60 protein-coding genes, 1 tRNA gene and 1 pseudogene (2 of these 62 running past the window's edge) are annotated in these 53,984 nt (G+C 62.4%); 33 read left to right on the forward strand and 29 right to left on the reverse strand.

The annotated features are described in order from the left end of the window. The 3 genes in view from thiB to GGQ68_RS02390 are tightly spaced (each overlapping or abutting the next) and all read left to right on the forward strand, a layout consistent with a single transcriptional unit that may run on beyond the window. On the forward strand, positions 1–165 hold the 3' end of the coding sequence (gene thiB / locus GGQ68_RS02380) for a thiamine ABC transporter substrate binding subunit (protein ID WP_183962784.1). Its footprint begins 813 nt before the window's first position; 165 of the gene's 978 nt are visible here — the last part of the coding sequence; its start codon lies beyond the left edge, outside the window; its stop codon occupies positions 163–165. Beyond that, positions 141–1,652, forward strand: a complete 1,512-nt coding sequence (locus GGQ68_RS02385; protein ID WP_183962785.1) for a thiamine/thiamine pyrophosphate ABC transporter permease ThiP — start codon at positions 141–143, stop codon at positions 1,650–1,652. The genes thiB and GGQ68_RS02385 overlap by 25 nt, the downstream gene beginning before the upstream one ends. After that, the gene (locus GGQ68_RS02390; RefSeq protein ID WP_183962787.1) at positions 1,639–2,343 is read left to right on the forward strand and encodes a thiamine ABC transporter ATP-binding protein; all 705 of its coding nucleotides are present in this window, start codon (positions 1,639–1,641) and stop codon (positions 2,341–2,343) included. Before GGQ68_RS02385 ends, GGQ68_RS02390 begins: the two co-directional genes overlap by 14 nt. Positions 2,344–2,427: 84 nt before the next feature. Here the strand turns inward: GGQ68_RS02390 and GGQ68_RS02395 are convergent, their stop codons facing one another. Genes GGQ68_RS02395 through petA form a run of 3 tightly spaced genes read right to left on the reverse strand, consistent with a single transcriptional unit; the run spans position 2,428 to position 5,227 of the window. After that, positions 2,428–3,267, reverse strand: a complete 840-nt coding sequence (locus GGQ68_RS02395; RefSeq protein WP_183962788.1) for a cytochrome c1 — start codon at positions 3,265–3,267, stop codon at positions 2,428–2,430. Between the two features lie 19 nt (positions 3,268–3,286). Then, positions 3,287–4,624 carry a cytochrome b gene (petB, locus tag GGQ68_RS02400; protein WP_183962789.1) on the reverse strand — a complete coding sequence of 446 codons (1,338 nt, stop codon included), beginning with the start codon at positions 4,622–4,624 and terminating at the stop codon, positions 3,287–3,289. Between the two features lie 12 nt (positions 4,625–4,636). Further along, a complete protein-coding gene (gene petA / locus GGQ68_RS02405; RefSeq protein WP_183962790.1) occupies positions 4,637–5,227 on the reverse strand; it encodes a ubiquinol-cytochrome c reductase iron-sulfur subunit in 591 nt (196 codons plus the stop codon). Positions 5,228–5,461: 234 nt separating this feature from the next. On the opposite strand from petA, the gene GGQ68_RS02410 reads away from it, so the two are divergent. After that, positions 5,462–6,115 (forward strand): outer membrane protein, encoded by a 654-nt coding sequence (locus GGQ68_RS02410; RefSeq protein WP_183962791.1) that lies wholly within the window; start codon positions 5,462–5,464, stop codon positions 6,113–6,115. Between the two features lie 35 nt (positions 6,116–6,150). Here the strand turns inward: GGQ68_RS02410 and GGQ68_RS02415 are convergent, their stop codons facing one another. From GGQ68_RS02415 to GGQ68_RS02425, 3 genes are all read right to left on the reverse strand, one after another. Next, positions 6,151–6,753: a glutathione S-transferase gene (locus tag GGQ68_RS02415; protein WP_183962793.1), complete on the reverse strand. Its 603-nt coding sequence runs from the start codon at positions 6,751–6,753 to the stop codon at positions 6,151–6,153. A gap of 82 nt (positions 6,754–6,835) precedes the next feature. Further along, entirely contained in the window at positions 6,836–7,762 is a 927-nt protein-coding gene (locus GGQ68_RS02420; protein WP_183962794.1) for a tyrosine recombinase XerC, read from the reverse strand. 189 nt (positions 7,763–7,951) lie between these two features. Then, the gene (locus GGQ68_RS02425; RefSeq protein ID WP_183962795.1) at positions 7,952–8,659 is read right to left on the reverse strand and encodes a DUF484 family protein; all 708 of its coding nucleotides are present in this window, start codon (positions 8,657–8,659) and stop codon (positions 7,952–7,954) included. A gap of 204 nt (positions 8,660–8,863) precedes the next feature. Here GGQ68_RS02425 and GGQ68_RS02430 point away from each other — a divergent pair, with 204 nt between their 5' ends. Together GGQ68_RS02430 and GGQ68_RS02435 are read left to right on the forward strand one after the other, a co-directional pair. Further along, positions 8,864–9,181, forward strand: coding sequence for an antibiotic biosynthesis monooxygenase family protein (locus GGQ68_RS02430; protein ID WP_183962796.1), 318 nt, complete (start codon positions 8,864–8,866; stop codon positions 9,179–9,181). 48 nt (positions 9,182–9,229) lie between these two features. Next, positions 9,230–9,889 (forward strand): PASTA domain-containing protein, encoded by a 660-nt coding sequence (locus GGQ68_RS02435; RefSeq protein ID WP_183962798.1) that lies wholly within the window; start codon positions 9,230–9,232, stop codon positions 9,887–9,889. Between the two features lie 14 nt (positions 9,890–9,903). Here the strand turns inward: GGQ68_RS02435 and GGQ68_RS02440 are convergent, their stop codons facing one another. Next, positions 9,904–10,593 carry a response regulator transcription factor gene (locus GGQ68_RS02440; RefSeq protein ID WP_183962800.1) on the reverse strand — a complete coding sequence of 230 codons (690 nt, stop codon included), beginning with the start codon at positions 10,591–10,593 and terminating at the stop codon, positions 9,904–9,906. A gap of 358 nt (positions 10,594–10,951) precedes the next feature. Here GGQ68_RS02440 and GGQ68_RS02445 point away from each other — a divergent pair, with 358 nt between their 5' ends. The 14 genes and pseudogenes from GGQ68_RS02445 to GGQ68_RS02505 all read left to right on the forward strand — a co-directional run bounded on the left by GGQ68_RS02445 (position 10,952) and on the right by GGQ68_RS02505 (position 25,983). Next, the gene (locus tag GGQ68_RS02445; protein ID WP_183962801.1) at positions 10,952–11,503 is read left to right on the forward strand and encodes a hemerythrin domain-containing protein; all 552 of its coding nucleotides are present in this window, start codon (positions 10,952–10,954) and stop codon (positions 11,501–11,503) included. Between the two features lie 112 nt (positions 11,504–11,615). After that, the gene (gene cydD / locus GGQ68_RS02450) at positions 11,616–13,211 is read left to right on the forward strand and encodes a thiol reductant ABC exporter subunit CydD (RefSeq protein WP_343055818.1); all 1,596 of its coding nucleotides are present in this window, start codon (positions 11,616–11,618) and stop codon (positions 13,209–13,211) included. Beyond that, positions 13,208–14,842: an amino acid ABC transporter ATP-binding/permease protein gene (locus tag GGQ68_RS02455; RefSeq protein ID WP_183962803.1), complete on the forward strand. Its 1,635-nt coding sequence runs from the start codon at positions 13,208–13,210 to the stop codon at positions 14,840–14,842. Before cydD ends, GGQ68_RS02455 begins: the two co-directional genes overlap by 4 nt. Positions 14,843–14,948: 106 nt before the next feature. Next, entirely contained in the window at positions 14,949–16,568 is a 1,620-nt protein-coding gene (locus GGQ68_RS02460) for a cytochrome ubiquinol oxidase subunit I (protein WP_183962804.1), read from the forward strand. A gap of 6 nt (positions 16,569–16,574) precedes the next feature. Further along, positions 16,575–17,738: a cytochrome d ubiquinol oxidase subunit II gene (cydB, locus tag GGQ68_RS02465; RefSeq protein WP_183962805.1), complete on the forward strand. Its 1,164-nt coding sequence runs from the start codon at positions 16,575–16,577 to the stop codon at positions 17,736–17,738. A 14-nt stretch (positions 17,739–17,752) separates the two neighbouring features. Then, positions 17,753–17,887 carry a cytochrome bd-I oxidase subunit CydX gene (gene cydX / locus GGQ68_RS02470; RefSeq protein WP_183962806.1) on the forward strand — a complete coding sequence of 45 codons (135 nt, stop codon included), beginning with the start codon at positions 17,753–17,755 and terminating at the stop codon, positions 17,885–17,887. Between the two features lie 799 nt (positions 17,888–18,686). Continuing rightward, positions 18,687–20,111, forward strand: a complete 1,425-nt coding sequence (locus tag GGQ68_RS02475) for a M24 family metallopeptidase (RefSeq protein ID WP_221235490.1) — start codon at positions 18,687–18,689, stop codon at positions 20,109–20,111. A 45-nt stretch (positions 20,112–20,156) separates the two neighbouring features. Beyond that, positions 20,157–21,407, forward strand: a complete 1,251-nt coding sequence (locus GGQ68_RS02480) for an ABC transporter substrate-binding protein (RefSeq protein ID WP_183962807.1) — start codon at positions 20,157–20,159, stop codon at positions 21,405–21,407. Between the two features lie 32 nt (positions 21,408–21,439). Next, positions 21,440–22,345 (forward strand): carbohydrate ABC transporter permease, encoded by a 906-nt coding sequence (locus GGQ68_RS02485; protein ID WP_183962808.1) that lies wholly within the window; start codon positions 21,440–21,442, stop codon positions 22,343–22,345. Beyond that, positions 22,342–23,172 carry a carbohydrate ABC transporter permease gene (locus tag GGQ68_RS02490; RefSeq protein ID WP_183962809.1) on the forward strand — a complete coding sequence of 277 codons (831 nt, stop codon included), beginning with the start codon at positions 22,342–22,344 and terminating at the stop codon, positions 23,170–23,172. The genes GGQ68_RS02485 and GGQ68_RS02490 overlap by 4 nt, the downstream gene beginning before the upstream one ends. 4 nt (positions 23,173–23,176) lie before the next feature. Then, positions 23,177–24,358: an ABC transporter ATP-binding protein gene (locus tag GGQ68_RS02495; protein WP_183962810.1), complete on the forward strand. Its 1,182-nt coding sequence runs from the start codon at positions 23,177–23,179 to the stop codon at positions 24,356–24,358. 19 nt (positions 24,359–24,377) lie between these two features. Beyond that, the gene (locus GGQ68_RS24095) at positions 24,378–24,854 is read left to right on the forward strand and encodes an ABC transporter substrate-binding protein (protein ID WP_221235491.1); all 477 of its coding nucleotides are present in this window, start codon (positions 24,378–24,380) and stop codon (positions 24,852–24,854) included. A gap of 47 nt (positions 24,855–24,901) precedes the next feature. Beyond that, positions 24,902–25,285 carry a hypothetical protein gene (locus tag GGQ68_RS24100; RefSeq protein ID WP_221235492.1) on the forward strand — a complete coding sequence of 128 codons (384 nt, stop codon included), beginning with the start codon at positions 24,902–24,904 and terminating at the stop codon, positions 25,283–25,285. A 37-nt stretch (positions 25,286–25,322) separates the two neighbouring features. Beyond that, positions 25,323–25,983, forward strand: a pseudogene (locus GGQ68_RS02505) (aspartate/glutamate racemase family protein). Between the two features lie 14 nt (positions 25,984–25,997). Here GGQ68_RS02505 and GGQ68_RS02510 read toward each other — a convergent pair. Beyond that, on the reverse strand, positions 25,998–26,933 hold the full coding sequence (locus tag GGQ68_RS02510; protein ID WP_183962811.1) for a MurR/RpiR family transcriptional regulator: 936 nt from the start codon (positions 26,931–26,933) through the stop codon (positions 25,998–26,000). Positions 26,934–26,961: 28 nt separating this feature from the next. Here GGQ68_RS02510 and GGQ68_RS02515 point away from each other — a divergent pair, with 28 nt between their 5' ends. Then, a complete protein-coding gene (locus GGQ68_RS02515; protein WP_183962812.1) occupies positions 26,962–27,543 on the forward strand; it encodes an HD domain-containing protein in 582 nt (193 codons plus the stop codon). Positions 27,544–27,599: 56 nt separating this feature from the next. Here the strand turns inward: GGQ68_RS02515 and GGQ68_RS02520 are convergent, their stop codons facing one another. Beyond that, positions 27,600–27,992, reverse strand: coding sequence for a hypothetical protein (locus GGQ68_RS02520; protein WP_183962813.1), 393 nt, complete (start codon positions 27,990–27,992; stop codon positions 27,600–27,602). A gap of 78 nt (positions 27,993–28,070) precedes the next feature. Then, positions 28,071–28,520, reverse strand: a complete 450-nt coding sequence (locus GGQ68_RS02525) for a metallophosphoesterase family protein (RefSeq protein WP_183962814.1) — start codon at positions 28,518–28,520, stop codon at positions 28,071–28,073. Here GGQ68_RS02525 and GGQ68_RS02530 point away from each other — a divergent pair. Next, positions 28,508–28,669: a hypothetical protein gene (locus tag GGQ68_RS02530; protein ID WP_183962815.1), complete on the forward strand. Its 162-nt coding sequence runs from the start codon at positions 28,508–28,510 to the stop codon at positions 28,667–28,669. The two genes, GGQ68_RS02525 and GGQ68_RS02530, sit on opposite strands and share 13 nt — an antisense overlap. Before the next feature lie 75 nt (positions 28,670–28,744). Here the strand turns inward: GGQ68_RS02530 and GGQ68_RS02535 are convergent, their stop codons facing one another. The 7 genes from GGQ68_RS02535 to GGQ68_RS24805 all read right to left on the reverse strand — a co-directional run bounded on the left by GGQ68_RS02535 (position 28,745) and on the right by GGQ68_RS24805 (position 32,397). Then, on the reverse strand, positions 28,745–29,077 hold the full coding sequence (locus tag GGQ68_RS02535; RefSeq protein ID WP_183962816.1) for a metallophosphoesterase family protein: 333 nt from the start codon (positions 29,075–29,077) through the stop codon (positions 28,745–28,747). A 77-nt stretch (positions 29,078–29,154) separates the two neighbouring features. Further along, on the reverse strand, positions 29,155–29,301 hold the full coding sequence (locus tag GGQ68_RS02540; protein WP_183962817.1) for a hypothetical protein: 147 nt from the start codon (positions 29,299–29,301) through the stop codon (positions 29,155–29,157). Positions 29,302–29,731: 430 nt separating this feature from the next. Beyond that, positions 29,732–30,607 carry a glycosyltransferase family A protein gene (locus GGQ68_RS02545; protein ID WP_183962818.1) on the reverse strand — a complete coding sequence of 292 codons (876 nt, stop codon included), beginning with the start codon at positions 30,605–30,607 and terminating at the stop codon, positions 29,732–29,734. Positions 30,608–30,710: 103 nt separating this feature from the next. Beyond that, positions 30,711–30,977, reverse strand: a complete 267-nt coding sequence (locus GGQ68_RS02550) for an amphi-Trp domain-containing protein (protein WP_183962819.1) — start codon at positions 30,975–30,977, stop codon at positions 30,711–30,713. 180 nt (positions 30,978–31,157) lie between these two features. Beyond that, positions 31,158–31,604, reverse strand: coding sequence for a hypothetical protein (locus tag GGQ68_RS02555; RefSeq protein WP_183962820.1), 447 nt, complete (start codon positions 31,602–31,604; stop codon positions 31,158–31,160). An 8-nt stretch (positions 31,605–31,612) separates the two neighbouring features. Then, complete coding sequence (locus GGQ68_RS02560) at positions 31,613–31,984, reverse strand: hypothetical protein (protein ID WP_183962821.1); 372 nt, start codon at positions 31,982–31,984, stop codon at positions 31,613–31,615. Beyond that, positions 31,939–32,397, reverse strand: coding sequence for a hypothetical protein (locus GGQ68_RS24805; protein ID WP_425502937.1), 459 nt, complete (start codon positions 32,395–32,397; stop codon positions 31,939–31,941). Before GGQ68_RS24805 ends, GGQ68_RS02560 begins: the two co-directional genes overlap by 46 nt. An 18-nt stretch (positions 32,398–32,415) precedes the next feature. Here GGQ68_RS24805 and GGQ68_RS24810 point away from each other — a divergent pair, with 18 nt between their 5' ends. From GGQ68_RS24810 to GGQ68_RS24220, 3 genes are all read left to right on the forward strand, one after another. After that, on the forward strand, positions 32,416–32,682 hold the full coding sequence (locus tag GGQ68_RS24810) for a TrbI/VirB10 family protein (protein ID WP_425502938.1): 267 nt from the start codon (positions 32,416–32,418) through the stop codon (positions 32,680–32,682). A 655-nt stretch (positions 32,683–33,337) separates the two neighbouring features. Beyond that, complete coding sequence (locus GGQ68_RS24110) at positions 33,338–33,697, forward strand: recombinase family protein (RefSeq protein WP_221235495.1); 360 nt, start codon at positions 33,338–33,340, stop codon at positions 33,695–33,697. Positions 33,698–33,830: 133 nt separating this feature from the next. Beyond that, a complete protein-coding gene (locus tag GGQ68_RS24220; RefSeq protein ID WP_246429243.1) occupies positions 33,831–34,016 on the forward strand; it encodes a recombinase family protein in 186 nt (61 codons plus the stop codon). A gap of 262 nt (positions 34,017–34,278) precedes the next feature. On the opposite strand, the gene GGQ68_RS02575 is transcribed toward GGQ68_RS24220, so the two are convergent. Both GGQ68_RS02575 and GGQ68_RS02580 read right to left on the reverse strand, forming a co-directional pair. Continuing rightward, positions 34,279–34,368, reverse strand: a tRNA-Ser gene (locus tag GGQ68_RS02575). A 166-nt stretch (positions 34,369–34,534) separates the two neighbouring features. After that, positions 34,535–36,013 carry a KpsE/RkpR family capsule polysaccharide export protein gene (locus tag GGQ68_RS02580; RefSeq protein WP_246429220.1) on the reverse strand — a complete coding sequence of 493 codons (1,479 nt, stop codon included), beginning with the start codon at positions 36,011–36,013 and terminating at the stop codon, positions 34,535–34,537. Between GGQ68_RS02580 and GGQ68_RS24225 the strand changes: the two genes are divergently transcribed. After that, on the forward strand, positions 36,012–36,230 hold the full coding sequence (locus GGQ68_RS24225; RefSeq protein ID WP_246429221.1) for a hypothetical protein: 219 nt from the start codon (positions 36,012–36,014) through the stop codon (positions 36,228–36,230). The two genes, GGQ68_RS02580 and GGQ68_RS24225, sit on opposite strands and share 2 nt — an antisense overlap. 189 nt (positions 36,231–36,419) lie before the next feature. Here the strand turns inward: GGQ68_RS24225 and GGQ68_RS02585 are convergent, their stop codons facing one another. The 3 genes from GGQ68_RS02585 to GGQ68_RS02595 all read right to left on the reverse strand — a co-directional run bounded on the left by GGQ68_RS02585 (position 36,420) and on the right by GGQ68_RS02595 (position 38,751). Continuing rightward, on the reverse strand, positions 36,420–37,079 hold the full coding sequence (locus GGQ68_RS02585) for an ABC transporter ATP-binding protein (RefSeq protein ID WP_183962824.1): 660 nt from the start codon (positions 37,077–37,079) through the stop codon (positions 36,420–36,422). Between the two features lie 300 nt (positions 37,080–37,379). Then, a complete protein-coding gene (locus GGQ68_RS02590) occupies positions 37,380–38,414 on the reverse strand; it encodes a permease (RefSeq protein ID WP_183962825.1) in 1,035 nt (344 codons plus the stop codon). Continuing rightward, complete coding sequence (locus GGQ68_RS02595) at positions 38,407–38,751, reverse strand: ArsR/SmtB family transcription factor (protein WP_183962826.1); 345 nt, start codon at positions 38,749–38,751, stop codon at positions 38,407–38,409. The genes GGQ68_RS02590 and GGQ68_RS02595 overlap by 8 nt, the downstream gene beginning before the upstream one ends. A 107-nt stretch (positions 38,752–38,858) precedes the next feature. Between GGQ68_RS02595 and GGQ68_RS02600 the strand changes: the two genes are divergently transcribed. Next, positions 38,859–39,440: a uracil-DNA glycosylase family protein gene (locus tag GGQ68_RS02600; protein WP_183962827.1), complete on the forward strand. Its 582-nt coding sequence runs from the start codon at positions 38,859–38,861 to the stop codon at positions 39,438–39,440. Further along, positions 39,437–40,228 (forward strand): SseB family protein, encoded by a 792-nt coding sequence (locus GGQ68_RS02605; protein WP_183962828.1) that lies wholly within the window; start codon positions 39,437–39,439, stop codon positions 40,226–40,228. Before GGQ68_RS02600 ends, GGQ68_RS02605 begins: the two co-directional genes overlap by 4 nt. On the opposite strand, the gene GGQ68_RS02610 is transcribed toward GGQ68_RS02605, so the two are convergent. The 5 genes from GGQ68_RS02610 to GGQ68_RS02630 form a co-directional block, all read right to left on the reverse strand. Then, positions 40,225–41,214, reverse strand: a complete 990-nt coding sequence (locus GGQ68_RS02610; protein ID WP_183962829.1) for a P1 family peptidase — start codon at positions 41,212–41,214, stop codon at positions 40,225–40,227. The genes GGQ68_RS02605 and GGQ68_RS02610 overlap by 4 nt on opposite strands. Before the next feature lie 170 nt (positions 41,215–41,384). Beyond that, positions 41,385–42,941, reverse strand: a complete 1,557-nt coding sequence (locus GGQ68_RS02615) for an ABC transporter ATP-binding protein (RefSeq protein WP_183963008.1) — start codon at positions 42,939–42,941, stop codon at positions 41,385–41,387. 11 nt (positions 42,942–42,952) lie between these two features. Next, complete coding sequence (locus GGQ68_RS02620) at positions 42,953–43,768, reverse strand: ABC transporter permease (RefSeq protein WP_183962830.1); 816 nt, start codon at positions 43,766–43,768, stop codon at positions 42,953–42,955. Next, positions 43,765–44,718, reverse strand: coding sequence for an ABC transporter permease (locus tag GGQ68_RS02625; protein ID WP_183962831.1), 954 nt, complete (start codon positions 44,716–44,718; stop codon positions 43,765–43,767). Before GGQ68_RS02625 ends, GGQ68_RS02620 begins: the two co-directional genes overlap by 4 nt. A gap of 21 nt (positions 44,719–44,739) precedes the next feature. Continuing rightward, positions 44,740–46,209 (reverse strand): ABC transporter substrate-binding protein, encoded by a 1,470-nt coding sequence (locus GGQ68_RS02630; protein WP_183962832.1) that lies wholly within the window; start codon positions 46,207–46,209, stop codon positions 44,740–44,742. Positions 46,210–46,375: 166 nt separating this feature from the next. On the opposite strand from GGQ68_RS02630, the gene GGQ68_RS02635 reads away from it, so the two are divergent. The 3 genes from GGQ68_RS02635 to panC all read left to right on the forward strand — a co-directional run bounded on the left by GGQ68_RS02635 (position 46,376) and on the right by panC (position 49,493). After that, the gene (locus GGQ68_RS02635) at positions 46,376–47,614 is read left to right on the forward strand and encodes a hypothetical protein (RefSeq protein ID WP_183962833.1); all 1,239 of its coding nucleotides are present in this window, start codon (positions 46,376–46,378) and stop codon (positions 47,612–47,614) included. A 173-nt stretch (positions 47,615–47,787) separates the two neighbouring features. Then, a complete protein-coding gene (gene panB, locus GGQ68_RS02640; RefSeq protein WP_183962834.1) occupies positions 47,788–48,615 on the forward strand; it encodes a 3-methyl-2-oxobutanoate hydroxymethyltransferase in 828 nt (275 codons plus the stop codon). Next, positions 48,612–49,493: a pantoate--beta-alanine ligase gene (panC, locus tag GGQ68_RS02645; protein ID WP_183962835.1), complete on the forward strand. Its 882-nt coding sequence runs from the start codon at positions 48,612–48,614 to the stop codon at positions 49,491–49,493. Before panB ends, panC begins: the two co-directional genes overlap by 4 nt. An 83-nt stretch (positions 49,494–49,576) precedes the next feature. Here panC and GGQ68_RS02650 read toward each other — a convergent pair whose 3' ends face one another. Further along, positions 49,577–50,176, reverse strand: a complete 600-nt coding sequence (locus GGQ68_RS02650) for an MlaC/ttg2D family ABC transporter substrate-binding protein (RefSeq protein WP_183962836.1) — start codon at positions 50,174–50,176, stop codon at positions 49,577–49,579. 55 nt (positions 50,177–50,231) lie between these two features. Further along, complete coding sequence (locus GGQ68_RS02655) at positions 50,232–50,981, reverse strand: MlaA family lipoprotein (protein WP_183962837.1); 750 nt, start codon at positions 50,979–50,981, stop codon at positions 50,232–50,234. 204 nt (positions 50,982–51,185) lie between these two features. Here GGQ68_RS02655 and GGQ68_RS02660 point away from each other — a divergent pair, with 204 nt between their 5' ends. Further along, positions 51,186–52,919 (forward strand): type I secretion system permease/ATPase, encoded by a 1,734-nt coding sequence (locus GGQ68_RS02660; RefSeq protein ID WP_183962838.1) that lies wholly within the window; start codon positions 51,186–51,188, stop codon positions 52,917–52,919. 305 nt (positions 52,920–53,224) lie between these two features. Continuing rightward, positions 53,225–53,984 carry the 5' portion of an HlyD family type I secretion periplasmic adaptor subunit gene (locus GGQ68_RS02665; RefSeq protein ID WP_183963009.1) on the forward strand. It continues 509 nt past the right edge of the window, so 760 of the gene's 1,269 nt are visible here — the first part of the coding sequence; the start codon lies at positions 53,225–53,227; its stop codon lies beyond the right edge, outside the window.

Genomic DNA, 53,984 nt, shown 5'->3' on the forward strand with positions numbered 1-53,984 from the left:
GCCACGGGCAACTGGTCGATCCCGGCGGCGCTTGATCAAAGCGCTTGGCCCGAGGGTTTCCAAAAGCTCGACCTGCCGGAAAGCGTGTTGTTTTACAACGAAACCGAGGCAGCGGCCCTGCGGGATGAGGCTATCGAAGCATGGCGCGCAGCCCTTTCGCAATAATCGCCGGGCTGACTTTGGCGGCGCTGACGCTGGGGCCCGTCGCCGTGGTTTTGATCCGGGCGGGGGGCCTGTCAGCGCTTGCGCCCGGTGATTGGCTGGCGCTGCGGTTTACAGTCTGGCAGGCCCTCCTGTCAGCTGTATTGAGCGTGGCTTTGGCCGTTCCGGTGGCGCGCGCGCTGGTGCGCCAACGCTTTCCCGGTCGTGCCGTGTTGGTAACCCTGATGGGCGCCCCATTCATTTTGCCAGTGATCGTCGCCGTCATGGGATTGATCGCCGTGTTTGGCCGTGCCGGGCTGGTGAACGACGTCCTTGGAGGGCTCGGCCTTCCGCTTGTGGACATTTACGGGCTTCACGGGGTTCTGCTGGCTCACGTCTTTTTCAACCTTCCTTTGGCGGTGCGCATGCTGCTCACCGGGTGGCAAGCGGTTCCTGGGGAGCGGTTGCGACTTGCGACATCGCTGGGCCTGAGCCGCGCAGCCTTGTGGCGGGTGATTGACGGGCCGGTGATCCTGCGCGTTGCGCCGGGCGCGCTTGTGGTCATTTTTGTGATTTGTCTGACGAGTTTTGCCGTGGCTTTGACATTGGGCGGAGGGCCAAGGGCAACCACCGTTGAACTGGCGATTTACCAAGCCATGCGGTTCGACTTCGATCTTGGCCGAGCTGCCACGCTGGGTCTGATCCAATTGGCGCTTGGGCTCGGCGCGGGAATACTGGCGTTGAAAGTGACGCAGACAGATGGGTTTGGTCTGGGCCGTGACCGTGCGTTGGTTCGTCGCGATGGTGCGGGATGGCGCCGCTGGACGGATGGAATGTGGATTGCTCTCGCGGGTTTGTTTTTGCTCGTGCCGCTTGGCGCTGTGGTCCTGCGAGGCCTGCAAGGACTGATGTTGCTGCGCGCGGACACTATCGTTGCCGCGGGGCATTCGGTGGCGGTGGCCGGCGCGTCGACGGTTTTATGCATGATCTGGGCCGTGGCGCTGGCCAACCGGCGAGGGGAACTGCTTGCCCTGGCCGCGATCACTGTGTCGCCTCTCGTGTTGGGCACCGGCCTTTTCCTGATGCTGAGACCCTTCGTCAATCCGTTCACCATGGCGCTGCCGGTGACAGCATTGGTCAATGCGTTGATGGGCCTGCCCTTTGCGCTTCGGATCATCACGCCACAAGCCGAGGCGTTGAAGACGGATTACGGGCGGCTGCGGGCCTCTCTGGGGTTGACCGGCTGGGCGTGGCTGCGTCTGATTTGGGTGCCGCGCTTGCGCCGTCCGCTTGGGTTTGCTGCTGGTCTGGTCGCCGCACTTGCGATGGGGGACCTTGGTGTGATTGCCCTCTTCGCTGACCCTGATCGGGCGACCCTGCCGTTGCAGGTCTATCGGTTGATGGGATCATATCAAATGGAGGCCGCCGCCGGTGCGGCTTTGCTGCTGCTGGCGTTGTCGCTCGGGGCGTTTGTGATGTTGGACAGGGGAGGCCGCCTTGCTGAGGCTTGAGGAGCTGCGCATTGATATGGGGGGCGGAACATTGGATGCGGATCTGTCCTTCGCACCGGGACGGCGCGTGGCCGTTCTGGGTCCATCCGGCGCTGGAAAGTCGACGCTGCTCGACGTGATCGCCGGTTTCCGAACACCGATCTCCGGGCGTTTGGCTTGGGGGGACCGCGATTTGACACAGGTGCCGCCGCAGGCACGTCCGGTGTCGATCCTGTTTCAGGACAGCAATCTTTTCCCACATCTGGATCTGGCGCGAAATCTAGGATTGGCGTTGCGGCCCGACGGGCGCAAGCCCGGAGCCGAAGAGATGCCGCGTATCGAAGGAGCCTTGGCACGGGTCGGGCTGGAGGGGCTTGCGCGGCGTAAGCCTGGCACCTTGTCGGGCGGTCAGCAAAGTCGCGCGGCACTGGCACGTGTCTTGTTGATGGCACGGCCCGTGCTGTTGCTGGACGAACCCTTCGCCGCACTGGGGCCGGGGTTGAAGCGGGAAATGCTGACAGTCGTGCGGGAGGTGGCAGAGACCCTCGGCGCGCTGACCCTCATGGTGACGCATGATCCGAATGATGCCCGCGCCTTTGCGCAAGATGTTGTGCTGGTAACCGATGGCTTGGTGCATCCGCCGGTGCCGGTCGAGCCGTTTTTTTCGGTCCCGTCCAAGGCGTTCCGCGAATACCTTGGGGAGCTGGGATAAGCTCTGGTCCACACATCGCAGTCGGCACACCAAAAAGCCCCGCCAAATTGGCGGGGCTTTGTCGTTGTCGATATGCGAAGGCAATCAGCCCTTGCGTTTGATCGGAGCCCAGATGCGCTTGTTCACGAGGTACAGCAGAACGGACATGAGGAGCAGGAAGAACACACCGATAAAGCCGGCTTCCTTACGCTGCATCATCTTCGGTTCAGCCGTCCACATCAGGAAAGCTGCGACGTCTTCCACTTCGCTTTCCAGCGAGTTGGAATGACCGTCGTCGAATTCCACGTCTTCGCCCCACAAGGGCTGCCCCATGCCGATCCAAGACCCTGGAACAGTGTGGTGGCCCTCTTCATTGAGGCAGGAGGGCGGATAGCCACCTGCGGTGAAGACGGTGTTGTAGTTACCCGGGAAATCTTCAGGAGCACATTCCGGCGCTTCTTCGTAACCGTGCAGCAGGGACGCGATGTACTCCGCGCCGCCCATGCCCTTGAAGAACTGGTTGATGCCAAGGCCGTAGGGGCCATGGAAGCCAGCGCGCTTCTTCGCCATCAACGACAGGTCCGGTGCGTTGGCCGAAGTTACCGCAGGGAACTGGTCCGTTGGAAGGGCCGTGCGGAAATCGCCGTCGCCGTCGTTCAGCTCCGGATCCCAGACTTCGAATTGCGAAGCATAGGCGAAGACTTCGTCTTCGTTGTAGCCAAGCGCCGACAAGTCGCGGATCGGAACATATTGCAGACCGTGGCAGGCAGAGCAGACCTCGGTGTAGATCTTCAGGCCACGTTGCAGTTGCATTTGGTCGTAGCTGCCGAAGGGCCCTTCGAAGGAGAAGGAGTAGTCCTCGACGTGTGCCTCACCACCGGCGGCGTATGCGCCGGTGGACAGGCCGATGGCCGTAAGGGCCGCGAGGCTGAGTTTCTTGAACATCTCTTGCGATCCTTGTTGCTTATTCCGCCGGGGTGGTGCCAGCGGCGTGGGTCTTCGGCGGGTAGTGCGCGTCGAAGTCCTCTTCGATGGTGGCGGGACGCGGCAGCGGCTTCTCGAACACACCCAGCAGAGGCAGGATGACCAAGAAATACGCGAACCAATAGGCGGATGCGATCAGCGAGAAGGAGGCGTAGGGCTCCTCTGCGGGCATCGCCCCCAGCCACATCAGGGCCATGAAGTCGATGCACAGCAGGCCGAACCACCACTTGAACATCGGGCGGTATTTGCCCGAACGCACGCGGGATGTGTCCAGCCAAGGCGCCAGAGCCATGACCAGGATCGCGCCAAACATCGCCAGAACGCCGAAGAACTTCGCGTCGATGATGCCGCCGGTGATGAACGAGGCGATCTGCACAACCCACACTTCGGAGGTGAAGGCGCGCAGGATCGCGTAGAACGGCAGGAAGTACCATTCAGGCACGATGTGCGCCGGGGTCGAAAGCGGGTTTGCCTCGATGTAGTTGTCCGGGTGGCCAAGGTAGTTCGGCATGAAACCGACGATGGCAAAGAAGATCGCCAGGATCAGCACCAGCGCGAACAGGTCCTTGATCACGTAGTAGGGCCAGAACGGAACGGTGTCTTTCTCTGCTTCGGCTTTGGAGCCGCGGCGCACTTCGACACCGGTCGGGTTGTTGTTGCCCGTGGTGTGGAACGCCCAGATGTGCACGGCAACGAGTGCCGCAATCACGAAGGGCAGCAGGTAGTGCAGCGAGAAGAAGCGGTTCAGCGTGGCATTGTCCACGGCAGGTCCGCCCAGCAGCCAAGTCTGGATCGACTCACCGATGCCCGGGATCGCGCCGAACAGGCCGGTGATCACGGTCGCACCCCAGAAGGACATCTGACCCCAGGGCAGAACGTAGCCCATGAAGGCGGTGCCCATCATGCACAGGTAGATCAGCATGCCGATGATCCATGTGATCTCGCGCGGGGCTTTGTACGACCCGTAATACAGACCACGGAAGATGTGCAGGTACACCGCGACAAAGAACAGCGACGCGCCGTTCATGTGCAGGTAGCGGATGAAGTGACCGCCGTTCACGTTGCGCATGATGTGTTCGATCGAGGCAAAGGCCAGATCCACATGCGGCGTGTAGTGCATCACCAGGACGATGCCGGTGATGATCTGCAGGGCAAGGCAGAAGGTCAGGACAATGCCCCAGATCCACATCCAGTTGAGGTTCTTGGGGGTGGGGATCATGATCGTGTCATAGAGCAGGCCTACGATGGGCAGGCGCGAATGCGTCCACTTTTCGATGCCTGTCTTTGGCTCGTAATGATCGTGCGGGATTCCAGCCATGTGATGCGCTCCTTAACCCAGCAGGATGGTGGTGCCATCGACCCATGAGGTCGGCGGGATGTGCAGGTTTTGCGGCGCCGGACCTTTGCGGATGCGGCCAGCCATGTCGTAGTGCGACCCGTGGCAGGGGCAGAACCAGCCGCCAAAATCGCCAGAATCACCCAGCGGCACGCAGCCGAGGTGAGTGCAGACGCCCATCTGGACCAGCCAGGTCTCGGCGGGTTCGTCGGACCCTTCCGGGCTCGGCATTGTGCGGTTTGCGTCAACGGCCAGCGCCGACGGATCGAGGTTGTCGTTCCGTGCCAGCGGATCCACAAGGTCGCCCATGGCTTCCTCGTCCTGAAGCTTGGCCTTCTCGACCTCTTCCGCGGTGCGGTGGCGGATGAACACCGGCTTGCCCAGCCATTTGACTGTCAACTGGGTGCCCGGAGCCACGCCGGACACATCCACACGAATGGTGGACATGGCCCGTACGTCGGCAGAGGGGTTCATCTGGTTGACCAGCGGCCAGACCGCAGCGCCCGTGGTGACGGCCCCGGCGCCGGCTGCGGCGTAGTAGAGGAAGTCCCTGCGGGTGGCATCATGATCGTCAGCGTGTGACACGATTTTCGCTCCCTAGTTCGGGGCCCGAGGAAGCGCCCTCCGGCCAAGATACGTCAAAACGCACGGGCGAGTCCTTGCCGACTCTCCCGCGCGATTTCAGTGGCGTATCTACCCGTCACCTTTGGTGTGGTAAAGTCAACAAAAGGCACACTTTGATAGTCGTGCGGATGTGTCGCGGTTGAAACGCACTTGATGCAAAGCTACTTGGCACCCAACGAGAACGGAGTTTGTCGAATGAAGCGTGTGATTCTGGGTGCGAGCCTTGCCGTCGCGATGGCCGCACCCGTTGCGGCAGAGACAGAATTGTCTATCTATACTGGTTGGCAGACCCTGCCGCACAGCCGGATTTCGGGCGAGCTGCCGAATGGCGGTGGGTCTTATGACGAGCTGGTTGGCTGGAAGGGGAAATCCTTTCAAATGCCGCCTTATTATGGCGCGCGCGCCATGTGGTGGCAGCCAAGCGGCTTGGGCTTTGGCGTGGAATACACCCATACGAAGGCTTACGCGCCCGATGACACCAAGGATGATCTGGGCTTCTCACGGTTGGAATTCACGGACGGGCACAACGTTCTGACTGCCAATGTCGCGAAGCGGTGGGATCAGCAGTGGGGCAACGTGACGCCGTATGTCGGTGGCGGTCTCGGCATTGCGTTTCCGCATGTGGATGCAAAGCATGACTCCGGGTCGCGCACTTATGGGTTTCAGGTCACGGGTCCCGCCGTGCGTCTGACAGCCGGGGCCAGCCTGCCGATCAATGACCGCTACTCTGTCTTCGGGGAATATCAGTTCACGTATTCCACGAACGAAGGCGACTTCGACGATGGCGGCAGCTTCGACACCGACATCAAGACCAACGCCCTGAACGTTGGTGTATCGCTGAGTTTCTGAACGATTGCGCCGCCCCGACGGGCGGCGCTTGGCGACTACCCGGGTTTGGTGGCGAGCATCGACTCGCGCTGCCCGAACTTCTCGAACCACGCGCTTAGCCCCTCGCGACCCGTGCGCCAGCTGCGCACGTCGTGACGGAAGTCGAGATAACCCAAGCCACAGCCCACGGCGATCTGCCCCATGTCGAGCGGCCCGTTGAGGTGGCTCATCCACCGGGTTTCCAAGGCATCAAGCGCGCGGCTCACCTTGGCCCACTGTCCTTCGATCCAGTCCATCGACACGTGTTCTTTCGGTCGAAAGCGTTCCTCGTAAACGATGGCCACCGCAGCATCCGTCAGCCCGTCGGCCGTCGCCTCCAGTGTGAGCGTGTCCCAAATGCGTTTTTCCGGGTACAACCCGGCCTCTGCACGCGCATCCAGAAAGCGGCAAATCACGCGGCTGTCATACAGGGTCGGTCCGTTTTCGCGGATCAGCGCCGGGATCTTGCCCACCGGGTTGGCCGACGCCAGCTCTGCATCGGTCGCGATCGGAGACGTTGCAACGTTAACGCGTTCGACATCCTCAAGCTGGCCGGTCTCGATCAGGGTAACCATCACCTTGCGCACAAAGGGCGAAGCGGGGGAGTGCATCAGTTTCATGGCAATGCCTTTGGAATGTTTAACTATGTGCAGCGTGTCAGAGGTCGGGGCCGCCCTCAAGGGTGGTAAACTGCGCCAAGCGCTAACCCGCCTTGGGGTGACAGGCCTCGTAGACCTGCATCAGATGCACTTGGTCGACGGCGGTATAAGACTGCGTTGTCGACAGGGAGGCATGGCCCAACAGTTCCTGAATCGCCCGCAAGTCACCGCCGGCCTGCAACAGATGCGTGGCAAAGCTGTGCCGCATGGCGTGGGGCGTCGCCGTGGCGGGCAGGCCCAGCTGCATCCGCGCGCGCTCTGTCACCTTGGCGATGTGACGCCCGTTCAGCGTGCCGCCGCGCGCGCCGCGAAACACCGCTTCATCCGGCGACATCGAGTAAGGGCAGAGCGTCAGATAGCTTTCGACGGCGCGTCGCGCGATGGGCAGCACCGGCACCAAACGCTCCTTCTTGCCCTTGCCGAGAATGCGCAGGCTGTCCGTCAACGGCAGGTCGCGCCCTTTCAACCCCAGAGCCTCTGAAATCCGCAGGCCACAGCCGTACAGCAGCGTCGTCACAGCTGCATCCCGCGCGCCTTGCCAGCTGTCCTGCGTTTGCAGTTCAACGGTGTCGATCATGGCGCGGGCGGCGTCTTCGGTCAGGGGGCGCGGCAGCTTCTTTTGAAATTTCGGAGAGCGTGTCGCAAGAACGGCGGTAGGCTCGAAGCCCTCGCGTTCCGCCAGCCAACGGTAGAACGTTTTCACCGCCGACAACTTGCGCGCCATGGACCGGGGCGCGATGTCCTGCCCACGTAAGTGAGCCATCCACGCCCGCATGTCAGAGGTCGTCACCCGTGCCAATGGCGCCAGCCCTTGCGGTTCCGCATGATGCGCGGTCAAAAACGAGATGAAGTCCATCACATCGGCGCGGTAGGCCGTCACGGTGTTGTCTGACCTGTCCTTGAGCGCGCGGGTGTGGTCGAGCCATGTGGCCAGCGCGTGACGGGCAGCTTGCGAAATGTCGAGCGTCATCGGATCATCCTTCGCGCGGCTGCGCGGTCAACTTCCCCCGATGGTGACGTTTCAGGCTGGCAGCGCCTGTTCTTTGGCTTGTGGCACCGGATGTTTCTGAGCGGTCAGATCCCGGAGCCGAGAGGCGCGGGCGTCACATTTCGTGCGGAAATATGACAATGCCCGGCAGTGAAAGGTGTTGGTCCGCAGTCAGCTTAGCCATCTGCGCATACCACGTTCAAAGACACCCGCAAAGAACGCCAAGAGGTCGGTGCCCTGCTGCGGCGTGAACTGGTGCGGATCTTCGGCGCCCATGACGAGCAGGCCGGGCAGGCGTCCGGGCCCGAAATCGAGCTTCAGGCAAGCCTCAGAGCGGATCCATTCGGCGCGCGTGCCGTAGACGCGCCCGTCGCCGTGGCTGATCTGACGCAATGTCACGGGACGGATCGGAGCCTCGCGGTCGCCGGCGATAAAGGTCTCCACAAACCCAGGTTCTGCCACCGACAGGACATCGCCCAAACGGCGGATCACCGGCTCGCTGTCGTTTTGCTGCGATTCCAGCACCAGTTTGATCACGTCCACACGCAGGATCTGGGCCACTTCGCCGCCAAGATCCTTTAGAAAGGGTTCGAAATCCAGCGGGTCGAGCATCCGTAGAATGGCGCGGTGAATCTGGTTGGTCCCGGCAAGGTTCTCATAGGCAGCCGCGATGACGGAGCGATGGGTGTCCTCCAGCCGGTCGAGCCGTGCTTCGAGCCGTTCCATGGCGATGCCGCGCAGGTCGACGATGTTGCCGCCCATGGCGCGTTCGTTCGCCGCGATCAGAGCGTGCATCAGGTCCTTGTCGTCGAGAATCATGTCCGGACGCGAAATGATGGTTTCGCGGAGGGACTCCTCGATTCGGGCGGTGCTGGTCATGTGCTGTCCTGTCTCTGGCCCGTTTTGGGACCGGTCGCTGCTCTGACACGTTTGCCGCGCCTGTTGTCTTGAATTGCAGATTTTTTGCCGCATCGCGGGTCAGGGTGTCAAGGAATTCCAAGCGCCAATTCGTCATCCTATTGTGAGCGGGGCGCTTTGGGCACGGCAGATTTTGTGCAAAGCTGGATCAGAGGAGGGCCCGATATGCCAAATATCACCGTTAGTTCCGATCTTCAGACCGTTGTCACCACCTTCGAGACCAGTCCCGGCAATTGTCAGGACTTGCTGGAGGCGTTGGAGGACGCCTACGGCAAATTCATATCGAAACAGCCGGGCTTCGTCTCGGCCGCGCTGCACGTGAATGACGCACAGACACGGATCGCCAACTACAGCCAATGGCGCCGGCGAGAGGATTTCCTCGCCATGCTGCGCGCCCCCGAAATGCGCGCCACCAACCGAACGTTCAACAGTCTCTGCCGGTCGTTTGAGCCTGTCTTGTATGAAGTGGCAGCGGTGTTTTGACCGGAGATCAAATTCTTGATCCCCGCATCTGTGTGATTAAGGTCGGATGTGAAAAACACTGAAAAAGAGTCTGGCATGTTGAAGCGACTATTTTGGGCTTTTGTGGGGGCTGCTTTCTTCGCGGTGACCAGCGTTGCCGCAGAAGATGGCAGCAATGCGGTAGATGATAGCAAGCGACTGCCATTTTACATGCCAGAGCTGCGCGGCGTCACCATAGAAGATGCGCAGGAGATCCTCAGCGGAAGTGGACAGAAGATCGCCATTGTCGGGCTTGTCTACAGTGTTTACGGCAAGGGGCTGGTTGCCGAACAATCCCCGCCGCCCGGCCATGTTTTCACGCAACCCCACGAGGTCATGATCCAGCTGAAAAGATCAAAGGGTATCGCACCGGGGTACGCGATTGTGCCAGACGTCGAGGGTATGTTGGCCCGCGACGCGGAAGCAGCGCTGCGGAAGAAAGGGTTTTCGCCCCGGCAGGACCAGGATCCGCCCCAGTACTCTTATGAACGGTCCGGCGCGGAATGTGACTACAATCGCCGCTATGTCTACGTGACTTCAACCACGCCCCCGTCTGGGAGCATGATCAAGCTGCAAAGTGTTGTTTTGCTGTCTTTGCGGGCGGAGACGATCATCCCCAGCCCGGACTGCAGGCCTCACGTCCGCCGTCCCGGCGACACCGGATTGGGCGTGCCGGTGGATGTAGACTGAGACACGTTGACCGTTTACGCAGCTTCTGCTGCCACAGCGTCGGAGGCCGAGAAGCGGAAACCGGCGCCGCGCACGGTTTCAATGTCCACGGCCCCGGACGACGCCTGCAAGCATGACCGCAGGTTGCAGATGTAGACGTCGAAGACGCGGGCATCTGGCTCATTCTCCAACCCGTAGATGTGGGACAGAAGTTCGGCACGGGTGACAAGCTGGCCCGGGCGCAGCGTGATGTATTCCAGCAGTTCATACAGCTTCGGAGAGAGCTTCAGCGGGCAGCCCATAAGGTAGGCTTTTCGGGTCAGCAGGTCGACGCGCAGCGGACCATGTTGGATTTGTGGCACAGACAAACCCAGGGAGCGTCGTGCCACCGCCTGCAGGGTGACCACAGCCTCTTCCGGCGGGCGGGTGGCGTCGATTACGCAGTCTGCGCCGGCCTCCAGCCACGCGGTGATCTGCTCTGCCCGTGGTTTATCTGCGACCAGGGCGATGGGCATGTCGTTCGACTGTCGGCGCAGCGTGGCCAGGGAAAGCGCCGCCGTTCCCACCTGATCGGCGGCAAGGATCAACAGATCAGCCTCGCCGTGTTTCATGAAATGGGCGATGTCTTCGATCCGGTCGGTGCGCGTCATAAGCGTGCCGTTCGCGGCGAGCTCGGCGGCCAGAGTCATCATGGTCCAGTTGGTTTCGGCGATCAGGTAACGCATTTGCTCGTCCTCACATTGAGTAGGGTCGGTTCGTCGGGACGTGTCGACCCCGCCGGTGCAACCCCGGTCCGGGGCCACACACATGGCGGTCGGAGGGGCACGGAAGCGATGTTCTAACCGGTGTGCCCGAGGAGGTGCTGCGTTCTGCAACCTGTCTTAATGGTCTACGTTCAGATTGCGCGCGGAATGTGACGTGCTTTGGGCGAAGCCACGGCAAAGCCCCCATTAACCGCTCTCCAAAGCACAGCTGCGCTATGCTTTCGTGCAAGAAGCGCCTGCGCGCACAGATGTGCACCCCGACACGGGGGCTGTGCACGGGTGGCGTTGACTTGGCCCCCGTAGCGCTACAACGAAGCGTATGGACAAACTTTATGATCTGACCGAGCGAGACGGCCTTCCAGAATCGCTGCGGGTACTGCTGGAGACCTTCCCACGTGAAGAGTGGGAGTCGCATCCGAATTTCGCGGGGCTTGTGGCCTTTTGGCTGGATCGGCACGAGATGTTCCGCAAACTCTGCGCTGTCATGGGCACAGACGCGGAGGCCGTGATGGACAAGAAGATGGACCCGCGCGCCATGCAGCAAAGACTGAGCCAATATGGCGGGGCGCTGTTGCAGCAACTGCACGGGCATCACCAGATCGAAGATGCGCATTACTTCCCGGTGCTGCGAAAACGTGAGAAAACCCTGGATCGCGGATTCGACATTCTCGACCGCGACCACCACGCGATGGACGGCCTGATGACCCGCTTTGCCGATGGCGCGAATGGCGTCCTGCAAGGCAGCCTCGAGACAGGCCGCTTTCGTCAAGAGCTGACCAGCTTCGAGAGTCTGCTGATGCGCCATCTGGCCGATGAGGAGGACCTGATCGTGCCGGTGATCCTGAAGCATGGTCCGGACGGAATGCACTGAAGCCGCTCTGATTGCGCGGCACCGGGTGGGGCGCTTGGACGCGGAGCTTTGGGTTTTACTCGCCGTCATGGGGCCGTAGCGTTGCGCCAAAGCCATGGCCGGGGCAGAGCGCGTGACACAGAGACAACAGGATACGAACAGAGCAGGTCTGATCGGCGCGGCCCTTTCCTTGGCGGCGGCCTTGATCTGGCCGTTTCAGGCGTGGCTGGTGGCCGCCTTGCTCGGGCGCCTGTTGTCGGGAGAGGCCGCTTTGGTCTGGCCAACGGTCGCCGGTTTCGTGGCCTTGGGGCTGGTGCGCTCCGCGTTGGAGGCTGGATCTCACGCTGCCTTGGCGCGCCATGCTGACACCGTTTTGGCGACCCTCCGCACTGAGGTTGTAGGGGGCGAGCGCCGTACATTGGACACCTCGTCCATCGGCGGCCCCGGAGCGCTCTCCGCCCTCGTCTCGGAAAAAGCAGAGGCGCTTCGTCCCTATCTGATGCGCTATCGTCCAGCCCGCTTGCGCGCGACGGTGGTGCCTTTGGTGATCCTCGTTCTGGCATTCTGGAACGCATGGGCGGTGGGTGTCGTCTTGCTGTTGTCTGGCCCGCTGATTCCGCTTTTCATGGCGCTGGTCGGCTGGGCGGCCAAGGACGCCAGCGCCCGCCAGATGGACGAAATCGGCTCTCTGGGGGATTTGCTGGTGGACCGGTTGGCCGCGCTGGCCGACCTCCGGCTGATTGGCGCGGGTAAGGCCGTGACGGACGACTTCGCCGAAGCCTCTGAACGGTTGCGCGGCAAGACAATGGCCGTGCTGCGTGTCGCTTTTCTATCCTCGACCGTGCTGGAGCTTTTCGCCGCGCTGGGCGTCGCCATGGTGGCCGTCTGGACCGGCTTTTCCTTGCTGGAGCAGGTACACTGGGGCGGAGACGTCACCCCGACCACCGGCATCTGGCTGCTGTTGCTGGCACCGGAGTTCTTTCAGCCGCTGCGCGACCTCGCCAGCGCGTGGCATGACAAGGCCGCTGCCGACGCTGTGCAGGAAGAGCTGCAAAACTGGCGTGGTCAGGAACGGGCAGCCATGCCGGGTCACGGGCAGGGCGGTGTCGCCATCACGGGCGTCCTTGCGCTGAATAACATTTCACTGCATCGCGGGGACCGGCAGATCCATTTGCCCGACCTTGAGATCAGGCCGGGCACGCGCATCGCCCTGACTGGGCCGAGTGGGGCGGGCAAGACGACGCTGCTGCGCCTGCTCGCCGGATTGGAACGACCGGAGACCGGGGAGCTCACGCTGGATGGTCAGCCCTTGGCGGATCGGTTGGACGATTGGCGCGCGGGGCTCGGCTGGATGCCGCAAGCGCCGCATTTCCTCGCCCGCTCGCTGCGCTACAACGTGGGCTTCGGCGCATCGCTGGGCGGGGAAGTCGCGCAGGCGGCGCTGGGCCCCGTGGTGCAAGGTCTGCCCAAAGGTGATCTGACACCCCTTGGCGAACGCGGCGCGGGCCTGTCTGGCGGCGAGGCGCGGCGCGTGACTTTGGCGCGTGCTCTGCATGGAGCGCCACAGGTTTTGCTGGCGGACGAACCCACCGCCGATCTGGATGATGATACGGCAGAGGCCGTGACGCGCGGCCTGTTGTCCCACAAGGGGACGCTGATTGTCGCAACCCACGATCTGCGGTTGGCGGCACAGATGGACCGCGTGATTGACCTCGGAGACACGCAATGAACGCTCTGTGGCAGATTGTGACGCTGATCCTGCGCGGCCAGTCCAAAGCGCTGCTGCGCGGGTTTGCCCTCTCGGTGACGGTGCTGACCATGGGCGCGGCCCTGCTGGGCCTGTCGGGATGGTTCATCACGGCGGCCTCTGTGGCAGGGCTCGCCGGGACGGGCGCACTGTTCAATGTGTTTGTCCCATCCTCAATGGTGCGCTTCCTTGCCATGGGGCGCACGGCGGCCCGATACGGTGAGCGTGTGCTGACCCATGATGCGACGCTGCGGGCGCTCTCTGACTTGCGGGTGTCCTTGCTGCGCGGTTTGTTGGCGCAACCGTGGCGCGCCCTGGAAAGACTGCGCGCCAATGCTGTGCTGAACAGGGTAACGGCAGACGTGGATGCGCTGGGCGGTGTGCTGCTGCGCTTGGTGCTGCCGGGTGCGGCGGGTGTGCTTGTGGTGACGGGGGCAGGGGTCGTTCTGGCGTGGCTTGTGCACCCTTGGGTCGGACTGTGGGTCGCCGGGATGTGGTTGCTCTGTCCGACGCTGATCTTTGTTCTTGGGCAACGTCTGGCACGTAAGCCCGCCCGGCGGCAGGAGGCTGCGCTTCAGGCCGCCCGGTCCCGCATGGTGGACATGGTCGCCGCGCGCGAAGACCTTGCAGTCTATGGTCAGTTGTCGACGGCGCAACGCCGTGTGGACGACGCCTTTTGGCGGGAGGCCACGGCCCGACGCGCACTTGACGCGGTGGAGCGGCGCATGGGCTTCGGCCTCGACATGATCGGCACGCTTGTGGTCGGCGGAGCGCTGGCCATCGGCGCGACGCTGGCAGAGGCCGGGACGCTCAGCGCAGCACAGGTGGCGCTGGGCGCTTTGGCGGCGCTCGCTTTGGGCGAGGCAGTCGCACCCGTGCGCCGCGCGCTGGCCGAGGTCGGGCGCATGACACAGGCGGCGCGGCGCGTTGCTCCGTCGCTGACAACGGTCCGGGCGGAGCCTTCTGCTGTCGCGCCCAAAGGGGTGCTGATGTTGGACGCCGTGACCTCAGGCCGCTTTGCGCCTGTCACAGTCCGTGTCGCGCCGGGTGAAACCGTGGCCCTCACCGGGCCAAGCGGACGCGGCAAATCGACCTTGCTTTATATGGCCGCAGGCGTCCTGCTCCCGGCGGAGGGACGTGTCTCGCTGGGGGGCCAAGCCCCGGACGAAGAAGCCATATGGCGGCAATCCGTCGTCATGGTGCCGCAACGCCACGCGCTGATCGCAGGCACCGTGCGCGACAACCTTGCCATGGCCGGACCGTCGACCGACGAGGCGATGCTGGCTGCGCTCGACTCCGTTGCGCTCTATGACGTCATCGCAGCCAAGGGTGGGCTGGACGCGCGCCTCGGGTTTCGGGGGACGGGCCTGTCGGGCGGAGAGGCCCGGCGGCTTGTGCTTGCCCGCGCGTTGCTCGCGCAGCCGCGTGTGTTGCTGCTCGATGAGCCGACAGAAGGTCTGGACCGAGAGACGGCGCGCCGTGTCATGGCGGGGTTGCGTGCCGCGCTGCCTGATGCTGCTTTCCTCATCGCAGCGCATCGGGCAGAGGATATCTCACAGGCGGACTGCGTCATCGGGTTGCAGGGACGGGCTGCCACAGGGTTAAAATTCTGAATCTAAGATATGGGAATTGATGCACGTCAAAGTGACATGCGACAAATAGAATATAACAGTCCGGAGCCCCGCTGATGGGGCATGGATGATTGAAGGGAGCCACGCCATGGAAATCGGCTTGGTCGAGCTGTCACGCCTGCAATTTGGTATGACCGCCTTGTATCACTTTCTCTTCGTACCGCTGACACTGGGTTTGTCGATCCTCGTCGCGATAATGGAGACCGTCTACGTCATGACGAACCGCCCGATCTGGCGGCAGATGACGAAATTCTGGGGCACGCTGTTCGGTATCAACTTTGTGCTGGGCGTCGCCACGGGCATCACGATGGAATTCCAGTTTGGCATGAACTGGTCTTACTATTCGCACTACGTCGGGGACATCTTCGGCGCGCCGCTGGCGATGGAAGGGCTGATGGCCTTTTTCATGGAGGCAACATTCGTCGGGCTGTTTTTCTTTGGCTGGGACAAGCTGTCGAAGGTCGGCCACCTTGTCATTACGTGGCTGGTCGCCATCGGATCGAACTTCTCCGCGCTGTGGATTCTGATCGCGAACGGCTGGATGGCCAATCCGGTAGGCGCTGAATTCAACCCCGAGACCATGCGCATGGAAATGACCTCCTTCTTCGAGGTGGTCTTTAACGAGGTGGCGCAGGCCAAATTCGTACACACCGTGTCGGCGGGCTATGTCACCGCGTCCCTTTTCGTGCTGGGAGTGTCGGCCTTTTACCTGCTGAAAGGGCGGCACACCGATCTCGCGCGCCGGTCGATTGCCGTGGCTTCTGCGTTCGGCCTGGCCTCCGCACTGTCGGTGGTCGTTCTTGGTGATGAATCCGGCTACTCGGCCTCTCAGACGCAAAAGATGAAGCTCGCCAGCATCGAGGCGATGTGGGAAACCGAAGCCGCGCCTGCCTCTTTTACATTGGTGGGCCTGCCCAACATGGAAGACCGCGAGACCCACTACGCGATTCATATCCCATGGGTCATGGGACTGATCGGTACACGCAGCTTCGATACTGAAATCGCGGGCATTAACGAACTGGTGGCCGAAAACGAGGGCCGCGTGCGTATGGGGATCATTGCCTATGACGCATTGATGGAGATCCGCGAGGCGCGGGCCGCCGGCGAAGAGATCCCGAGCCAGGCCAAATTCCGCTTCGAGCAGAATTCGGATGATCTGGGCTATGCCTTCCTGTTGAAGCGCTACGTCGAAGACCCGCGTGACGCCACCGAGGCGCAGATCGCACAGGCCGCAGACGATACGATCCCCTATGTCCCGACCTTGTTCTGGGCATTCCGGATCATGGTGGGCCTTGGCATGAGCTTCATCCTCATCACGGCCTATTTCTTCTGGCGGACGTCGTTCAGGCGCATGACCTACCCAAAGTGGTCTCTCTATGCCGCCGTGGGTTTCATCCCATTGCCGTGGATCGCGGCAGAGATGGGCTGGCTCGTGGCCGAGGTGGGCCGCCAGCCGTGGACCGTGGACGGGATGCTGCCGACGGCACTGTCGGCTTCGTATCTGACCGTCGGCGACCTGCTGTTCACGCTGTTTGGGTTTGCCCTGTTCTATACGGTCCTCTTTGTCATCGAGGTCAAGCTGATGATCAAATACATCAAGATCGGCCCAACGCAGGATGTGGACAGCACTATCGCGTGGCAGGAGCGTCACGTGGGGCGTCTGTCCACCCGGCGCAATCAAAGCCCCCTCGCGGAACCGGCGGAGTAACATACCATGATCATGCACGAACTTATCAACTACGAGACTCTGCGCGTTCTATGGTGGGGCCTGCTTGGGGTGCTGCTGATCGCCTTCGCCCTGACCGACGGTTTCGACATGGGGGTCGGCGCGCTGCTGCCTTTCGTGGCAAAAACGGATTTGGAACGGCGCGTCGTCATCAACACGGTCGGCCCGGTGTGGGAGGGCAACCAAGTCTGGTTCATCCTTGGCGGCGGGGCGATATTTGCCGCGTGGCCACCACTTTATGCGGTCGCGTTCAGCGGTCTGTACCTTGCCATGTTCATGATCCTCGCGGCGCTGATCGTACGCCCTGTGGCGTTCAAATACCGTTCCAAACGCGAAGATCCCAAATGGCGGACGCGCTGGGACTGGGCGCTGTTTGCAGGCGGTGCTGTGCCGGCCCTGTTGTTCGGTGTGGCCGTTGGCAACGTGCTGCTCGGCGTGCCGTTTCGTCTGACGCAGGATCTGCTGTCAATATACGAGGGCGGCATGATCATGAAGCTGGTGGGGCTGCTGCGCCCCTTCGCACTGCTGGCAGGCGTGGTGTCGTTTTCCATGCTGCTGATGCACGGCGCCGCGTGGTTGACGCTTAAAACCGAAGGTCTGGTGCAGCAACGCGCCCGTTCCATCGGCGTTAAGGCCGGGATGATCGCCGCCGCAGGTTATGCGCTGGCGGGGCTCTGGCTGGCGGTGGGGGTCGACGGTTATTCCTTTGTGAACGAAGTCGCCCTCGACGGCCCCTCCAATCCGCTATTCAATGAAGTGGCACGCGAGGGGTCGTGGCTGTCGGCCTATGCTGAGCGTCCGTGGATCGCACTCGCACCGATCATGGGCTTCGTCGGCATCGCGCTGGCGGTTCTGGGGTTGAAGGCGGGGCGCGAGGTTTCCACCCTGCTGTGGTCCAAGATGGGCATTCTGGGCATCGTGTCCTCGGTTGGCCTGACCATGTTTCCCTTTATCTTGCCGTCCAGCATCGACCCGACGTCCTCCCTGACTGTCTGGGATGCGTCTTCATCGCATCTGACACTGTTCGTCATGCTGATCTGCACGGCGATCTTCCTGCCGTTGATCCTGATGTACACAGCTTGGGTGTACAGGGTGCTCTGGGGCAAGGTCACCGAAGAAGACGTGAACGAAAACGCTGAAACCCTGTACTGAAAAGGACCTGACACATGTGGTATTTCGCTTGGATTCTCGGGCTGGCTTTGGCGGCAGCCTTTGCGGTGCTGAACGCGATGTGGCTGGAGCTGCGCGAGGACGCACGGATTGCCGAAGACGCCGACCGTGAGAATGGTCTCGTCGACTGACGCAATTCGGGGCAGTGTGGGGGGCTCGTAAGCGCAATCGGGCCCCTCAGAAACGCGGGCGTCATAGTCTTCGACAGCTCGCTCAAGGCGCGGCACATCGCCAAGCCCGTGTGAATGACATTGCAGAAATCATTAAGACGCAATCGGAGCGCTGCATCGAGAATTGCGGGCGCCTTCGAAATGCGACTGTGTCGCCGTTCGTTCCGACGAGTCCGGCTTTACGAACCGCAGGGGCGGCAGCGCGGCCTTAGGCGATTGCCCAGCTTCTGCCGCTTGGTTCACGGCTCGACGTCATGCGGCGCGATCAGCGGGTCATCACCTGCATGCCGTGTCCTCTACCTTACCCAATGGCGCGCGCTGGCCGGGTGCACGGCCTTTTCGCGCCCGCTTGCGCGCCAGGGAATCACATTGTCCAGTGTGAAAGCGACGAGGTTGCATGAGCGGCGATTTCCATCTCGCGTCGTTTCCGAAGCGCCCAATGCGACGTCATGGCTTAATTTAACACCTGAAACTTTTCTCCCATAATTTGTAGAAAAATGCCAATTGATCTTCTGACCCACGGTCGGAATCTGTGCCTTAGTTAATTACTATCATAGTGATAGCACGATTTTCATGTTTGGTATTCTTGTGCCGATGAGAGGCAGAGAATGCGTCATTTTGCGTGAAAGCGGCGGATGGTTAAATTTTCAGCAGATCTGGAAAGCGGGTTCCTTCCTGCTTGACCGTTCACCGGGGTGAGCGGCTCTTGACCTTACACCGCGCTGAAATGGCGCTTCAGTAAACGTAGAAGAGCCCGCCCATGACACTGACTAATCTGGCTTCAGCCACACCTACGATGCCCCGGATGGAGCGCCTTCTGGACGGTTTCGAACCGGATTTCGAATTCCGTCCCGTGCCGCCCTTGCCAGAAGGCGAGTTCGCCGACCGCTTGCGTCGGATCAGGCAGGAGGCCAGCGCAGCAGGGCATGATATTCTTCTGGTTCATGCAGACAGCATCGGCTCGTATAAGGCGTCGAATTCCTATCTCCGCTACATCTGTGACTGGGCCCGCGAGGGCATGCTGCTCATTCCCACGGACACCGACCTGCCGTTGGCGCTCTACACCATTTTCGCCAGTTCGGTCTTGCTGCCGCCGGCGGGCGAGCCTGTGCTGGTCGACGACATCTGGCAGGTGGGCACCTGGGGCCGCGAGACCTACAACCGTCCGGGTCGCGGGCTGGATCGGGTTGTCGATGCCACGGCAAAACATCTCGACCGCTTGGGCCTTTCAAAGGCGCAAGTCGGCCTGATCGGTGACGCAACGTCGGCGCCGTATTGGGCTGGTCTGAAAACTGTGCTTCCCGGCTGCCGGTTCGAAATGGCCCACGGGATCGTCAACCGCATGCAGCGCCGCCGCTCGAAGGGCGAACAGGCCATCGTGCGCGCAGCGGCCCAGCTGGCCTGCATTGGAATGCAGGCCGCCTATCACGTGATCCGCCCGGGCGTGACCGATCACGAGATCTACGCGGCCTTCACCTTTGCGCAGATGGCCCGTGGCGGCGAGACCGGGGACGGCTACCAGATCGGTATCAATCCCTACGGCACACATTGCGGCAAACCCTACGGGCATGTTGTTCGAGAGGGTGACATCATCAATTTGTACATCTCGGCGGTGCAGTATCACGGCTATACCGCGCAGATCGCGCGGATGATCGCCGTCGGCGACATCACGGAGGAGCAGGAAGACGTTCTGGCGATGTGCACGGAGGGCGTTGAGGCCGCGGCCGCACGGGTCAAGCCCGGAACGCTGATCTCTGACGTCGCCAATGCCTCCTTCGAGCCCTATATCCGCCGCGGCTACCTGACAGACGCCGACAGCCGTTCCATGCCCTACAACTGGAGCGCTGGTGACGACGGCGCGCCGCTTCTCGTGCCGCAGCAAAACGTCCCCGACCCGGACTGGGAGGCGATGGGGCGTAGCCTCAACCATGTCTGGCCGGCGACAAAAGGACCGCACAACCCGAACGTCGGGCACTCGGTCTCCCTGCCCAAGATGCCGCCCTACAACATCCAGTCGAACAATCATGACGCGCTCGAAGAGGGCATGACATTCGTATTGCATTCCCAATGGCTCGACCCGCTGACCGCGGGTGCGAACATAGGTGATTGCTATCTCGTGACAGAGACAGGCGCCGAGAATCTGTCCTGTCACGTGCCCCTGGGCGTTCACCGCGTTCCCGCGTGACGCCGGCCCCCCCCCGCCAAACTGCACCAACAAGAGGACACTCCGATGACACTTACACGACGCACCCTATTGGCGAGCGCAACCGTCGCCGCAATGATCGCAGGCGCGGTGGCCCCGGCCGCCGCTCAGGACGAGGTTACGCTGACCATCGCCAACACCCAGTGGCTTGACGCGCTGCGGGGCGAGAAACTGTGGGCTTCGGTGAAGAAGTTCGAAGAAAGCCATCCGAACATCAAGCTGGAACAGCACACGATTTCTCGCAACGAATTCAACGACCGCCTGATCACGGAAATGGGTGCGCGTCAGGGCCCGGACATCATCATCGCGCAGGACAACCTGTTCTTTACCCTGATCGGCGCGGATTTCCTGATCCCGCTGGATGATGTGACCGAAGGCGTTGAAAACCTGAACGCCACAAACGACAATGCCGTTGTCGACGGCACCCGCTACGGTATTGGCTGGCATCGCGCCGTGTATGCGCTGATTTTCAACAAGTCCATTCTGGAAAAAACGGGCGCGGACCTTCCCACTGACGTCGACGGTCTGATTGCCGCCGCCAAGGCCGCGAACGAGGCGACCGGTGCCATCGGCTTCACCGGCCGTCACTCGATGAATGAATTCAGCCCTTGGTCGCAGGACTTCTTGAACTGGGCCTATGGCTACGGAGTCGAGCTGGTGGACGACGACGGCAATATCACCTTCGACACGCCGGAAATGGCGCAGGCCTTCGAGGCATTCAAGGAGGTCTATGGCAGTGGCATCATGCCGATCGGCGACCAGATGAGCACGCAGCGTACGCGCTTCAAGGAACAGCAGGTGGCCTTTTCGATCGACAACTCTGGCGGCTCGCTGAACATTGCCACCGGGGGGCCATTGCCGGGCACCGATCTGGGGTCGGCCGCGCTGCCCTTCCCGAACCCCGGGGCGCACCAGCAGATCTTTCTCGGTGTGAACGTCTGGTCGAGCGAAGAGGAACAAGCTGCGGCCAAGGAATTCCTGTCCTGGCTGATCTCGGAAGAAGGACAGCTGTCGCTCCGCGCGGCTTCGGGGCCCGACGCACTGGCGACGGATGTGCCCGTCACCGAAGAGTTCGTCACGGCGAACCCCTGGGCGACGACGTTTGCCGAGATGGCGGAGAGTTCCCGTTCGACCCTCATTCCGGGTTACGAGATGGAAACCCAATCGATCATGCGTCCGCTGATGAACGGCCTTGAAAAGGTTCTGCTGAACGCTGCGACCACCGAAGACGCCCTGAGCGAGGCGCAAGCCGAGATCGACGCCGACTACAGCAACTGAGCCGCAAACCTTCGGTGAAAGGACCGCGACCAATGACTTCTCCTTTGCTTTTTCGGGGTCGGCTGCTGCCGCGTCTGGTCCCTTACGCGTTCGTTGCGGTCCCACTGGCCTACATGACGCTCTTCGTCTTCGGCCCGCTCATCCAGCAAGTCTGGATGAGCTTCACCGACACGCGTTTGATGAACCCGACCGCGGGCGATTACATCGGCCTCGAAAACTACCAGGACCTGTTCTCCGACAGTCAGTTCTACACTTCGCTCAACATCACGATTGTCTACACGATCCTGACGGTGGTCATCGGCGTGCTGGTTGGAACGATTTCCGCAGTCGCGCTGGATCGACCGTTCAAGGGCCGGGCCATCCTTCGGACAGTCATGCTGTTCGGCTGGGCCGTGCCCTCCGTTGCCGCCACGCTGGTATGGCTGTGGATCTTCAACGGGCAGTCGGGCGTTGCCAGCGACATCACCGAAGCCCTGGGGCTTGGCCGCGTTCCCTGGTTGACCTCGGTCGACTGGGCGCTGACATCCATCATGTTCGTCACCATCTGGCAGGTCGCGCCTTTCGTCATGCTGGTCATGATGGCGGCGTTGCAATCGGTGCCCGAAGAGGTGCGGGAGGCCGCCCGCATCGATGGTGCCGATGCGCTCAACGTGTTCCGCAATGTGACCCTTCCATGCATCATGCCGACCATGCAGGTGGTGGCGTTGCTGGTTGCGGTTTGGTCGATCCGCCGGTTCGAGGTGATATATCTGCTGACCGGGGGCGGCCCGATCGGGTCCACATCGACCCTTGTCGTCCAGCTTCGCCTCACCGCCTTCGAAGATTTCGAGCTGGGCCTTGCCTCCGCCTACGGGGTCGTCGGTCTGATCCTCGCCCTATTGGTCGCCTCGATCCACTTTCTTGTCGAGCGCCGCCGCGCATTGGTGATGTTGAAATGAAAACCAACCCTCTCTTTGTCTTGCTGCGTGTGATTTTGATCGCGGTTCTCGTGACCTTTGCCGGCTTTCCGATCTACTGGATGGCCACCACCGCGCTTGGCACCGACACGCAGCTTTTTAACACCGGGCAGGTGCCGTATCCGCAGCTGTCCAACCTGCCAGACCTGTTCTCCGCCCTCGCCGAGGTGCCTATTCTGCGCTGGATGTCCAACACGGCCATCATCGCGCTTGGAAACACCTTCCTCAGCCTGATGCTGGGATCTGTCCTCGGCTACGCACTGTCGCGGTTCAAGTTCCACGGCCGTGGCGCGATTGGGTTCCTGATGTTCATGACACAGGTGATCCCCGAGGCGCTGCTGGTGGTGCCGCTCTATGCGATGTTTATCTCTTTGGGGCTGCTGAACAGCCTCTGGGGGGTGATTCTGGCCAATGTCGGTTTCTCGCTGCCTGTCGCGGCCTTCATCCTGAAGGGGGCCATCGACGCGATCCCCTACGAGATCGAGGAATCCGCCATCATCGACGGCTGTCCACGGCTGGGCATCCTGTCTTTCATCGTCTTCCCGCTCATCGCGCCCAGCCTCGCTGCTGCGGCTGTGATCTGTTTCTTCGGAGGCTGGAACGAATTCCTGTTCGCCGTGACCTTCCTGATGGACCCGGACCTGTGGCCCGCCGCAGTCGGCCTGGCCAGCTTTATCGGCGAATATGAAACGCCGCTCTCCGCCGTTATGGGCACAGCGCTGATGTTCTCCATTCCCGCCGTGGTCTTCTTCCTCCTCGTGCAACGCAAGATCGTCGCAGGCCTGACCTCCGGCGCAGTCAAGGGATGATCCAATGCCCAAGATAGACTTCAAAGGTATCTCGAAAACCTTCGGGACCAACACTGTCATCCGCCGTTTCAACGCAACCGTCGAGGATGGCGAATTTCTTGTCCTTCTCGGGCCGTCGGGCTGCGGCAAGTCCACGCTGCTGCGGATGATAGCGGGCTTGGCCGAAATTTCGGGCGGCGAAATGCTGTTCGACGGGAAGCTCGCCAACGACTGGACGCCAAAGCAGCGCGGCGTTGCCTTCGTCTTCCAGAGCTACGCGCTGTATCCGCATATGACGGTGCGCAGCAACATCGCCTTTCCGCTGGTGATGGATCATTTCCGCAAGTGGCATCATATTCCGATCGTCAACACCATCCACCGCTGGCAGGTGATGAAGCGTCCGGAAGTGAAGGCCGCCGTAGATAAAATGGCCGAGCAGCTGGAACTTACGCCGTTGCTGGACCGCCGTCCCGGCAGCCTGTCCGGCGGCCAGCGCCAGCGGGTCGCGCTGGCCCGGTCGCTGGTGCGCGATCCCTCGCTCTACCTTCTGGACGAGCCGCTGTCGAACCTTGATGCCAAGCTGCGCACCCAGATGCGGTCAGAGATCACGACGCTGCACCAGAAGGTGAAGAAGACCTTCGTTTACGTCACCCACGACCAAGTCGAGGCGATGACAATGGCAACCCGAATTGTGGTGATGAACGGCGGCACCATACAGCAGATCGGCACGCCCGACGAGATCTATGACGAGCCAGCCAATACCTTCGTCGCCAAGTTCGTGGGCGCCCCGCCGATGAACCTGCTTCCGGTCCAATTGAACGGCAAGGACCTGACCGCCGGGGAAGGCATCACCTGGACACACTCCGGTCAGAAACCGGTGGGCGAAACAAAGGCCATTTTCGGCATCCGCCCGGAAAAGCTGGAACTGCGCCCCGAGAAAGCCGGCCGTCTTCCCGCGCGCGTGGCAGTGATCGAGCGTCTGGGGGCAGAGACGATCATGGGTTGCCGGCTGGGCCTTGCCGACGCGGGCGACAGTATCTCGACCGAGGATCTGGTCTTTGTCCGGATGCCGGGGCATCCCGGACTGTCGCATGGGGATGCCTGTTCGCTGGACTACGCGGACGAAGATGCCTGCTGGTTCGACAAGCCGACCGGACAGCGCATTGCGTCAAGGCACGACGACACCCGGGTCGCTGCAATTGCCTGATATATCGAAGGAGACCAAGATGGAACGCTTCCTTGTTTCAGCCACCGGCCATAGCCTCAATTACCTGCCCCATTACCTCGCCGAGGAGCGGGGGTTCTTCCGCGATGAAGGGTTGGACGTATCGGAGGTGGTGCCACGCCCTTGGGACCTGGTTCTAGATCACATCCGCGACGGCACGGCCGAGGCGGCTCTTGGTGGCATATGGGTGCCGTCGATGTTCCACGGACGCGGCCGGCGGCTCGTGCCTTTCGCCCAGGTTTCAAACCGTGCGCCGTTGGCACTGGTCGGGCGCACATCGGCGGAGGCCTTCAATGCCGCCGCTTTGGTTGGCAAGACCGTGCTGATGAAAGGATCCAATGGCGCCAGCGTGGGCCTCTACCTCAAGATGATGCTGCGCGAGGCCGGCATAGACCCGAAGTCGGTCAATTACGTTCAGGACCTTGATGGCGGGATTCTTCAGGCCTGTTTCGCCGGCGGTATGGGGATTTCCTGCTGATCGACCTGCCCGGCGCGCTTGCCTATCAGGCGGCAGGCCGGGGGGCCGTGGCAGCGGTTTTCGCCCAAGACGGCGGCGACATTCCCTGGAGCGTCTACTACACCGAAGGCCTTTCGCCCGATGACACCCGGCCAGCGCGCTTCTCACGCGCGTTGGCGCGTGGAATGGACTGGGTCAACGCCCATGCAGCCAGCAGCTTCAGTGACTTTCTCGCACGGACCTTCCCGAAGGTGGATCCCGGCATCGCCGTTCAGGTTGTCGACACCTACCGCGCCTGTGGGATGTGGACGACGCCGCAAATCGGCGGGGCATCATATGCGCGCTGGCAACGGGGCATCGCCGACGGCCATCTGACCGATGGCCAGATCTCCTACGACGCTCTCATCGACGACGCGCCGACCCGCACGATGGCCGGGAGCTTGCCCGCATGATCCGCGTTACAGTGACAAATCCAATGCGACTGCATCGATGACGGAGCGTGTAGCGTGTGCGGCCCGTGCCGTCGCCGACCCGGATGTCGAGATGGTGGCCGGTCAGTCGGCCAGCGGCCCTGATGCCATTCAGGGCCCGGTCGACGGCGCGCTCGCGGTGCCGCAAATGCTGACGCGGATGCGCGAGGCTGAGAGCCAAGGCCCATGTGACCACCTGTTTCGACGACACCGGGCTGGACGCGGCGCGTGCGCTTCTCAATGGACCAGTCGTCGGCATCGGCGAGGCGGCGATGCACGTCGCGTCGCTGGTGGGCCATAGCTTTGCCGTCATCACAACGTTGTCACGCTCCGTGCCGGTGCTCGAAGACAATGTTTTTCGCTACGGATTTTCCAGCCGGTGCCGCGCGGTTCTGGTTTGCGATATCCCCGTGCTCGCGCTGCATGACCCTCAGACCGGTGCCGTACAGAAGATAACCGATCTTATCGTCGAAGCCAAAGATCGGGGCGCGGAAAGCATCGTGCCGGGCTGTGCCGGCATGGCTGACTTTGCCCGCGATCTCGAAGCACAGCATGGTCTGCCGGTGGTGGAGGACGTTGGCGCGGCCATCGGATTGGCCGGGAGGCTTGCGCGCCTCGGCGCAAGTACCTCGCGCAGCGGCGTCCGGGCGCGCCCCTCGCGTGCACGCCTTTTGCGCTGAACGGGCCTGCGGCGTCATTCCCTCGGCTGCGGAGTCGAGACGTCGTCGAGCTTGCGCACCAATTGGTCGATGCGGCGATAACGCGCGATTGCCGCATCGCCCATCATCGCGTGAACTTGCCACGCCAGACAGTTTATGAGCGTGACCGCGGCCGTGAACGTATTGAAAGGGGCGGGGCTTTGTGTCCGACAGCGCAGCGTGATGTCGGCTGCCCTTGCGCTCGCACCTGCGGAGAGATCGGAGATCAGCAAAGTGCGTGCGCCCGCATCGCGTGCCGCCTCAAGAAGTTCGACCAGCACCTTGGGTCTCCGCCGGAAGGCGATCACCAGCAAAAGATCCCCTTCTGCAAGGCTGCCGACATCATGAGACAGGGAACCCGCCCCGAATTGCATCATATGCACGTCGCCGCGGATCAGCGTGAGATAATGCCCGATGTGCAGGCCGAGCCCTTGTCCGCTGCGCAGCCCGATGATCCACACGCGGCGCGCGGTGGCGATATCCCGGGCCGCTTCGGCCATCCGCGCCTCCGGGATGGCGGTCAGGGTCAGGCGGATGTTTTCAAGGTCATCCTCCATCATCCGCTTGGACGAAGCCTCCTGCGGGTGTTCCGCGCGTCCGAGGCCGCCCTGCGGCGAGCCCCAGAACTGCTCGTTTCGGATCGCCCGCTTGGCCTCCGGATAGCTGCGGTAGCCAAGTGCGCGGATCAGCCGGGCCGCGGTGCTCTTGGAGACGTTCGCCCGCGCGGCAAGCTCGGCGGCCGTGTAGATCGGCAGGTCCATCTGATGCTCGAGCAGCACATCCGCCAGCCGTTGTTCAGAGCGCGTAAGCTCGGGGTAGGCGCGATAGATCCGTCCTTCCAGCGTCTGGTCTCCAGTGCTCTCGGAGTGCTCCGGCCTCTCGTCCGCAGCGGGGGAACCTGGGGGCGAACTTTGGGAAGTTTCTTTCTTCATGCCAACATCTGAACAGGATACCTGCGAAATGAAAAGCTACCAAATCGTCAAGCCCGACACGCGCCAGACGCGGCAGATGCTCGAGGCCTTTCCCCGCGCCGCGGAGCTGGAGCCTGCGCTGCAAACCGCCCTGGTGACCGCCTGGGTCTCGGTGCTTGCCTCGTCCACATTTGAGCGGATCGTCGATGTGCCTTTCTCTTACGGTTCCGGGACGAGCTTGGTCGACCACACCAACGATGTCACCGAAGCCGGGCTGGCGTTGATGTCCGTGGCGGCGGAACGCTGGGGGTGGCAGGTCAACCGGCAGACCCTTCTTGCCGTTCTATTGCTGCACGACTTGGACAAGCCGCTTCTGATGGAAATGCGCGAAGGGAACGATCTTCAGACGCCTGTTGCGGCGCGCATTCCGCATGGTGTTCTGGGGGCGTTACTGCTTGCCGAACTCGGGTTGGGCGAAGCCATCGTCGCCGCCGTCGCGACACATGCAACGAATGCCCCGGTGCGTGGCCCTGACCCGGAGATCATGATCCTCCATTATGCGGATCTCTTTGCAGCCGACAGTGCTCTGCTCAAGACCGCGCGTCTGCCTTTTTTCCGTCGCTGCGGATAGCCTGAAGCGAAATGGCGTCGCTCCGTCCTCCTGACCTAGCATCGCTGCTGGCCAGATCAGAAGGCGGGAACGTACTGCCTTTTTTCGTGCCACTTAGCTTTGTGGCACAAAGCGGTTGAGTGGCGAGCGCGCCCTTTCCCGAACGAAGGCAAACGCAAACAGCCCCGACCATGCGACCGGGGCTGTGAGAGCGGGCAGCACCCGGGTCGGACCGCGAGGACATCATCCGGAACAGTGACGGTGAAGGTCACATCCTGATAGTCGCGGTCGCCGCCTCCGTTCTTGATCGAGACGACGACGGAGGCATCGACCGCCTGTGCCGCCGCAAAGTTGGCGTCCGCTGTCAGGTTGCCAAGGTTGGTTTCACGTGTGCGCAAGCCGTCGGGATCGTCGTCGGTGTAAGTGCCGTTGCGGTTGCAGCTGAGGGACACGTCCGACACGCCGAACATGTCGCCTTCGGTCGCGAAGATCTGCGTCTCAATGGTATCCGCGATGACCTGAAATTCCGGGTCAACAATGGCTTTGGCCTACAACGCCGCAACGCCCGCCTCGTTCCTGGCATGGGGACCGGAGACGGTTGGGTCGTCGCTGTCGGCAATGATTTGGCCGTCTGCGTCGAAGTTCATCACAAGGCGTCCGACGTACTTGTATGAGCCGTCGGCGGTGCGCACGATGATCGGGTAGGTGCCCTGATCGCTGTCACCAGCGCGCAGCACGTCAGTCTCGTCGAAGAGGCGCGTGGTGGATCCGCCCGCTACGATCATATCGACTTCAGAGAGGTGCGCGGCCAGCTCCTGCTCGATGCCGATAAGCTGCATGTGCGCCAGCCGGACGACCTTGTTCGTGTCGGTGTTGGCATCCACCTGGGGATGGACATCGGCGGCCAGCGTATCGAGTTCCTCGGCTGTCGGCTGTCGGCTGTCGGCTGTCGGCTGTCGGCGTGCCGGACGTCCAAGACGGCGAGATGGCGATGTCACCGGGCGAGGATATTCGGCCCGGCGCCGGCGTGGCCGCACCCACGCTGCCGATCAACTCGGCGTTCACGTCGATCACCATTGAAGAACTGACGACGTTGCCCATCGGAGCTTGGCGGCCGTCCACGGCAAGCGGTGCCATGTTGGCATAGGTGCTGAAGTCGAAGTTGGTGGACATGTAGGCAAAGTCCGCGCCGTCCAGATCGGTGCCTGTGAGGGCGGTGAACTCACAGGTCGCGGAGAATGGCCGCGGCCAGAACGTCGGTGTTCTGATCGCATTCGCGGTTCTCCAGCGCCATGGCCTGAACGCCCAACTCGTTCTGGATCTGGATATCTCCGATGCCCGCGGAGCCGAAGATGTCCTCGGATGCGCCAAGGAAAACGCCCGGCAAGATCACGTCACCGGACGAAAGGGTCAGCGTATTGTCGGCGATCCCGTTTGCGCCCAGATCCTGTGCGCGCAGGTCATTCAGCACGGCTGACAGACGCGGCGCGTCGCACACGGCAGCGGTGTTGGCTTTCCGCGCAGCGAAATGCAGCAGCTCCAGCGTGAAATCCACCGGTCTCGTGGGCCGCGCCGGGTCGACCCGTCCGGGCCGGGGCCGTCCACGCGGTAGGCTCAGCCGTCGAGAGGCTCTCACGCCTGACCGGTGCCGTCGGTATATATGTCGCCGAAGACGTCGTTCACTGAGCCATCCCTGAACAGCTCGACCGCGTCGTCGCCGTTGATCGCGACCGCGTCGGAGGTAAAGTCCGGGGCAAAGCCGAAGAAGGCGTTGAACATCGGGGCTTCGGTGGCAACGTAGCTCTTCTGGCCCGCGACGGCGGCCCCGAGAGCGTGACTTCTTCGCCGTCGCTGCCGCCATCATTGTTGGCGGCGCCCAGCTTGTAGGTAGACAGGTGGGCAATATCGATGAGGGCGGTCAGATCGGCGGTCTTCGGCGTGCCGCCGGACAAAGATCCGCCGACGACGCCCGAAATGTTCAGGTCGGTTATGGTGGTAGTCCCCAAATATAAAATCGATCGCACGCGACAAGCGGCGGAGTCCTACATGGGGGAAGGTGACCCTGTAGCGCTTTGTTTACGATTTGGCCGATCGGTTCAGCGTCGCCGCATGAAGGGCCAATCGCACCCGCGGGAGGTTGGCGTCAGTTTCCGCGCATGCGGCCAAGACGACGGTCCATGATTTCGGGGCAGCGGGCGAAGGACACTGGTCAGCGTTTTCCCGGAACGGATCGCCTTTCGTCAGCTGGGGTGGCCTGCCATATCCCGTAGGTCTGCTGAAAATACGCGATGGCCCGTCGGTTCGAGCAATCCCTGTCCGCCCCGTCGAACACGCTGTCGCGCAGCGCTGCGACCGGATCGTTGGTCGCGCGCAGGCAGACCGGTTGCCGTTTCGGCAGCCAGATCGGTACATTGCGTTGGGCAAGCTGTCCCGACAGCCAGATGTCATCCACCATCCAGACATCGTGAGGAATGTCGAAGGCGGTCTCGTCAAAGAACTCCGGCAGCACCAGGACACCTGCATACCCCAGCAGGACTTCACTGTAGCCGGGCTGCGCGACGGGGCGACGGCTCGGGCGTGGCCCGAGCGGTGTCGCGCGGCGCTCCCGGAGCCTCTGCAGGGTGCGTTCCCATCGGTAGGCGGGGTCGAAGTACTCCTTGCCGACCTTGGCGCGCGGCCCGGGCAAGGGGAGTGGCTCCGTCTTCAGAATCTTGTGCAAGTGACGCCCGTAGACGGCGATGCAGCAGTCGGGTTTCTCCGCATGGGCCTTCAGCAAGCCTTTGGCCCAGCCTTGCGGATAGATCCGGTCATCGTCGCAGAACAGGATCGGCGTGGACGTTCCTTGCAGGTCGCGAACCGCATGCAGCGCCTTGGACGCCGGTCCCAGGTCATCCTCCGTGCGGATCACGCGGACGCCCTTCGGAACGTCGGGCAGCGTGCCGTCCCAGTCCGGGAACCGTCTGTAGGCCTGCGGGATATGCAGCCTGATCTCGTCGACTTCGACCGTCTGGCGCAACAGGGAGGCCAAGGTTTCGGACAGGCCGGAGAACCGGGCAGGGATGGAGGTCAGGGAAATAATGGCCATGGTCTTCTAAATCCTGCGGGGCACCGCAAATCAGGGGCGCCTGGTTTCTTGCGCGTGTCGCGTTTGCGATGCAGGCGGATCCAGCATGTCGCCAGCCTCAACTTCAGATGCGCGGCCTGCCGGTTGTGCTGGTTTGCGGTGTCTCGGGGTCGGTCCAGCTGACGCGCAGGCTTACGGTGCAACGGCCATCCAGACGCTCGCCCTGCAGCCGCAGGGGCATCCGCCCGGCCGTCTGCATCAGTAGAAGATCGTCCTCGTCACCAAGGGAGATCTCACCCTTTGCGACGCCCTTGGGCAGCGCGGTCAGCAATGTCTTGATCGTCTTCGCATCCTGCAGGGACTCTTGAGAGAAACGCTTGTCGGTGCTCATGCTCAGGTCCTTGCCATGCCGTCAGTGGGTCATCATCCGCTCCGGGGCAAAGTGCTTGGCACGCGGGTGGTCACGGCTCAGACCAATCACATCTCCAGAGGGAAAAATCAAGGTCGCGCCGGCGCCGATCCCCTCCAGCCGTTCGAACGCACGCGAGGCGCGGTCGAGCGTGACGCCGCCTTACAGGTGCAGAAGTTCCTGCTTTGCCAGCAGGCGTTGGGCTGCGTGGTTGTTCACGTGGCCTCCAACCATGTGCAGGACCGCGCGGTTCAAGGGCTCGACGCCCTGGTCCGAGAGATGGCAATCGGAGGTGAGGGCTTGTTCGATCTGCGCGACGGGCAGGTTGGCGGTGGAGCCCAGCTCGCGTTCAGCCAGCGTAAAGGTCTTGCGCAGCTCAGCGATCTCGCGGCCCAGGGCACGCAGCGTTTCGATCAGGGTGTCTGCTGTCTGCCAGGCCCGAAGTTGCCACGAACAGAGGATCACCGGCGCCGGCGTCAGACCAGGATCACTCAGCCTGTCGTGCAGGATTCGCGGGCCTGTCGCACGCCATCGTCGGTCATCGCCCAAGACCGTAGGGCCGAAGGCACGCTTTTCCACAGGGCGTAGGCCCCGGTATTGGAAAGGCATGGCAGGTCTCAACCATGGAAAAGGTCCCGGCCTGCGGACACTATGGCGTCGAGATCGATGCGACCGGAAACCTCGCAGACCCGCACGCCTTGCATGGCGTCCAGATAGGCGGTGGGATCCGGCGTATTGCCTTTCGGCTCGAAGCCTCCTCCCGTGCGCTGATAAAAGGGGGCGGGGCTTTTCATGATGACGCTGAGCAAGTCGATGCGGTCCGATAGCGTGACAGGGGCGATCTGCGTAAGCTGGTCGCCGCCCCGCGACCAGTTCAGCACCCAGAAGTCGGTGAGCGGCCCGTCGAGCCGTATCCGGTCCGGGCCGTAGACCTCGGGGATGATCAGGTCATATTTCTCCTTGAGGTCCCAGGGTCCGGGGCGCGGCAATGCGCCCGCGCCCCATCGGTCACCGCCGCAGCATGGGCCAGCTGCCAACTGTCGCGCACGCAAGCGTTCAGCGCCTGCAAATTGATGATGGTGCTCTCTTTCTCGCTCAGCAGGTCAAGGGCGGTGGCTGTGTCCGGGGGCTGCACCAAGCCGACGCCGCTGCGCACCTTGCGGATCAGCCGCGCTGCCGCTGACGCCGCCGCTCGCGTCTTTGACCGAGGGTCAGCACCGACCGCTGCATGTCCCACCAGCGCCACCCGCAGGCTGGCGCCGAGCCGTTCCCGCAGTCGGTTAGCCCAGCCGAAGCGGCGCGGAACCGTCGTTACGGATTCCAGGTGCAGGGAGACAGCCCGCCATGACGGTTGGTTTCCGTCTTCGACGATGGTCGACGCGTCTATGTCGTTTTCTCGCACGGGGTCGTGCAGGGCGAAATGCGACCGATCTTCGTGCTGGGGTCGCTCACCACGCCCGCAATCGATCCCGAGGAAGAGCGACCCCGTGCCGAGGAAGAAGCCGCGCGCCTGAGCAATGTGCTCTTCCAGCCAGGCGCGCTGCTCCTGATCACGCAAGGAACCCGCATCATCGGTCAATATGGTGACGGCGTGACCTTTGGCCAGCGCAGGGTGCTCTTTGTATGGCATCGCCTGATCCTCTGGCGCGCCTGCCGGGCGGAGATGCCAGCGGTTACGCCGGCTTGAGCATGGCGTCGACTATCATTGATGGGGTGTGATGAAGGCCGCTGGCCTTTCCACACTGCTCAAGGTCGGAACGGAGCTGGCGGTCAGAGGTCCGGCTGATCCGCGACGGGGTGCAGGATACCGTCATTCAGGCAGGAGCGCAGATTGTAAACTGCCGGTTGCAGGTCGTGCCAACACTGACCATCCGGCCCGGCTTTTGTCGGCAGGCAATCGAGAGTTGTTGCGCGTCATCCATGAGGAGAAACCTGCGTCTCGCTGGAACAACTGGGCCAACTCATCGGCCGTGCCACGCCAAACGTTTCGCGCCCGCTCAAGAAGTTGGAGAGTTTCGGCCGCGTTCGCGTGTGAATGGGGAAAGGACTCAACAGGCTTCCCAAGGTCATTCGTGACCGGGTTGACCTGGTCTTGCGCTGATCAAGCCTCGCAGGAAAGGAACCCGCAAATGAAAGTCCGTAATCCCGATGTCGCCGTGAGAGCCGCTCTCTACCTGCGTGTCTTTAGTCTCCACCAGCCGGCAGGCCGAACATGCCGTGTCGATCCCCAGACCAGCGCAAGCAGGGCGATGCATGGTGCGAAGCGAGGGGCTATCAGCTTACGAGACCTTCATGGAGGTTGGCGCGTCGGCCACAGATGACCGACACCGCAGATCCAGCGCATGATCGAGGCGGGAATGTCCAATCACGCGGCCTTTGATGTCGTCGTGGTTCAAAGCTTCTCGCGTTGCTTCCGCGATCATTCCGAGCTGAAGTTCTCTGTCAGGACGCTGGCGAAGAACGGTATTCGCCTCTTCTCCATCACGCAGGTGATGGGAGACGACCCCATGCACGTCAGGACGCGGCAGATCATGGCGCCGTTCGACGAAGACCAGTCCAAGGAAACCGCCAAGCAGGTCCTGCGCGCCTTGAAGGAAAACCTGCGGGACGGCTTCTGGGATGGCTCGCAGCCGAGCAGCGCAGCGCGAAGGTCAAGGAGAAGCTGGAACTCGCCCCTCTGCACGATGACACCGTCCGCCTGATCTATCGGCTCGCACTTGAAGGCGACTGCGATGCTGGACAGATGGGTGTAAATGCCGTCGTCAACCATTTCAACGCCAAGGGCATCTTCACGCGGAACGGCGGCGCTGGGGCGTCGGCCAGGTTCACCGCATCCTGGCGCGGCGCACCTATATGGGCGAGCATCAATTGGGCAAGAACCGCAAGAACAAGACGGACAAGGAAGCCGATGAAATCGTCATCGTGCCGGTCCCGCCGATCATCGACCGCGAGACCTTCGACGCCGAACACGAGCTCTTGCAAGCCCGCAATCCTAGATCGAACTGCCCGCGCGCGTCGTGATCGCCTCCACGCTTCGGACAGCCCCTGCAACAGCGCTGTCACTTCTGCAATGATCCAGTAGTCCTCGCAGATTGCACGCGATCGTATCCGGAATCGAGAAGGCGGCTATCGGCGGAATCACCTCCGCGCCTTGGCACAACGTGTCGCGCTCGCCGACGACGCAATGCGTATCATCTGATCGAAAATGGAAGTGCGGAGGACGCTCGAAGGCGGCCACGTGCAGAAATCGGGTGTGATTGGTGTGCCCAAAGTCGGGTTTAAATGGCGGAGAGGAAGGGATTCGAACCCTCGAGACGGTTCCCCGCCTACACACTTTCCAGGCGTGCGCCTTCGACCACTCGGCCACCTCTCCGTCGACGCGTCTAGCAAAGGGACGTGGGGGGGTGCAAGCGCATTTCCCAACTATTTTTCAGTTTTATGATAGTTTCCTGAGTCAGATCAGCCGCGCGTCAGGCAAGGCCCTGACTTGAAACAAAAGTCCCGGCCGCATGACGGCCGGGGAGATCCTGAAAACTGGCTTAGCTGGACACTTGCTCCCGTAAGATCGAGGCCGTAAGGGAGATCATGAGGTAGGCTCCGGCAAAGATCAGGAAAGCCAGGATCGTGTTTTCGAATTTGCGCGGATAGCTGGGATCCTCAGAGGCGACAGGTTCCACCGAGGTGGTCATGTAACGCGCCTGGTTGTCGGCCTCACGGCGCGCGCCTTCCAGTCGCTCCAGAGCGGATTGCAACATCAGGTCGCGGGTGGCGAGGTCTGCTTCGGCAAGCTTGATCTGGACCGCCATTTCCGCCAGTGACTGTTCCCCGGTCGTGGCCTGTGTCATCTCATTGTTCAACTGCGCCAGCAAAGCTTCCAGGCGCCGGATGTCTCCGCGCGTGCCATCGACCTTTGCGGTGTTCGGGCGAGAGTTGTCGAGCAGGGCCTGCAGCTGAAGCCGTTTTTCCTGCAGTTCGAGCTCTCGGGTGTTGATTTGCGCGCGCAAGGCGCCGATGCGTCCTTCCGGGTCAACGATATTGCCCTCTTGTTGCATGCGCACGAGTTTCTCCTGCGCAGACATTCGGTCGTTCTCGGCCTTGATCAAATTCGACTCTGCTGACAAGACCGAGTCAGACCGTTTGCGCGCGGTCAGGTTGTCGACGCGCGCCTCGGCGTAGGTGATCAGGGCGCGGCTGAATTGCGCCGCCAGATCGGGGTCGGCGGCGGTGATTTCCATGCGGATCACGCCTTCGGTCGGGTCGAAGCTGATCTGCACATTCTTCTTGTACAGCTTGTACGCTTCTTCGTTCGACGCATCGGGTTCAAGTCGCTGAATCGGGTCGATTGATTCCTGTGAGAAATGGTCGACAAACCCCACGTCCGCATCCAGCCGCAGCATGACTTCCTTGGATTGCAAATAGCTTTGCGTCGCGATGGCGTCCTGTGCCGTATCGAAAGATGTGCCGCTGAGGAAGCTGGGCACAGCCGCCCCGGAGCCGTCGTTTTTGAGGATCAGGAATTCAGACTTTGTGGAATACATCGGCGTGGCGACAACGTAAAAGTAGTAGCCCATGATGAAAGTCGGCAGCAGGACAAAGACGGCCAGCCGTGCCAGCAGCAGCATCATTTTCTTGCGACGACGGGCAGCCAGCTCTTTCTGAATCCGGGCGATTTCAATGGCGCGGCGTTCTGACGGAGGCATGGATTCGGTCGATGGCAATTTCTGCTTTTCGACCTGAACAGTCTGCGGCAATTGCACCTTGCCCTCAGCTGCGTGCTTTTCAGGGCTGTGCCCAGCGGGATTCACCAGTTCCAACATGTTGCTGCGCTGAAACGGGTCGATGCCCTGCTTGCGCAGCAGGCGCACCGCGTCGAAATCCGATGTCGGTGCCAGCCCGTGTTTCTGTGCGACACGGCGCGCCATGCGGAGTTGGCGTCCGGTGAGGCCCTCTTGACGGATCGCTTCCATATCGGTTTCGCCCTGCACCTGGGCCGGGGAGGATACCTCGCCTGCATGCATGGCAGCGTCCTCTTGCGCGGCGGGCGCGGCTGAGGCGCCACCGCCTGATACGGCGGAGCTTTGCGACGGCGGGCGCGACGTGGCCGGCTGTACTGAGGCGCGAGATGTGGCGGCGGTCCGCGGCGTCGCGGGGTGTGCGGCGGTCGGGCGTGATTCTTGCGATGTGGCGCTTGGGCGCTCCGACGCAGAACCTGCCGCAGACGTGCGCGCGTCCTGAGGGCCGGGGGCAGGGCGGCGCGAAAGGCTTGCTTGCGACGTCGCGGGGGCAGGCTTGCCCGCCGCGCTGGTCGATTGCGGGACGGCAGGTCGCGTTGCCTCAACGGAGGTGGTGCGCGCCTCGCTCGTGGACTGCGTCGACGATGCTTCCGCTTCGCCGCTCTCGGTTGTCCGCCGGATGCGGAACTTCTTAGCCTTGGGTTTCGTAGTCATACAACTGTTTCGCTTCTTCCAAGGTTTCGAACATATGCAATCGGCCGTCCATCAACACGGCGGCCTTTTTCGCGAATTTTTCCAAAATGGCGGGCTGGTGGCTGACGATGATGATCGTCGTGGTCCGAAGCCGTTCGGCCAGCAGGTCGCCGGCCTTCTTGTTGAAATTGGCGTCGGTGGAATTCGGCATCCCTTCGTCGATGAGGTACATGTCGAAATCCAGTGCCAACATCAGGGCAAAGGTGAACCGGGCGCGCATTCCGGAGGAATAAACCCCGACAGGCTGGTCGAAATATTCCTTCAGATCGCAGAGCCAGCGACAGAAGCTTTCGACATAGTCCGGGTCGAGCCCATACATCCGCGCGATGAACCGGGCGTTTTCCTTGGCCGAGATCTTTGAGACGACCCCACCCATGAACCCCAGCGGAAATGAAATACGACATCCCCGCCGGATTTCGCCCTCATCGGGTTTTTCCAATCCAGCCATCATGCGGACCAACGTGGTCTTGCCCGTGCCGTTGGGGGCGAGAATGCCAAGAGATTCCCCAAGTTCGACACGAAACGACGCCCGGTCAAGGATCACCTTGCGCTGGGTGCCTGTCCAGAAGGACTTCGATACCATGTCGAATTCTAGCATTCAGGGAGGTTCCCCCGGTGTTCACTCGTTATCCCCAAATGGGGTTTCAATTCGATTAAAATAGCAATTAGGCCACATTATGGCCCTGAGCGGAAACAATGACAACGCGTGGCTCTATGTCTCTCTGGCCTGAGAAACTCTGTCCCGCCGGAGACGGCCAAGGCGTGGCCCGTCGCTCTGACGGAACACGCCTTGGTACCTTAGGCCTTTCTGATTGGCGCGTCGAGCATCGCGGTCATCTCTGCCAGAACGGCCTGCGGGTCGGCTCGACGGCTGAAGGGTGCGACCAAGGCCGACCGGCTAGGCGACGACGCTCCATGTCAGCCCGGCAAGCACTGCCCCTGTAAGCGCAAAACCCAGGTAGGCGGCAAAAACGCGCGGCTTCACCAAGGCCCAGACCGCGATGGCGGCTGGAATCGATGATACGCCTCCCGCCAGCATAAAGCTCATGGCGGCCCCATCGGCCATGCCCATGTTCAGCAATTCGCGCACGAGCGGCACGGCAGCATATCCGTTGAGGTAGGCGGGCATACCCACGAATGCGCCCAGTAAAATCGGCTTCAGACCCTCGCCGCCCAGCACCATCGCCACGCTCGACGCCGGAATATAGCGGATCATCACCGCCTCCAGAACATAGGCCAGTGCCAGCCACTTCAGCAGGAACAGCCCGTTGTCCAAGGCAGCGGTGCGAAAGGTCTCCCGTCTTTCGGGCTCCTGCCAAAAGCGCCAGAGCGGCGCCCCTTGGAACGGCTTTTTAACGCCACAGCATCCACCGACCTTGGGCGCAGTGCGCAGTGGATCGGTGAAAACAGGCGTCCTTTTCAGCAGCATTGTGCCAAAGCCACCGAACAGCCCGATCGACACGGCGGCCACCATCTTGGCGCTGGCAAACTTGAACCCCAACACCCCGGCCGTCACCGAATACATTGCCGGGTCCATCAGGGGGGAACTGATCCAGAAGGCCATGACCGCTGAAAGCGGCGCGCCCACGGCCAGAAGTGCGGCGATAAAAGGGATGACCTGACAGGAGCAAAACGGCGACAGCCCGCCAAGGATCGCGGCCACGAAAATCATCCGCGTCTCCCGGCCCTCGAACGCTTTGGACAGCAGCGTTTCAGCGCCGGTGGCCTTCATATAGGCCACCGCCAGCACGGCAAACAGGATGTAGGGCGCGGTTCGCCCCAAAGCGCCCAGCCCAAAGCTTATCGTGGGCATCAGCTGGGCAGGCTCCACCAGCGCCACGGCAACCAGCACCACGACAATCGCGGTCCAGGCGTTGAAAATCGCGTCTTTCACGCGTGGCCAGAGCGGCGTCGGTGCAGAGGTATCAGCCATCACGGCCTCCTTCGGTGTCAGGCGCGCAATCGGCGCAGCAATGGCGCAACAGGTAGTCGGACAGCAGCCGCACTTCGCCGTAATTGGCCGCGGCGCAGATCGTCGCACGCCCCTGCCTTTTTTGGTGCACCAGCCCGGCAGCTGCGAGGATCTTCAAGTGATGCGTCAGCGTGGACCCGGTGATCCCGCAGCGCTCCCCCAGCTGGCCAATGCGCAGACCGGGTTCGCCTGCACGTACCAGCACCTGCATCACCGCAAGGCGCTGCTCCGATCCAAGCGCCGCGAACTGGGCCGCGACGATCTCCGGCGTCAATTCAGTCTGTTCATTCATTTTCATAAATCTAGAAATGACGAAACGAATGAGTCGCGCAAGTCTTATTTCGCCATCTCTCGAAATAAGGTGCATCCCTTGCCTCGCTCCGATCGTCACCCATCTTGCGTGCAATGGACGCTTTGCTTGCTGAAATCCGTGGTTGTCGTCTTTGTGCTGAACGGTTTGCGCAGACCGAAACGGCGCACGCACCGCGCCCCGTCGTGCGGGCGCAGCCCTCCGCAACGCTGCTGATCGCGGGACAGGCGCCGGGCGCGCGCGTCCACGCCTCGGGCAAGCCCTTCACCGATCCCTCCGGCGATCGTCTGCGCGATTGGCTGGGGCTGGATGCAGAAACGTTCTACGACGAGAGCCGCGTGGCCATTCTTCCCATGGGGTTCTGTTTCCCGGGCTATCGCAAAGGGGCCGATCTTCCGCCGCCCGCCATTTGCGCGCGGACATGGCGCACACAGCTCATGGCGGAACTGCCGAACATTCGCCTGACCCTGCCCATCGGCGGCATCGCGCAGAAATGGCACCTTGGCGTGAAAACCGGCGTGACAGAGACCGTCGCCCACTGGCGCGACCACTTACCTGACGCGATCCCCTTGCCCCATCCGTCCTGGCGCAATACGGCATGGCTCAAACGCAATCCGTGGTTTGGCGAGGATCTCCTCCCCCTCCTGCGGTCCCACGTTCAGGAGGCCCTGAGATGACCGAGACAACCCAGCTGGATCAAGCACTTGCCGCGATGGAGGCCGCGCCGGACGACGATGCAATCCGCCTGCGCTTTTACGACCGGCTTGCCTCGTCCGAGCTGTACCTGATGCTGGAGAAGGAGCCGGAGGGCGACAACATATCGCCCGAGGTCTTCGATATCGCGGATGCACGTTTCCTTTTGGCCTTTGACCGAGAGCACCGGCTGTCCGATTTCGCCACCCGTGCCGTGCCTTACGTCGCGCTGTCGGGTCGGGCGCTGGCCGGGATGCTGGCAGGGCAGGGTATCGGCATCGCCCTGAACGCAGGCACCGCCTCGGAAACCCTTCTGCCGCCAGAGGCGATGCACTGGCTGGCTGACACATTGGGTCAGGCACCGCAAACGGATGAGGCCCGGATCGAGCGTCTGCACGCCCCCAAGGGGTTGCCCGAGGTGCTGTTGACCACGCTGGACGCCAAGCTCGCCACCGCCGCCGGCCTGGCCGACACCGCGTGGCTTTCGGGCGCCACCTATGAAGGTGGGGCCAAGGGGCACATCCTCGGCATCATTGGTGCGCCAGAGGGGGCGGAGCCGGCTTTGGCGGGTGCCGTACAGGAGGCGTTGGTTTTCTCAGGGCTGGAGGCCGGGGCGATCGACGTCACCTTCCTGTCGCAGCACGATCCGTTGGCAGCGGAGCTCGCGCGCACGGGACTGCGCTTTGATCTTCCCAAGCCGCCGGAACGCAAGGTGGAAACCGTGCGCCCCGCGCCCGGTTCCGATCCGGACAAGCCGCCGATCCTGCGCTAGGAAAGCGTCTCGCGAAGCGTTGGCAAGGTGTCTCCGGGCTCTGGCTTGGCCTCCCATATCGCGCGTGCAATGGCGCGGGACAGACACAGGCTTGCGGCATGGCTCAGCATGGCCAAAGCCACGGGGTCGACCTCCTGCGCGCCGGTCGAGGCGGCAAACACCAGATCCCCGTCCATCGGCGTATGCGCTGGCAGGATGGCCCGGGCGATCCCGTCATGGGCCGCAACCGCCAACCGATGACACTGCGCCTTGTCCAGCCGCGCGTCTGTGGCCACGATGGCAATGGTGGTGTTCCCTTGCGCGGCCATCGCCTGCACCTTGCGGCTGGGCAGAATGCGCCAGGACGGCTCCGGATCGACACCCAAACCGCCGAATTCCCCCGCGATTTCCAACGGCGCCGCGTGAAAATACCCTCCCGAAGGGGTCGTGACGCTGCCCATCGGGTTCACGGCGACCAGCGCTCCCACTGTCACCCCGTCCAACACGAAAGACGCGGAGCCCAGCCCGCCTTTGTGCTGTGCGGTCTGCGCCCCCGCGCCAGCCCCCGCCGTTCCAATGGCAAAATCGGCCTCTGCCGCCGCCAATGCCGCGCGGCCCAACGCGGGGTAGGGGTTGTCACTCCACGCCTTGTCGCCCCCGTTCAACAGGTCAAAAAGAATCGCGGCAGGCACGATGGGGACACGCGCGGACAGGACCTCGAACCCGCGTCCCTGCGAGTGCAATTCATCCATCACGCCCTGCGCCGCCGCCAGGCCAAAGGCGCTGCCCCCTGACAGGACCAGGGCATCCACGCCGGGCGCGCTCTTGTCCGGTGCAAGCAAATCCGTCTCTCGTGTGCCGGGCGCGCCGCCGTGTACCGCGACAGACGCCACCATGGGCGCATCCGCTGTAACCACGGTGACGCCGGATCGCAGCATTGAATCGTGTGCATTGCCGACCTGCAAGCCGGGAACATCGGTGATCAGATTACGTGGGCCGGGAAGCATGAAAGACCTTTCGAACGCGTGGCGCATATCTGCAACTTAAACGGATCGGCGCACCAAGGAACATCCGCAGATCATCAAAAATCGCACCATGAGGACGTCTGCGGCCCGATGTTGGATCCGTGGCGCGATACAGCTCTTTCGGCAGAGGTCGCAATCTGCACGTGCTGCTTTCAAACGCCTCTTGGCGCAGCGGCCAGAAGTCGCCGGGTGACCGGATGGGCCGGGCGGTCGAACAGCGCCTGGGTTGCGGCATCCTCGACGATCTGCCCTTTGTCCATCACCAGAACCCGGTCGGTGACCGAACGGACCACCGACAAATCATGACTGATAAACAGCCAGGCAAGGCCCCGTTTGGCCGACAAATCGGCGAGTAGGTCCAGCACCTTTGCACGCACCCGCACATCAAGCGCAGACACAGCTTCGTCCAGCACGATCAGCTCCGGTGAGATGACGAGCGCCCGTGCAATGGCCAGCCGCTGCCGTTGCCCGCCCGAGAACGCGTGAATGTGCTTTTCCGCGTCGTCGGGGGACAGTCCCACGTCGGTCAAGGCCCGGGCAATGGAGGCATCGACGTCGCGACGCGACGGGCGGTGGTCAAGAAGGTGCAGCGGTTCCGCCAAAAGACGGCGCACGCGGTGGCGTGGGTTGAAACTGCCGTAAGGGTCCTGGAATACGACCTGTATCCGCTGCCGCGCCGCTCGCGTGTTGATCGCCGCGCCGTCCAATGTGATCTCGCCCTCTGCCAGCGGTTGAAGCCCCAACAGCGCGCGGGCAAGGGTGGACTTGCCACAGCCGCTCTCCCCCACCAGCCCGAGCCGCTCGCCTTTTCTGATATCAAAGCTCACCTTCTGCACCGCAGGGACCGGCGCTGGGCCGCGCAGAAGGCGACGCGCTGCGGGGTAGGTGATGGTGACATCGCGTGCGGCCAAAAGCCTGCTCCCAACGGCACGCGGCGGCAGTTTGGTGCGATGCGCCGACGCCGCCAACAGGCTTTGCGTATAGGCGTGTTGCGGCGCCGCCAAAAGTGTCGCGGTCGGCGCGGTTTCCACCACGTGGCCCTTGTTCATGACGACAATGCGATCCGCCATATCCGCCACCACGGCCAGATCATGCGTGATCATCATCAGCGCGCTGCCGTGTTGACGTGTGAGGTCCTTTAGCAGCGTCAGGATCTGCGATTGCGTGGTGACATCCAGTGCTGTGGTCGGTTCATCCGCGATGATCAGCTTGGGACGCAAGGCCACGGCCATGGCGATCACAACCCTTTGCCGTTGGCCACCCGACAGCTCATGCGGATAGCGCGACGGCGGCAGATCCAGTCCCACTCGGTCGAGCAGCGCGGCCAGGTCTGGCGGTGGCGCGCGATGGATGGCGCAGACCTCCGCGATCTGTTGGCCGATGGTCTGAAGCGGGTTGAGCGCGGTCATCGGCTCTTGGAAGATCATCGACATATGACGCCCGCGCAATGCCGCGCGCTGCGGTTCCGCCAACGGCAACAGGTCTTGTCCGGCAAAACGCAACGTCCCGCTGATCTGCGCGCGCGTGGGCAGCAGACCCATGGTGGCCAAAGCGGTGAGTGACTTGCCCGATCCGGACTCGCCTGTCAGCGCCACGACTTCGCCGGCCGCAATATCCAGCGATACGTCGTGCAGCAGACCTCGTCCTCTGATCGCCACGGACAGGTCGCGCAACGACAGCAGTGGGGCCGCGGCCTCGGCGTGTGGCATCCGATTCACACTCACGCGCGGATCACTTTCAGACGTGGGTCCAGCGCATCGCGCAGACCGTCGCCCAGCAGGTTCAGCCCCAAAACGGTCAGCACGATGGTCAATCCCGGGATCAAGGCCACATGCGGCGCCAGCGTCACCAGGGTTTGTGCGTCGGCCAGCATTCGGCCCCAACTGGGGGTGGGGGGCTGCGCGCCAAGGCCAACATAGCTCAGACCGGCCTCGGCGAGAATGCCGAGCGAAAACTGGATGGTGCACTGCACGATCAGCAGGTTGGTGAGGTTGGGCAGGATATGTTCCACGCTGATCCGTCCCGCGCCCTTGCCAAATGTGCGCGCGGCGAGGATGAACTCTCGTTGCCAAACCGGCAGCGCGGCCCCTCGTGTCAGGCGTGCAAACACCGGAATGTTGAAGATGCCGATGGCAAGGATCGCGTTCAGTGCAGACGCGCCAAAGCTTGCTGTAATCAGTATCGCGATGACGAGGCTGGGGAAGGCGAACACAAGGTCCGACAGACGGGAAATCGCCTCATCCACCAGACCTCCACGCCGTGCGGCGGCGGTCAGCCCCAGCGGCACACCCACGCCTGCGCCTATGCCTACGGCCACCAGCGCAACGGCAATCGAGGTGCGTGCGCCCAGCATCAGCATCGAAAGAATGTCCCGGCCAAAGTGATCGGTGCCCAGCCAATGCGCGCCGGATGGCCCTTGAAGCCGGTCGGGAATACTCATCTGCGTAATGTCGTAGGGCGTCCAGACCAGCGACAGCGCCGCACCTGCCAGCACCGTCAGGGTCAGCACCATACCAAGGATCAGCGCGCGACTCATGCGCGGCGGCCTTGGCGACGCAGCCGAGGGTCGGCCACCGCATAGGCCACATCCGTCAGAAAATTCACCACGATCACCGCAAAGACCAGCAGCATGGTCACGGATTCCACGGTGATGAGGTCACGCTGAGAAATCGACTGAAAAATCAGCCGGCCCAATCCCGGCAGGTAGAACACCTGTTCGATGATGATCGCTCCTGCCAGCAAAAAGGAGAATTGCAGCCCCATCAGGGTCAAGACCGGGATCAGCGCATTGCGCAACCCGTGACGGCGCAGCGCTTGGCCGGGGGTCAGTCCCTTGGCCCGCGCGGTGCGGATGTAATCCTCGTGCAGCGCGTCGATCAGCGAGGACCGCAACACCCGCGCCAGAATGGCGGCCTGCGGCAGGGCCAGCGCAATGGTGGGCAAGGTCAGCGCCCGCAAGGCTTGTAGCGGCTGATCCCAGCCGGGAAAGCCGCCGGAGGGAAAAATCCGCCAAGTGATCGCAAAACCCAACACCAGCAGCATCGCAAACCAGAAGTTTGGCACCGCCACACCCAGTTGCGCCGCGCCCATCACGGCCACATCGCCGGGCTTGCCCCGGCGGGAGGCGGCAAACAAACCGGCGGGCAGGGCGACCGCCACCGCCAGAACCAGCGCCATTACCGCCAAAGGCAGGGAGACGGTCAGGCGATCCGCCACCATATCCGCCACCGGGGTGCGGTAGGTATAAGACGTGCCGAAATCACCGCCCAGCATCCCCGTGATCCAGTGCCAGTACCGGGCCGGGGCGGGCAGATCCAATGACAGCTCGGTGCGCAGCGCGGCAAGGGTTTCCGGCTGCGCATTGATCCCCAGCATGTAGGCGGCAGGATCGCCCGGCGCGATTTCCACGACAAGAAAAATCACCGCACTGGCGGCAATCAAGCTGACGCCAAGCGACAGCAGGCGGCGGGCAAGGTAGAACCACATGCGACAGGTCCCGGAGCGCTGTTATTGCGTCCAGCGCACAGCCGTCAGGTCCGTGGCCTGCGTGGGCTGGTTTTGCCACAGGCCCTCCAGGCGCGCATCAGCCACCGTGGGAAAGGCGAGCTGGAACAGATATGCGTTGACGTGATCCTCGGCAATCATGCGCTGGGCGTCCTGCAGCAAGGTGGTGCGCTCCGCCGGATCCGAGGTGGCGCCAAGCGCGTCGAATACGGCGACCAACTCCGGCGCGCCATATTGGAAATAGTAGTCGGGCCGCGCGTAAATGCTGATGTCCATTGGCTCCGTATGGCTGACGATGGTCAGGCCGAAGTCCTTGCCGCGAAACACTTCTTCGAGCCACTGCGCCCATTCGAGGTTGGTGATCTGCGTCTCGATCCCCACGGCACGCAACTGCGATGCGATGATCTCCCCGCCCCGGCGTGCATAAGACGGCGGCGGCAGCTTCAGCGTGGTCTCGAACCCGTCGGGATAGCCCGCCTCTGCCAGCAGCGCCTTCGCCTGTTCGGGATCAAAGGCCGACAGATTGGTCAGGTCGAGGTAATCGGGATTGTGCGGCGCGAAATGCGTGCCGATGGGGGTGCCATAGCCATACATTGCGCCGTCGATCACGGCCTGCCGGTCGATGGCATGCGCCACGGCCGCACGCACCTTGGGATTGTCGAAGGGCGCCTCACCATTGTTCATGGCAAGGATCGTCTCGCCTTCGGTGGACCCCACAAGAACCTGGAACCGCGGATCGGCCTCGAAGATGGGCAGGTTTTCAGGCGCGGGGAAGCCGGCGAAGGCGTCCACATCCTGCGCCATCACCGCAGCAAAGGCCGCCGTCGGGTCGGAGATGAATTTGAACGTCGCCTCCGTCAGGGCGGGGGCCTTCCCCCAGTAATCGTCAAAGGCGGTCAGCGTGATGCTGTCGCCCTGCCGCCAGTCAGCAAAGCGGAACGGGCCGGTGCCCACGGGCGCGCTCTTTATGGTCTCAATGCTCTCAGGCGCGACGATCACCGCATCGCCCCAGGCAAGGTTGAACAGCAGGTTGCCCTCCGGCTTTGACAGGGTCAGCCGCACGGTGCGGGCGTCAACCACCTCCACCGTTTCGATCGCCTCGAAAAGTGGCTTTTGCGCGTTCACGCTGTCGTCTGCCCGCGCCCTGTCGAGCGAGAACTTCACATCTTCGGCGTCAAAGCTGGTGCCATCGTGAAAGGTCGCCTCCGCCAGGGTGAAGGTGTAGGTCAGCCCGTCGTCAGAGATCTCCCAGCTTTGTGCCAGCGCGGGCTGCACGGCGCCGGTCTGGTCGAAGCGGGTCAACCCTTCGAAAACATTGGCATATAAAACACTGTCGATGGCCCCTGCGGCGGCGGACGTCGGATCCAGATGCGGGGGTTCCAGTTGCAAGGCGATGGTCAGGTCGGTCTGCTGCGCCGCGGCCGCGCTGGCGGACAATGCAAATGCGGCGACAATGAGGCGGCTGAAGGTCATGACGAGGCGTCTCCCGTAACGTGGTTACGTCAGTGTTGAGGCTTTCGCGCCGCCGCTGCAACCGTGTTGCGATATTCGTCTGTCGCGAAAACTCCCGTTGCGCGCCATGGTTGTGCCGCGATTGCGCACGATATCCTGGTTAATCGACGGTGAAGGGGGACCGGGAATGCTGGCAGCAATGTTGAATCTCGTGACAACGACAAAAGGACAGTGCCATCGCGCGCCTCCCGTCTCCGACGGGATCACGCTTGCCTTCCCGGAGGTGCATTTTGCCGTCCCGCCCGTGATGACGGTCGCCCAAATACCCCTGCCGTGTCGCGCGCTGGGCGCGTTGCCCCATGACCCCAACCCGGTGTTGGAGGCGCTGGCCGATGCCTTTGCCACGCTGACGCAACAGGGGCTGTATCACCATGACGAGCTTCACCCGGCCATGCTGCGCGCCGCGATGGTGGACCTCTATCGCCGCGAGGTTCTGGCCGGGGGCCACGCGCGCTTTGTACGCACGATCATCGCACTTGGCCTGGGGAATGTGGCGGTGCGCCACGTTGTCCAGGGGCTGCGCGCGCTCAAGGCGGAACCCTACGAAATCCTCGCCCGCTCTATGGCAAAATGGTGCAAGGCGCATGGTTATGTGGAGATCCCCGATGATGTGCCGGCGCTTGACCGTCTGGATATCCCCTTCGCACGTCTGAACCGTATCGCGCCGCTGGGTGTGCGCATCGCGCGCTGGATGGCGGAGCATCCAGATCACGTCGTTATTCCGGACCGCCACTGGAAGGGGGCGCTGGGCCACTATTGCGACGATAACGTGGACCGTGCGCGTCGTCTTGAACAACGTGATTTCCACAAGATCGCGGCCCGGTTCGAAGATCGTCACACCATCGCCATCGCCGAGGCGCTGCGCCTGCTGAACCGGGGTGATGTGATCCGCCAGATGGATCGGCCCGTGCATAGCTGGACCGGCGCGACACAAGCCACGACCCAAACCGTCCAACTGGATAGCGGTGCGACGCTGATGGCTGTCACCGATGATGCCGGTCTGTCGCTCTTTGCCATGCCAGACGCCGAGGCAGCGGACATCATCGCCGACGACCTGCTGATCTATCTCTCTGATGCAGAGATCGCTGCTCGGTGCACACACCTTGGGCAGATGCATCTCGCGACCGCGCTGCATGTCCTGGCCAGCCGCCATGCGAATGTCAGAAACCCGCGGTTCGGGCGGCTGTCCCTGCCGGACCCGTCGGATGACACCACTGTGCATGTGACACTGACCGACGGGGAGCAGCGCTTTGACTTACGCCTCACCCCGTCTGGAGCGACCCTGAAATCGGCACAAGACGGCGTGCATATGTATTTGCCACGTGGGCAATTGACGCCCTATTCGGCGCGCCTTGCCCACCGCTGATACATGTCTGACGCCGCGTTTCAGTCTCGGAGCTTCCTGTGTGTGTCACCAAATGATATGTAGCGCTGCGCTGCGGCATGTGATACGTCCGCGCAACTTTATGACGCGTGGCGCGTTTCTCACGACATATCGTGAGCCGTGCGCTGCCGTCGTTTTGGAGGGAGGAGCCAAGCATGAGCACCACTGGACAGTCTCGGGCCAAGACGCCTGAGGACATTCGAAACGCCAAAGGCGGCGCGCCTTTGGTGAGCCTGACGGCCTACACGACGCCGATGGCGCAGATGATGGACGATCATGTGGATTTCGTCCTTGTGGGCGACTCCGTCGGGATGGTTCTGCATGGGCTCGAATCCACTCTTGGCGTCACGATGGAGATGATGATCCTCCACGGCCAGGCTGTGGCGCGTGGCCTGAAAACGGCCATGATGGTCGTGGACATGCCCTTCGGATCTTACGAGGAAACAAAAGAACAGGCCTTCCGCAACGCGGCCCGCATCCTGCGCGAGACCGGCGCACCGGCAGTCAAGCTCGAAGGTGGGGTGGACATGGCGGAAACGATTCGCTTTCTCACCGCGCGCGGTGTTCCCGTGATGGCGCACATCGGCCTGACACCACAATCGATTCACACGCTTGGTGGCTACAAGGTGCAGGGCCGCGGTGCAGCGGCCGGCAAGTTGATGGCCGACGCCCGCGCCGTCGCGGAGGCCGGAGCTTTTGCCGTGGTTCTGGAAAAGGTGCCACAGGGCCTTGCCGATGCGGTCACCGCGCAGCTGAAGATCCCGACAATCGGGATTGGCGCATCCGCGGGCTGTGACGGCCAGATCCTCGTGGTCGATGACATGCTGGGGCTGTTCACGGCCTTCAAGCCGAAGTTCGTCAAGCGTTATGGTACATTGGGCGAAGACGGAGAGGCCGCCATTGCGGCCTACGCGGCCGAGGTTCGTGCGCGCCAATTCCCAGGGCCCGAGCATGTCTTTTCTGACGTGGAACGCTCCGCATGACCCGGCAGGATCAGATCGTCTTCGATCACGCTGCCCGAAATCCGCAGATCATCCGCAGCCTGCGGGACCTGCGCACAAAGGTTGCTGAATGGCGCAAGGACGGCGCGCGCATTGGCGTCGTGCCCACGATGGGCGCGCTGCACGACGGGCATTTGTCGCTGGTGAAGGCCGCCAAGCACGACTGCGACCGGGTGATCGTGACGCTCTTCGTGAATCCGGCGCAGTTCAACAATCCCTCCGACCTGGACAGCTATCCGCGCACGGAAGACAGCGATTGTGACAAGCTCGCGCCATTTGCGGTGGACGTGCTGTATGCGCCGGATGTGGATCAGATGTATCCGACGGGCTTTGCCACCACCGTATCGGTGAGCGGTCTGACCGACGTATTGTGCGGCGCGCACCGTCCTGGGCACTTCGATGGCGTGGCCACGATCGTGACCAAATTGTTCATGCAAAGCGGCGCGGACAAGGCCTATTTCGGTGAGAAGGACTTTCAGCAATTGCAGGTGGTGCGCCGCATGACGCGCGATCTGGATCTGCCCATTGAGGTCATCGGATGTCCCACCGTACGCGAGCGCGACGGGCTGGCCATGTCTTCGCGCAATGAGCGCCTGTCTGACACGGCGCGGGGGCAGGCTGCGGGCCTGATCCGGGAAATGCGCCGGATGGCCGAGGGTCTGCGCGCGGGGGGCGGGGTCGCCGACCTGCGGGCCGTGGCCGAGGCACAGTTGCTGCAAGACGGTTTTACAGAGGTCGACTATCTCGATCTGCGAGGGGCAGAGGATTTGGAATGCCAGGAACGCCTGTCAGGCGAGGGTCGCTTGTTCGCCGCCGCATGGATTGATGGCGTGCGCCTGATCGATAATATCCCAGTGTAAGTGTCGGGATGGGGGCGGACGCTGTCTGGCTACGCCAGAGGCGCCCCGCCCACCATCCCGCAGAACAGCCCGCGCGTTTCGCGTCACCCCGCCTTGCGCAGATCTGCGATCATGGCGTCGATGTTGCCGCGCCGGCGATCCAACATCGCGCCAACTTCTGTCCTTTCGGTCAGAAGCATATTGATGCCTTCGATAAACATGTTGAACATCAGGGGTTTGCCAGCGCGGTCGGAGACGTGGAACGTCACCTCAAAGGGGGCTTGCCCCTTCAGGTATGCCATCGTTTTTACCTCGTAATAATTCTTCACCGCACGGACGCCCTGTACTTCCAGCCGTCCACCGATGAATTCGCGGAAACGAGAGCCATATTTGCGCGAGATATAGCCGGTAAAGGCATCGGTAAACGCCTTCTTTTGTGCGGCCGATGCGCTGCGCCCATCCGCCCCCATCGCATAGGCGGCAATGTAGGAGGTGTCGGCATATCGGCGGAAGATGCGTTCGAAATCACCATACATGGCCCCCGGCGATTTGCCGGACGCGATAACGGAATTGACCTGTCCGACCAGCCCCTCCACAAGGCCGCGCGCCTGCGAATCGTTCAGCGCCCAGGCGGGCAACGGGGCTGCAACGGTCAACGCGCCTGCAATGGTCAAAAAATGGCGGCGGGTAAAGAATTGGTCCATGTAAAAGCACTCCTTCGGGTCAATCAGCGGTCTTGTCCGCAAGAATCGTCGAGGCTCAAAATCCAGACGTATCCAGCGCCATCGGGTCAATCTCCTCGGCCTCTGGCGCGGTTTCGCCCAATTCGAACCTGCGGTTCTGCAAATAAATCAGCCGCATCTGCGCATAACTGTCGGCGCTATCATACAGCACGGACTCAACGGTGTCCGAATATTCGCTGCGCGAGATCAGCTTGTCGGCGATATTCGCAGCAGGGCCCAGGTATCTTTCTGGCGCGGGCACGATATAGCTGATCGGGTTCGTGAACAGATCCACCACGCGCCCGGTGGCGTCTCGTTCGGTTGACGGACCCAGGAGCGGGAGCTCCACATAGGCCCCTTCGGGCAAGCCCCAGACCGCCAATGTCTCGCCAAAATCGCTTGTGTCTTCCACCAGGCCCCATTCAGAGGCAGGGTCCATCACGGTCAATCCAACGGTTGTGTTCAAGGCAAACCGTAACGTGTTTTTCGTCGCACGCCACAGGCGCAATTGAAGCAATTGATTTACAATTGTTTGCGGTGTTCCTGCCGTGTCGGCAAAACCAGCCACGGCCAGCTTCGTGCCCTGAGGCAATCCATCTGACAGGCCGGTGCCGTTGTCCTTGAGCAATCTTTCATCGACCCGCCGGTTGAAATCGTGAATGCGACGATTGGTGCCCTCTTGCGGATCCCATATGCCATCGGGGGCCTCTCCCGGTCCGGGAGTGGAGCATCCGGCCAATACGATGGCCACCATCAGGCTGGCCAAAACCCCACGTCGTGCGGTCATATCTTTCGCCCCCAGCAAAAACCTTTGGAAACCTATCATATTTCCTTACAAGACTCTTTAATTTGATTTTGTATTGTGCCCAAGAAACCGGGCTCAATTCCAGTCTCATGTGGCACAATGGCGACAAGGGGCACGGGATTGTCTTAAGATTTTTGCAGCACGTAGTCGGCAGTTAACGTATTTTGTGGGGGCCAGAGGGGCATTATGAGTAGCCAGACAAAAGACACCGGGCGAGAGGAGCTGCGCGCCGCACGCCGGCAGTCGCGGCAATACTACTGGTTTGTGGGGATCTTCAGCGCCTTGGTGAACCTGCTGATGCTGACGGGCCCGATGTATATGTTGCAGGTGTACGACCGGGTGTTGGGGTCGCGGTCGGTGGCGACGCTTATTGCGCTGACGGTTCTGGTGATCTTTCTCTATTCGATGATGGGCCTGCTGGATTATGTGCGAGGGCGCGTCATGGGCCGTGTCGCTGCTCGTTTTCAGGCGGCGCTGGATTTGCGGGTTTTTGACGCGGTGCTGCGGCGCGCGGCGGTGCAGCCTGATGAGTTGTCTCAAACCGGCCTGCGGGATCTGGAATCCGTGCAGCGTCTGATGTCCTCGCCCGTGCTTTTGGCGGCATTCGACATTCCCTGGACGCCTGTCTTCTTGTTCGGTTTGTTCATCTTCCACCCTTGGATGGGGTCTCTTGCGGTGGTGGGCGGTGGCTTTCTGATCTGCGTGACGATTGCCAACCAGATCATCTCTCGCGACCCCACACTCAAAAGCAACATGGCGGTGATGCAGGCCGAGCGCACCTCCGACCAGATCCGCAGTGAGGCAGAGATGGTGCAGGCATTGGGAATGCGCAGCGATGCCTTCACCCGTTGGATCGGGGCGCGTGGACAGGCCCTGTCGGGGCAGATCACCTCTGCCGACATCACGGGTACATTCACGACGTTCACCAAAGCCTTCCGCATGTTGCTGCAATCGCTGATGCTGGGGCTCGGGGCTTACCTGGTGCTGCAGGGCGAACTCAGCTCCGGCGCGATGATCGCCGGGTCAATCCTGATGGGCCGTGCCCTGGCGCCGATCGAACTGGCCATTGGCCAATGGCCGCTGGTGACACGGGCGCGCAAGGGGTGGGACAATCTTGCCCAGCTCCTGACCGAAGTCCCCGCGGAGAAAGAGCGCACAGCCCTGCCCAAACCCGCCGCGCGGCTTGACGTGCAGCAGGCCACGGTGGTCGCCCCGGGTGAACAGCAGGCGGCGCTGAGGATGATTTCCTTCAACGTCAATCCGGGCGAGGCCATCGGTGTGATCGGCCCGTCCGGCTCCGGCAAATCCACGCTGGCGCGGGCGCTCACCGGGATCTGGCGACCCGCGGGTGGTAAGATCCGGCTCGATGGCGCATCGCTTGATCAATACGGGCCAGATGTCCTCGGCCACCACATCGGCTATCTGCCGCAGCGCGTGACGTTGTTCGACGGCACCATCGCGGAAAACATCGCCCGCCTGTCACCGCAGCCGGATGCCGGAGCCGTGGTCGAAGCAGCCAAGAAGGCCGATGCCCATGACATGATCCTCAAGCTGCCGCAGGGCTACGACACGCGCGTCACCTCCATCGGGGGGCGCCTGTCCGGCGGGCAGATGCAACGCATCGGTCTGGCGCGGGCGATGTACGGCGACCCGGTGATCCTTGTGCTGGATGAACCGAACTCGAACCTCGACAACGAGGGGTCGGAGGCGGTGAACACTGCCATCAAGGGGTTCAAGGCGGCGGGCAAATCCGTGCTGATCATGGCGCACCGACCTGCCGCCATCAAGGAATGTGACAAGTTGCTGATGCTGGAGGCCGGTCAACGGGTGGCCTTTGGACCCAAGGACGAGGTGCTGCAACAGATGGTCAAAAATCATCAGCAGATCCAAAAGGCGGCAACGCCGGGAGGGGTGAGATGAGCGACGCCGACAACCCAAAGGGCAACCGCCCGACGCAGCCCGCCCCAGAGGGCAAGGCCATCCTGGGAAAGATCCCGACTGACCGCGTGGTGCAAAGCCAACCTGCACCGGCCCAGTCTCGACCAAAGCCACGGCAAGCCGCCCCGCACCCTCGGGCCGCACAGCAGCCACAGCCGGTGACCCAGGACAAGGCGCCCCTCGCGCCGCAAGCGGGCGGGCCCTCCGGCCCGAACACGGCCGCGCCAAAGGCCACCCCAGGCAGCCCCCCACCTGCGGGTCATGCCAGCTTTTCGACGCGCACGCCCATGGCTGTGGGCCTGATCGCGGTGGCGATTTTGTTCGGTGGCTTCGGGACCTGGGCCGCAACGACGAACATTTCCGGAGCCATCGTTGCTTCCGGTCAGATCGAGGTCGATCAGAACCGGCAGGTGGTCCAGCATCCCGACGGCGGGGTGGTCTCGGAAATCCTTGTCAGCGAAGGTGACACGGTGGCCGAGGGTGACACGCTCATCAAACTTGACCCCACGCTGTTGCGCTCGGAACTGACCATCGTCGAGGGGCAGCTGTACGAACTCATGGCACGTCGCGCGCGGCTCGTGGCCGAACGCGATCTGGCAGAGGAAATCGTCTTCGCCGAGGCAGTGCTGACCGCCGCTGAAAGCGATCCGGAAGTGGCCGAACTTGTCGAGGGGCAGCGCAACCTGTTCTTCGCCCGCGCCGAATCGCTCACCGGGGAGGTGGAACAGCTGACCAAGCGGACCGAACAGATCACCGATCAGGTTGGCGGCATCGAGGCCCAGCAAGACGCGCTGGAAGCACAACTCGACCTGATCGAGCAGGAACTGGCCAGCAAGCAAACGCTTCGTCGCAGCGGCCTTGTGCGCGAACCCGAAGTGCTGGCGCTGCAACGCGAATTGGCGCGCCTGTCGGGCACCGTAGGCGAACTGGTGGCGCAGAAGGCACAGGCCGAGGGCCGCATCACGGAGACGGAGATCCAGATCATCTCTCTCACCACCCGCCGCCGCGAAGAGGCCATCACCACCCTGCGGGACCTGCAATTCCGCG

The organism is Sagittula marina (assembly GCF_014196795.1).
Taxonomy (GTDB): domain Bacteria; phylum Pseudomonadota; class Alphaproteobacteria; order Rhodobacterales; family Rhodobacteraceae; genus Sagittula; species Sagittula marina.

Bases quoted from the DNA above. Each gene is read 5' to 3' on its own strand.
- GGQ68_RS02385 (WP_183962785.1), top strand. From the start codon at position 141: ATGGCGCGCAGCCCTTTCGCAATAATCGCCGGGCTGACTTTGGCGGCG.
- GGQ68_RS02395 (WP_183962788.1), bottom strand. From the start codon at position 3,267: ATGTTCAAGAAACTCAGCCTCGCGGCCCTTACGGCCATCGGCCTGTCC.
- petB (WP_183962789.1), bottom strand. From the start codon at position 4,624: ATGGCTGGAATCCCGCACGATCATTACGAGCCAAAGACAGGCATCGAA.
- GGQ68_RS02410 (WP_183962791.1), top strand. From the start codon at position 5,462: ATGAAGCGTGTGATTCTGGGTGCGAGCCTTGCCGTCGCGATGGCCGCA.
- GGQ68_RS02415 (WP_183962793.1), bottom strand. From the start codon at position 6,753: ATGAAACTGATGCACTCCCCCGCTTCGCCCTTTGTGCGCAAGGTGATG.
- GGQ68_RS02420 (WP_183962794.1), bottom strand. From the start codon at position 7,762: ATGACGCTCGACATTTCGCAAGCTGCCCGTCACGCGCTGGCCACATGG.
- GGQ68_RS02425 (WP_183962795.1), bottom strand. From the start codon at position 8,659: ATGACCAGCACCGCCCGAATCGAGGAGTCCCTCCGCGAAACCATCATT.
- GGQ68_RS02430 (WP_183962796.1), top strand. From the start codon at position 8,864: ATGCCAAATATCACCGTTAGTTCCGATCTTCAGACCGTTGTCACCACC.
- GGQ68_RS02440 (WP_183962800.1), bottom strand. From the start codon at position 10,593: ATGCGTTACCTGATCGCCGAAACCAACTGGACCATGATGACTCTGGCC.
- GGQ68_RS02445 (WP_183962801.1), top strand. From the start codon at position 10,952: ATGGACAAACTTTATGATCTGACCGAGCGAGACGGCCTTCCAGAATCG.
- GGQ68_RS02455 (WP_183962803.1), top strand. From the start codon at position 13,208: ATGAACGCTCTGTGGCAGATTGTGACGCTGATCCTGCGCGGCCAGTCC.
- GGQ68_RS02460 (WP_183962804.1), top strand. From the start codon at position 14,949: ATGGAAATCGGCTTGGTCGAGCTGTCACGCCTGCAATTTGGTATGACC.
- cydB (WP_183962805.1), top strand. From the start codon at position 16,575: ATGATCATGCACGAACTTATCAACTACGAGACTCTGCGCGTTCTATGG.
- cydX (WP_183962806.1), top strand. From the start codon at position 17,753: ATGTGGTATTTCGCTTGGATTCTCGGGCTGGCTTTGGCGGCAGCCTTT.
- GGQ68_RS02475 (WP_221235490.1), top strand. From the start codon at position 18,687: ATGACACTGACTAATCTGGCTTCAGCCACACCTACGATGCCCCGGATG.
- GGQ68_RS02480 (WP_183962807.1), top strand. From the start codon at position 20,157: ATGACACTTACACGACGCACCCTATTGGCGAGCGCAACCGTCGCCGCA.
- GGQ68_RS02485 (WP_183962808.1), top strand. From the start codon at position 21,440: ATGACTTCTCCTTTGCTTTTTCGGGGTCGGCTGCTGCCGCGTCTGGTC.
- GGQ68_RS02490 (WP_183962809.1), top strand. From the start codon at position 22,342: ATGAAAACCAACCCTCTCTTTGTCTTGCTGCGTGTGATTTTGATCGCG.
- GGQ68_RS02495 (WP_183962810.1), top strand. From the start codon at position 23,177: ATGCCCAAGATAGACTTCAAAGGTATCTCGAAAACCTTCGGGACCAAC.
- GGQ68_RS24095 (WP_221235491.1), top strand. From the start codon at position 24,378: ATGGAACGCTTCCTTGTTTCAGCCACCGGCCATAGCCTCAATTACCTG.
- GGQ68_RS02510 (WP_183962811.1), bottom strand. From the start codon at position 26,933: ATGAAGAAAGAAACTTCCCAAAGTTCGCCCCCAGGTTCCCCCGCTGCG.
- GGQ68_RS02515 (WP_183962812.1), top strand. From the start codon at position 26,962: ATGAAAAGCTACCAAATCGTCAAGCCCGACACGCGCCAGACGCGGCAG.
- GGQ68_RS02520 (WP_183962813.1), bottom strand. From the start codon at position 27,992: ATGTTCGGCGTGTCGGACGTGTCCCTCAGCTGCAACCGCAACGGCACT.
- GGQ68_RS02530 (WP_183962815.1), top strand. From the start codon at position 28,508: ATGGCGATGTCACCGGGCGAGGATATTCGGCCCGGCGCCGGCGTGGCC.
- GGQ68_RS02540 (WP_183962817.1), bottom strand. From the start codon at position 29,301: ATGTTCAACGCCTTCTTCGGCTTTGCCCCGGACTTTACCTCCGACGCG.
- GGQ68_RS02545 (WP_183962818.1), bottom strand. From the start codon at position 30,607: ATGGCCATTATTTCCCTGACCTCCATCCCTGCCCGGTTCTCCGGCCTG.
- GGQ68_RS02550 (WP_183962819.1), bottom strand. From the start codon at position 30,977: ATGAGCACCGACAAGCGTTTCTCTCAAGAGTCCCTGCAGGATGCGAAG.
- GGQ68_RS02555 (WP_183962820.1), bottom strand. From the start codon at position 31,604: ATGCCTTTCCAATACCGGGGCCTACGCCCTGTGGAAAAGCGTGCCTTC.
- GGQ68_RS24810 (WP_425502938.1), top strand. From the start codon at position 32,416: ATGCGACCGATCTTCGTGCTGGGGTCGCTCACCACGCCCGCAATCGAT.
- GGQ68_RS24110 (WP_221235495.1), top strand. From the start codon at position 33,338: ATGATCGAGGCGGGAATGTCCAATCACGCGGCCTTTGATGTCGTCGTG.
- GGQ68_RS24225 (WP_246429221.1), top strand. From the start codon at position 36,012: ATGGCAGCGTCCTCTTGCGCGGCGGGCGCGGCTGAGGCGCCACCGCCT.
- GGQ68_RS02580 (WP_246429220.1), bottom strand. From the start codon at position 36,013: ATGCATGCAGGCGAGGTATCCTCCCCGGCCCAGGTGCAGGGCGAAACC.
- GGQ68_RS02585 (WP_183962824.1), bottom strand. From the start codon at position 37,079: ATGCTAGAATTCGACATGGTATCGAAGTCCTTCTGGACAGGCACCCAG.
- GGQ68_RS02590 (WP_183962825.1), bottom strand. From the start codon at position 38,414: ATGGCTGATACCTCTGCACCGACGCCGCTCTGGCCACGCGTGAAAGAC.
- GGQ68_RS02595 (WP_183962826.1), bottom strand. From the start codon at position 38,751: ATGAAAATGAATGAACAGACTGAATTGACGCCGGAGATCGTCGCGGCC.
- GGQ68_RS02600 (WP_183962827.1), top strand. From the start codon at position 38,859: ATGGACGCTTTGCTTGCTGAAATCCGTGGTTGTCGTCTTTGTGCTGAA.
- GGQ68_RS02605 (WP_183962828.1), top strand. From the start codon at position 39,437: ATGACCGAGACAACCCAGCTGGATCAAGCACTTGCCGCGATGGAGGCC.
- GGQ68_RS02610 (WP_183962829.1), bottom strand. From the start codon at position 41,214: ATGCTTCCCGGCCCACGTAATCTGATCACCGATGTTCCCGGCTTGCAG.
- GGQ68_RS02615 (WP_183963008.1), bottom strand. From the start codon at position 42,941: ATGCCACACGCCGAGGCCGCGGCCCCACTGCTGTCGTTGCGCGACCTG.
- GGQ68_RS02620 (WP_183962830.1), bottom strand. From the start codon at position 43,768: ATGAGTCGCGCGCTGATCCTTGGTATGGTGCTGACCCTGACGGTGCTG.
- GGQ68_RS02625 (WP_183962831.1), bottom strand. From the start codon at position 44,718: ATGTGGTTCTACCTTGCCCGCCGCCTGCTGTCGCTTGGCGTCAGCTTG.
- GGQ68_RS02630 (WP_183962832.1), bottom strand. From the start codon at position 46,209: ATGACCTTCAGCCGCCTCATTGTCGCCGCATTTGCATTGTCCGCCAGC.
- GGQ68_RS02635 (WP_183962833.1), top strand. From the start codon at position 46,376: ATGCTGGCAGCAATGTTGAATCTCGTGACAACGACAAAAGGACAGTGC.
- panB (WP_183962834.1), top strand. From the start codon at position 47,788: ATGAGCACCACTGGACAGTCTCGGGCCAAGACGCCTGAGGACATTCGA.
- panC (WP_183962835.1), top strand. From the start codon at position 48,612: ATGACCCGGCAGGATCAGATCGTCTTCGATCACGCTGCCCGAAATCCG.
- GGQ68_RS02650 (WP_183962836.1), bottom strand. From the start codon at position 50,176: ATGGACCAATTCTTTACCCGCCGCCATTTTTTGACCATTGCAGGCGCG.
- GGQ68_RS02655 (WP_183962837.1), bottom strand. From the start codon at position 50,981: ATGACCGCACGACGTGGGGTTTTGGCCAGCCTGATGGTGGCCATCGTA.
- GGQ68_RS02660 (WP_183962838.1), top strand. From the start codon at position 51,186: ATGAGTAGCCAGACAAAAGACACCGGGCGAGAGGAGCTGCGCGCCGCA.